The 55,326-nt window shown below is 61.0% G+C and carries 47 protein-coding genes; 35 read left to right on the forward strand and 12 right to left on the reverse strand.

Annotation, left to right across the window (positions count from 1 at the left end; translation table 11 throughout):
- Positions 1-204: 204 nt before the first annotated feature.
- Entirely contained in the window at positions 205-837 is a 633-nt protein-coding gene (gene rsmD, locus DET50_RS16800; protein WP_113863903.1) for a 16S rRNA (guanine(966)-N(2))-methyltransferase RsmD, read from the reverse strand.
- A gap of 161 nt (positions 838-998) precedes the next feature.
- Here rsmD and ftsY point away from each other — a divergent pair, with 161 nt between their 5' ends.
- The 8 genes from ftsY (at position 999) to DET50_RS16840 (ending at position 9,064) form a co-directional block, all read left to right on the forward strand.
- Positions 999-2,204: a signal recognition particle-docking protein FtsY gene (gene ftsY, locus DET50_RS16805; RefSeq protein ID WP_113863904.1), complete on the forward strand. Its 1,206-nt coding sequence runs from the start codon at positions 999-1,001 to the stop codon at positions 2,202-2,204.
- A 31-nt stretch (positions 2,205-2,235) separates the two neighbouring features.
- Positions 2,236-2,937, forward strand: a complete 702-nt coding sequence (gene ftsE / locus DET50_RS16810; protein ID WP_113863905.1) for a cell division ATP-binding protein FtsE — start codon at positions 2,236-2,238, stop codon at positions 2,935-2,937.
- Positions 2,927-3,931, forward strand: coding sequence for a permease-like cell division protein FtsX (gene ftsX / locus DET50_RS16815; RefSeq protein ID WP_113863906.1), 1,005 nt, complete (start codon positions 2,927-2,929; stop codon positions 3,929-3,931). The genes ftsE and ftsX overlap by 11 nt, the downstream gene beginning before the upstream one ends.
- A gap of 206 nt (positions 3,932-4,137) precedes the next feature.
- Positions 4,138-4,998 carry an RNA polymerase sigma factor RpoH gene (gene rpoH / locus DET50_RS16820; protein ID WP_113863907.1) on the forward strand — a complete coding sequence of 287 codons (861 nt, stop codon included), beginning with the start codon at positions 4,138-4,140 and terminating at the stop codon, positions 4,996-4,998.
- A 122-nt stretch (positions 4,999-5,120) separates the two neighbouring features.
- Positions 5,121-6,032 carry an NAD(P)-dependent oxidoreductase gene (locus DET50_RS16825; protein ID WP_113863908.1) on the forward strand — a complete coding sequence of 304 codons (912 nt, stop codon included), beginning with the start codon at positions 5,121-5,123 and terminating at the stop codon, positions 6,030-6,032.
- Positions 6,033-6,035: 3 nt separating this feature from the next.
- Positions 6,036-6,815, forward strand: a complete 780-nt coding sequence (gene hyi, locus DET50_RS16830; protein WP_113863909.1) for a hydroxypyruvate isomerase — start codon at positions 6,036-6,038, stop codon at positions 6,813-6,815.
- 103 nt (positions 6,816-6,918) lie between these two features.
- Entirely contained in the window at positions 6,919-7,599 is a 681-nt protein-coding gene (locus DET50_RS16835) for a winged helix-turn-helix domain-containing protein (RefSeq protein WP_091998009.1), read from the forward strand.
- Positions 7,586-9,064, forward strand: coding sequence for a HAMP domain-containing sensor histidine kinase (locus tag DET50_RS16840; protein WP_113863910.1), 1,479 nt, complete (start codon positions 7,586-7,588; stop codon positions 9,062-9,064). The genes DET50_RS16835 and DET50_RS16840 overlap by 14 nt, the downstream gene beginning before the upstream one ends.
- On the opposite strand, the gene DET50_RS16845 is transcribed toward DET50_RS16840, so the two are convergent.
- Positions 9,065-9,346, reverse strand: a complete 282-nt coding sequence (locus DET50_RS16845; RefSeq protein WP_113863911.1) for a hypothetical protein — start codon at positions 9,344-9,346, stop codon at positions 9,065-9,067. It lies immediately after the preceding gene.
- 289 nt (positions 9,347-9,635) lie between these two features.
- Between DET50_RS16845 and greB the strand changes: the two genes are divergently transcribed.
- Complete coding sequence (greB, locus tag DET50_RS16850) at positions 9,636-10,151, forward strand: transcription elongation factor GreB (RefSeq protein WP_113863912.1); 516 nt, start codon at positions 9,636-9,638, stop codon at positions 10,149-10,151.
- Between the two features lie 113 nt (positions 10,152-10,264).
- Positions 10,265-10,735 carry a hypothetical protein gene (locus tag DET50_RS16855; RefSeq protein ID WP_113863913.1) on the forward strand — a complete coding sequence of 157 codons (471 nt, stop codon included), beginning with the start codon at positions 10,265-10,267 and terminating at the stop codon, positions 10,733-10,735.
- 11 nt (positions 10,736-10,746) lie between these two features.
- Here the strand turns inward: DET50_RS16855 and DET50_RS16860 are convergent, their stop codons facing one another.
- Both DET50_RS16860 and DET50_RS16865 read right to left on the reverse strand, forming a co-directional pair.
- Positions 10,747-11,058: a site-specific integrase gene (locus tag DET50_RS16860; RefSeq protein ID WP_113863914.1), complete on the reverse strand. Its 312-nt coding sequence runs from the start codon at positions 11,056-11,058 to the stop codon at positions 10,747-10,749.
- 136 nt (positions 11,059-11,194) lie between these two features.
- Positions 11,195-11,455, reverse strand: coding sequence for an acyl-CoA-binding protein (locus DET50_RS16865; protein ID WP_091998043.1), 261 nt, complete (start codon positions 11,453-11,455; stop codon positions 11,195-11,197).
- Positions 11,456-11,737: 282 nt separating this feature from the next.
- On the opposite strand from DET50_RS16865, the gene tssB reads away from it, so the two are divergent.
- The 16 genes from tssB (at position 11,738) to DET50_RS16945 (ending at position 35,005) form a co-directional block, all read left to right on the forward strand.
- Positions 11,738-12,232 carry a type VI secretion system contractile sheath small subunit gene (gene tssB / locus DET50_RS16870; protein WP_113863915.1) on the forward strand — a complete coding sequence of 165 codons (495 nt, stop codon included), beginning with the start codon at positions 11,738-11,740 and terminating at the stop codon, positions 12,230-12,232.
- 64 nt (positions 12,233-12,296) lie between these two features.
- Positions 12,297-13,778, forward strand: a complete 1,482-nt coding sequence (gene tssC / locus DET50_RS16875) for a type VI secretion system contractile sheath large subunit (RefSeq protein ID WP_113863916.1) — start codon at positions 12,297-12,299, stop codon at positions 13,776-13,778.
- A 3-nt stretch (positions 13,779-13,781) separates the two neighbouring features.
- A complete protein-coding gene (gene tssE, locus DET50_RS16880) occupies positions 13,782-14,219 on the forward strand; it encodes a type VI secretion system baseplate subunit TssE (RefSeq protein ID WP_113863917.1) in 438 nt (145 codons plus the stop codon).
- A 126-nt stretch (positions 14,220-14,345) separates the two neighbouring features.
- Positions 14,346-16,118: a type VI secretion system baseplate subunit TssF gene (gene tssF, locus DET50_RS16885; RefSeq protein WP_113863918.1), complete on the forward strand. Its 1,773-nt coding sequence runs from the start codon at positions 14,346-14,348 to the stop codon at positions 16,116-16,118.
- Positions 16,082-17,098: a type VI secretion system baseplate subunit TssG gene (gene tssG / locus DET50_RS16890; protein ID WP_113863919.1), complete on the forward strand. Its 1,017-nt coding sequence runs from the start codon at positions 16,082-16,084 to the stop codon at positions 17,096-17,098. Before tssF ends, tssG begins: the two co-directional genes overlap by 37 nt.
- Before the next feature lie 17 nt (positions 17,099-17,115).
- Positions 17,116-18,426 (forward strand): type VI secretion system-associated FHA domain protein TagH, encoded by a 1,311-nt coding sequence (tagH, locus tag DET50_RS16895; RefSeq protein ID WP_113863920.1) that lies wholly within the window; start codon positions 17,116-17,118, stop codon positions 18,424-18,426.
- Entirely contained in the window at positions 18,423-18,956 is a 534-nt protein-coding gene (tssJ, locus tag DET50_RS16900) for a type VI secretion system lipoprotein TssJ (RefSeq protein ID WP_113863921.1), read from the forward strand. Before tagH ends, tssJ begins: the two co-directional genes overlap by 4 nt.
- Positions 18,956-20,290 carry a type VI secretion system baseplate subunit TssK gene (tssK, locus tag DET50_RS16905; protein WP_113863922.1) on the forward strand — a complete coding sequence of 445 codons (1,335 nt, stop codon included), beginning with the start codon at positions 18,956-18,958 and terminating at the stop codon, positions 20,288-20,290. The genes tssJ and tssK overlap by 1 nt, the downstream gene beginning before the upstream one ends.
- Positions 20,291-20,293: 3 nt before the next feature.
- Entirely contained in the window at positions 20,294-21,115 is an 822-nt protein-coding gene (gene icmH / locus DET50_RS16910; protein WP_113863923.1) for a type IVB secretion system protein IcmH/DotU, read from the forward strand.
- A 10-nt stretch (positions 21,116-21,125) separates the two neighbouring features.
- Entirely contained in the window at positions 21,126-23,759 is a 2,634-nt protein-coding gene (gene tssH / locus DET50_RS16915; RefSeq protein WP_113863924.1) for a type VI secretion system ATPase TssH, read from the forward strand.
- A 76-nt stretch (positions 23,760-23,835) separates the two neighbouring features.
- Positions 23,836-25,401 carry a sigma-54 interaction domain-containing protein gene (locus DET50_RS16920; RefSeq protein WP_113863945.1) on the forward strand — a complete coding sequence of 522 codons (1,566 nt, stop codon included), beginning with the start codon at positions 23,836-23,838 and terminating at the stop codon, positions 25,399-25,401.
- Positions 25,398-26,033: a type VI secretion system-associated protein VasI gene (gene vasI, locus DET50_RS16925; protein ID WP_113863925.1), complete on the forward strand. Its 636-nt coding sequence runs from the start codon at positions 25,398-25,400 to the stop codon at positions 26,031-26,033. Before DET50_RS16920 ends, vasI begins: the two co-directional genes overlap by 4 nt.
- Positions 26,034-26,044: 11 nt before the next feature.
- Entirely contained in the window at positions 26,045-27,493 is a 1,449-nt protein-coding gene (tssA, locus tag DET50_RS16930; protein ID WP_113863926.1) for a type VI secretion system protein TssA, read from the forward strand.
- A gap of 27 nt (positions 27,494-27,520) precedes the next feature.
- The gene (gene tssM / locus DET50_RS16935) at positions 27,521-31,114 is read left to right on the forward strand and encodes a type VI secretion system membrane subunit TssM (RefSeq protein WP_113863927.1); all 3,594 of its coding nucleotides are present in this window, start codon (positions 27,521-27,523) and stop codon (positions 31,112-31,114) included.
- 193 nt (positions 31,115-31,307) lie between these two features.
- Positions 31,308-31,886 (forward strand): porin family protein, encoded by a 579-nt coding sequence (locus DET50_RS16940; protein WP_113863928.1) that lies wholly within the window; start codon positions 31,308-31,310, stop codon positions 31,884-31,886.
- Between the two features lie 257 nt (positions 31,887-32,143).
- A complete protein-coding gene (locus DET50_RS16945) occupies positions 32,144-35,005 on the forward strand; it encodes a fibronectin type III domain-containing protein (RefSeq protein ID WP_181800010.1) in 2,862 nt (953 codons plus the stop codon).
- A gap of 22 nt (positions 35,006-35,027) precedes the next feature.
- On the opposite strand, the gene cysK is transcribed toward DET50_RS16945, so the two are convergent.
- From cysK to DET50_RS16960, 3 genes are all read right to left on the reverse strand, one after another.
- The gene (gene cysK / locus DET50_RS16950) at positions 35,028-35,999 is read right to left on the reverse strand and encodes a cysteine synthase A (protein ID WP_113863946.1); all 972 of its coding nucleotides are present in this window, start codon (positions 35,997-35,999) and stop codon (positions 35,028-35,030) included.
- A 74-nt stretch (positions 36,000-36,073) separates the two neighbouring features.
- On the reverse strand, positions 36,074-36,511 hold the full coding sequence (gene trxC, locus DET50_RS16955) for a thioredoxin TrxC (protein ID WP_113863930.1): 438 nt from the start codon (positions 36,509-36,511) through the stop codon (positions 36,074-36,076).
- 67 nt (positions 36,512-36,578) lie between these two features.
- Positions 36,579-37,022, reverse strand: a complete 444-nt coding sequence (locus tag DET50_RS16960) for a methylglyoxal synthase (protein WP_113863931.1) — start codon at positions 37,020-37,022, stop codon at positions 36,579-36,581.
- Between the two features lie 84 nt (positions 37,023-37,106).
- Between DET50_RS16960 and DET50_RS16965 the strand changes: the two genes are divergently transcribed.
- Positions 37,107-37,886, forward strand: coding sequence for an ATP-binding protein (locus tag DET50_RS16965; RefSeq protein WP_113863932.1), 780 nt, complete (start codon positions 37,107-37,109; stop codon positions 37,884-37,886).
- 5 nt (positions 37,887-37,891) lie between these two features.
- Here DET50_RS16965 and DET50_RS16970 read toward each other — a convergent pair whose 3' ends face one another.
- The 3 genes from DET50_RS16970 to pdsR are packed head-to-tail and all read right to left on the reverse strand — an operon-like array spanning position 37,892 to position 41,940.
- Positions 37,892-39,199 carry a DUF3422 family protein gene (locus tag DET50_RS16970; RefSeq protein WP_113863933.1) on the reverse strand — a complete coding sequence of 436 codons (1,308 nt, stop codon included), beginning with the start codon at positions 39,197-39,199 and terminating at the stop codon, positions 37,892-37,894.
- Between the two features lie 14 nt (positions 39,200-39,213).
- Positions 39,214-41,235, reverse strand: a complete 2,022-nt coding sequence (locus DET50_RS16975; RefSeq protein WP_113863934.1) for an ATP-binding protein — start codon at positions 41,233-41,235, stop codon at positions 39,214-39,216.
- Positions 41,236-41,238: 3 nt separating this feature from the next.
- Positions 41,239-41,940 carry a proteobacterial dedicated sortase system response regulator gene (gene pdsR, locus DET50_RS16980; RefSeq protein ID WP_113863947.1) on the reverse strand — a complete coding sequence of 234 codons (702 nt, stop codon included), beginning with the start codon at positions 41,938-41,940 and terminating at the stop codon, positions 41,239-41,241.
- Positions 41,941-42,128: 188 nt separating this feature from the next.
- Here pdsR and DET50_RS16985 point away from each other — a divergent pair, with 188 nt between their 5' ends.
- The 5 genes from DET50_RS16985 to DET50_RS17005 all read left to right on the forward strand — a co-directional run bounded on the left by DET50_RS16985 (position 42,129) and on the right by DET50_RS17005 (position 46,345).
- The gene (locus tag DET50_RS16985) at positions 42,129-44,246 is read left to right on the forward strand and encodes a marine proteobacterial sortase target protein (RefSeq protein ID WP_113863935.1); all 2,118 of its coding nucleotides are present in this window, start codon (positions 42,129-42,131) and stop codon (positions 44,244-44,246) included.
- Positions 44,243-44,845, forward strand: coding sequence for a class GN sortase (locus DET50_RS16990; protein ID WP_113863936.1), 603 nt, complete (start codon positions 44,243-44,245; stop codon positions 44,843-44,845). Before DET50_RS16985 ends, DET50_RS16990 begins: the two co-directional genes overlap by 4 nt.
- 51 nt (positions 44,846-44,896) lie before the next feature.
- Complete coding sequence (locus DET50_RS16995) at positions 44,897-45,622, forward strand: lysophospholipid acyltransferase family protein (RefSeq protein ID WP_113863937.1); 726 nt, start codon at positions 44,897-44,899, stop codon at positions 45,620-45,622.
- A gap of 73 nt (positions 45,623-45,695) precedes the next feature.
- Positions 45,696-45,938, forward strand: coding sequence for a GlsB/YeaQ/YmgE family stress response membrane protein (locus DET50_RS17000; RefSeq protein WP_113863938.1), 243 nt, complete (start codon positions 45,696-45,698; stop codon positions 45,936-45,938).
- Between the two features lie 2 nt (positions 45,939-45,940).
- Positions 45,941-46,345: an MAPEG family protein gene (locus DET50_RS17005; RefSeq protein ID WP_113863939.1), complete on the forward strand. Its 405-nt coding sequence runs from the start codon at positions 45,941-45,943 to the stop codon at positions 46,343-46,345.
- A gap of 62 nt (positions 46,346-46,407) precedes the next feature.
- Here the strand turns inward: DET50_RS17005 and DET50_RS17010 are convergent, their stop codons facing one another.
- The gene (locus DET50_RS17010; RefSeq protein ID WP_113863940.1) at positions 46,408-46,848 is read right to left on the reverse strand and encodes an OmpA family protein; all 441 of its coding nucleotides are present in this window, start codon (positions 46,846-46,848) and stop codon (positions 46,408-46,410) included.
- A gap of 317 nt (positions 46,849-47,165) precedes the next feature.
- Between DET50_RS17010 and DET50_RS17015 the strand changes: the two genes are divergently transcribed.
- Positions 47,166-48,608, forward strand: coding sequence for a rhomboid family intramembrane serine protease (locus DET50_RS17015; protein WP_113863941.1), 1,443 nt, complete (start codon positions 47,166-47,168; stop codon positions 48,606-48,608).
- Between the two features lie 201 nt (positions 48,609-48,809).
- On the opposite strand, the gene DET50_RS17020 is transcribed toward DET50_RS17015, so the two are convergent.
- The gene (locus DET50_RS17020; RefSeq protein ID WP_113863942.1) at positions 48,810-50,264 is read right to left on the reverse strand and encodes a hypothetical protein; all 1,455 of its coding nucleotides are present in this window, start codon (positions 50,262-50,264) and stop codon (positions 48,810-48,812) included.
- A gap of 142 nt (positions 50,265-50,406) precedes the next feature.
- On the opposite strand from DET50_RS17020, the gene DET50_RS17025 reads away from it, so the two are divergent.
- Positions 50,407-52,227, forward strand: coding sequence for an ABC transporter ATP-binding protein (locus tag DET50_RS17025; protein WP_113863943.1), 1,821 nt, complete (start codon positions 50,407-50,409; stop codon positions 52,225-52,227).
- Positions 52,228-52,400: 173 nt separating this feature from the next.
- A complete protein-coding gene (acnA, locus tag DET50_RS17030) occupies positions 52,401-55,163 on the forward strand; it encodes an aconitate hydratase AcnA (RefSeq protein ID WP_113863944.1) in 2,763 nt (920 codons plus the stop codon).
- Positions 55,164-55,326 lie beyond the last annotated feature (163 nt).

The raw sequence follows: 55,326 nt of genomic DNA on the forward strand, positions 1-55,326 counted from the left end.
GGCCCGGAAACTGGCTTTGCTGAAGTATTGGCAATCCGGTCAGGAGTATTGGGCTAACTCCATCGCCAACTAAATTTAAAGCGCCCAAACGCAACAAACCCCGGAAAAACGGGGGTTCGTCAGCAATCTGAGGGGTCGGAAGAAAACTTTCTTCCGACCCCCGCCTTCCCGGGGTCTGATGAACGCTTTCATCTGACCCCATATTCATTCCCCGTCCCCTGGCACCCGAAACAGGCAATAGGTCACCTGCCCCGCTGTCTTCTGCCGATGCAAGTGCCAGCCTGCCGGCACCGGCGGCGCTGGCAGTTCGCTCTCGTGCTCCACATACACCCAGCCTCCGGGTTTGACCCATTGCTGCGACTCCAGCAGCGGAAACAGCCTTTCCAGCCAGCCCTGTCGAAAGGGCGGGTCCATGAAGATGATGTCGAAGGGCGGGCGCTGGCGGTAGGCCAGGTAGGCTTCCACACCCTGACAGACGACATCGCCCTTGTTCGATTTCAGCAGGCGCAGGTTATCCCGCAGGGCCTTGGCCAGGGCCTGGGTGTGGTCTACCAGGGTCGCGGCACCGGCTCCCCGCGAGAGGGCTTCCAGGCCGAGGGCGCCGGAGCCGGCGAACAGGTCCAGGCAGTCCGCGCCGGCAATGTGGTAGTTCAGCCAGTTGAACAGGGTTTCCCGGGTGCGGGCCGGGGTGGGGCGCACGCCGCCGGCATCGGGGAAGCGAAGCTTCCGGCTTCGCCAGTCGCCGCCGATGATTCGCAGCTCGCCGCTACCTCCCGGGGCGTCCGGTTTCCGGACCTCTAGGCCGGGTTTGCGACGGGTTGTCCTGCGTTGGGCCATGGCGTGCTCCGGGGTACTGGGCAAGATGAATCGATGCGTTGTTATGGTACCGGAAACCGGTGCGCCTTTGGATAATCCGGCGGCCCCTCACTTACACCTGGCAGTCTGCTAGAATGTCGGCTTTGTTTTCGCCCGCCCATTTCCAGACAGATGGTAGAACTATGACGGCAGAGTGGATTTCAATCGGCCTTTTGGCCCTCCTGGTGCTCTTCTTTGTGGTGGACATCGCCGGTAACCGCACGCGGGTACCCCGGCCGAAGCCTGTTCCCCAGCGCAAGCCTGAGGTAGCCAGGGGGCCGGCCCCGGCCGAAGAGCCCGAGGCGAAAGAAGCCCCCGAAGCCGAAGCGCCGGCTGCACCGGAAGCCCCTGCCGAAGCACCTGCGGAAGAGAAGCCCGTTGAAGCGCCCGCTCCGGAAGCAGTGCCTGAGCCTGCGCCGGAACCCGAGCCCCAGGTCAGCGTGTTCGAGCGGATCAGGCAGGGCTTGGGTAAAACCCGCGCCAGCCTGACCGGCGGCCTGGCGGACCTGTTCTCTGTCGGTAAGAAGATTGACGAGGATTTGCTCGAGGAAATCGAGACCACCCTGCTGATGGCGGATGTCGGCGTCACCGCGACCTCTGAAATTATCGATTCCCTGACCGATAAGCTCGAGCGTAACCAGCTCAAGGACGGTGAGGCCCTGCGCCAGGCACTCCGGGAGGAACTGCACGGTCTGCTGAAGGACGTCACCAAACCCTTGGAGATCGATGCGGGCAAGAAGCCCTATGTAATCCTGATGGTTGGTGTGAACGGCGTGGGCAAAACCACCACCATCGGCAAGCTCACCAAGAAATTCCAGGCCGATGGCAAGTCGGTCATGCTGGCCGCCGGCGATACCTTCCGGGCGGCGGCTGTCGAGCAGTTGCAGGTCTGGGGCGAGCGCAATAACGTCCCGGTCGTGGCCCAGGAGACCGGCTCCGACAGCGCCTCGGTGATCTTCGATGCGATCCAGTCGGCCCAGTCCCGTGGCACGGATGTGGTCATTGCCGATACCGCCGGCCGCCTCCAGAACAAGGACAACCTGATGAACGAGCTCGCCAAGGTCGTTCGGGTCATGAAGAAGCTGGATGAGACCGCGCCCCACGAAGTGATGCTGGTGCTGGACGCGGGCACCGGCCAGAATGCCCTGAGCCAGGCCCAGGTGTTCCAGCAGGCAGTGGGCGTCTCCGGCATTACCCTGACGAAACTGGACGGCACCGCAAAAGGCGGTATCGTATTCGCCATTGCCCGTCAGTTGCAGCTGCCGATCCGCTTTATTGGTGTGGGCGAGCAGGCCGAAGATCTGCGCAGTTTTGATGCCGAGACCTTTGTCGACGCGCTGTTTGACTAAGGCCGCGTTCTACCCGGAGCAGTAGTCACCGATGATCGAGTTTCGCCAGGTCACCAAACGCTATGACAGCGACCACACGGCGCTGGCGCAGGTCAATTTCAGCCTGAACCGGGGTGAGCTGGCCTTCCTGACAGGCCACTCCGGGGCCGGCAAGAGTACCCTGCTTAAGCTGATCATGGTGATGGAGCGGCCCAGTGCCGGGGAAGTGGTGGTTGGTGGCCAGCTCCTCAACCGCCTGCCGCGCCGGCAGATTCCCTACATCCGCCGCCATATCGGTGTGGTGTTCCAGAACCACCAGTTGTTGTTTGATCGCACCGTCTTCGACAACGTGGCCATGCCTCTTGAGGTGATGGGCGCGTCCCCCCGGGATATCGGCCGCCGCGTGCGGGCGGCGCTGGATAAGGTGGGCCTGCTCAACAAGGAAAAGATGAATCCGATGCAGCTGTCCGGCGGTGAACAGCAACGGGTTGGCATTGCCCGTGCAGTGGTGAACAAGCCTCCGGTGTTGTTGGCGGACGAGCCCACGGGTAACCTGGATCCGGAGCTTTCCGCCGATATCATGAACCTCTTTACCCGGTTCAGTCAGGTGGGCGTGACCGTGCTGATCGCCACCCACGACATCGGCCTGGTGAATGAAATGGACCGCCGCACCCTCGCGCTTGATCATGGCCGCCTGATTGGCGGCGGCAGCTCGCCCCTTCAGGGTGCGCCGGGAGGTGTCAGTGGCCACTGACTCACGTCGGAAAGTCGATACTGCCCGGGGTGCCAAAACGGGGCGCTCCCCCTGGAAGGAGCAGGCCCGGAGTTACTTTGATCACCACCGCAAGGTGTCCAGGGACAGTGCGCGCCGTTTGTGGAAGACGCCGGTGGGGACCGGGATGACCTGGACGGTCATGGGGGTCGCCCTGGCATTGCCGGTGGCATTGCTGCTGTTACTGACCAGCTTGCAAGGCGTGAGTGCTGGCTGGGAGAGCAGCGCCCGGGTAACCGCGTATCTCCAGCTGGAGGTGCCGCTTGAAGACGCCCGGGCCCTGGTCGACGAGATCCGCACCGACAGCCGTATTTCAGACATTGAACTGGTGGACCGGGAGCAGGCGCTGGCGGAATTCCGCGCCAATTCGGGCCTGGAAGATGCCCTGGACTACCTTGAAGAGAATCCCCTGCCGCATACCCTGCTGATCACGCCGGACGAGCGTAGCCGCTCGGCTACCGGGGTGGAGGCGCTGGTCACGTTTGTCCGGGGCCTGGAAGGAGTTGAGAGGGTTCAGGTCGACCTGGGCTGGCTGCAACGGCTCAATGCTATGACGGACCTGCTTGCTCGGGCGGTCTGGGCGCTGGCGATCCTGCTGGCAGCGGCCGTGATCCTGGTCATCGGTAACACGGTGAGGCTGGCGATCGAGAGCCGCCGCGACGAAATCCTGGTGGCCAAGCTGGTCGGCGGTACCGACGCTTTCGTTCGTCGGCCGTTTCTCTATACCGGTGCCTGGTATGGTCTGGGTGGGGGTGTTGTCGCCTGGATTCTGCTGCAGCTGTCTCTCTGGTGGCTCAGCGGCCCGATCGAGCGACTGGCCGGGCTGTACCGGAGTGACTTTGCCCTGGTAGGTCTTGGCCTTGATGGGGTGCTGGCGTTGATTATTGTGGCAATGCTGCTAGGCTGGCTTGGCGCATGGGTTGCGGTGAAGCGTCATCTGGATGACATAGAACCCGGCGATATTGCCGGTGGATGATCCGGAACGGTGATCCGGGTCGCGGGAAAACCGTATTGAAAACATAGCTTGCGCTGGCGTAGTTTTAGAATCAGCGAAAGCAATAGTGAATTTTCCAGGTAGTTGATTTAGAACGTTTTACTGGAAAGTTCGGGAACTTATCAAGTTCTTGGCGGTCTAATTTTTTGTTGCTATATTTGAAGGTCGTCAGGTTCGGAGGTAACTGAATGGGTACGAGTTTACAACTGGTTGACAGACTGGTTCCGGGTGCCAATCTCGAGTCTTATATTCAGGCTGCGAGTCGCATCCCAGTGCTCTCAGCGGACGAGGAAAAGGAGCTGGCGGAACGGCTCCATTATGAAGGCGACGTGGAAGCCGCCCGTCAGCTTGTACTCTCTCATCTTCGTTTTGTGATTCACATTGCCCGCAGCTATTCCGGCTACGGGCTGGCCCAGGCCGACCTGATCCAGGAAGGCAACGTCGGGCTGATGAAGGCCGTAAAGCGCTTCAACCCGGAATACGGGGTGCGCCTGGTATCCTTCGCGGTGCACTGGATCAAGGCCGAGATTCACGAGTTCATTCTGCGTAACTGGCGGATCGTGAAGGTGGCCACCACCAAGGCCCAGCGCAAGCTGTTCTTCAACCTGCGCAGCCAGAAGAAGAAGCTGGCATGGCTCAGCCATGACGAGCTTCATGCGGTGGCGGCAGACCTGGGTGTGGAGCCGCGGGTTGTCCGTGAAATGGAGGGCCGGCTGGCTTCCCAGGACACGGCCTTTGACGGTCCGATGGACGATGATGACGATAATGCCTACCAGGCGCCGGCGTACTACCTGGAAGATCGTCGCAGTGATCCGGCAACCCAGCTGGAGAACGCGGACTGGTCCGAGGATTCCAACGGTCGCCTGATGCAGGCGCTGGAAAGCCTGGATGAGCGTAGTCAGGACATTCTGCGGGAACGCTGGTTGTCCGAGAGCAAGTCCACGCTGCATGAGTTGGCTGACAAGTATGGGGTTTCTGCGGAGCGGATTCGCCAGCTTGAGAAGAATGCCATGAAGAAGATCAAAGTGAAGATGGCTGAAGCGGCCTGATCGGGTTCCGCCAAGCGATTGAGAAAACGCCACCACCGTTCGCGGTTGGTGGCGTTTTTGTTTGTATAATCGGTGTATTCAAGTATCGCTTCCCGTACATTTGGTGAAAAGGCTGACAGATCATGACCTCGAATCAACCTCATATTGCCTTCCTTGGCATTGGCCTGATGGGCGCGCCCATGACGCGGAATCTGCTGGACGCGGGTTTTCCGATGACACTCTGGAACCGGACCGCCAGTAAATGTGACCCGTTCGCCGGGGAGGCGACCATTGCCGAGACGCCGGCCGACGCGGTTCGCGAGGCGGACGTTGTGATCACCATGCTGGAGAACGGTGATGTGGTTGAAGACGTGCTGGTCGGGCAGGGCACCATTGAGGCGCTGAAGTCCGGTGCACTGGTGATCGATATGAGCTCGGTTCAGCCGTCTCTGGCCCGTCGGCACGCGGAGCTGGCGCGGGAGCAGGGTGCCGGTTATGTGGATGCGCCGGTTTCCGGTGGTACCGTGGGGGCGGTCGAGGCGCGGTTGAGTATCATGGCCGGTGGCTCGGAGGCCGATGTTGGGCGGGCGCGGCCGGTGTTTGAGGCCATGGGTAAGTGCACCCGTATCGGCCCGGTGGGTGCCGGGCAACTGGCGAAGCTGGCCAATCAGGCGATTGTGGGGATCACCATCGGAGCGGTGTCCGAGGCGCTTTTGTTGGCCGCCAAGGGTGGGGCCGATCCGGCGGCGGTTCGGGAGGCGCTGATGGGCGGCTTTGCCGGTAGCCGGATTCTGGAGTTGCATGGGCAGCGGATGATTGAGCGGGATTTTGCGCCCGGCGCGCCAGCCCGGATTCAACTCAAGGATCTGCGGATGATTCTGGATGAGGCCCGATCTGAGGGATTGACCCTGCCGTTGTCCCAACAGGTGCATAATGGGTATCTGTCCCTGGTGGCAAATGGCCACAGTGATGTTGATCACAGCGGGTTGCTGCTGGAACTGGAACACCTGAACGGAACCCTGATGGGTTCTCTTGGCCGAGGCCCCAAGGAGTAAGTTATGCCGCGATTTGCCGCGAATCTGTCGATGCTGTTCACCGAAGTGGATTTCATGGAGCGTTTTGCCAAAGCCCGGGAGGCCGGCTTTGAGGGTGTTGAGTATCTGTTTCCCTACGCCTGGCCGGCTCAGGACATTTCCCGGGAACTGGAGGTCAACAACCTGACCCAGGTGTTGTTCAATCTGCCGCCGGGGGACTGGGAGGCCGGTGAGCGGGGCATTGCCTGCCTGCCGGACCGGGTGGATGAGTTCCGGGAAGGCGTTGACCGGGCCATCGAATATGCCCGGGCACTGGGTTGCCAGCAGGTGAATTGCCTGGCGGGGCTCAAGCCTGCGGATCTCGACGAGGAAGCGGCGTGGAAGACCCTGGTTGCCAATGTCCGCTATGCGGCTGAACGGCTGGATACCGAGGGGATCACGCTGTGCCTGGAGGCGATCAATTCCCGGGTCGACATGCCCGGGTTCTTCCTGGACACCTCGGGCAAGGTGCTGGCTCTGATCGAGGAGGTGGAGATGGACAACGTGCGCCTTCAGTACGATCTTTACCATATGCAGATCATGGAGGGCGATCTGATCCGGACCATGGAGTGCCTGCTGCCGTGGATTGGTCACATCCAGTTCGCCGACAATCCGGGTCGAAACGAACCTGGCACCGGAGAGATTAACTTTTCGAATGTTTTCGCGGCCATCGATCGGCTGGACTACGATGGCTGGGTAGGTGCGGAGTACCGGCCTTCCGGTAACACGGAGGCGTCACTGGCGTGGTTCTGGGGGCAGTCCTGACCGTCGCCTTAGGCGACACCCTCTTACAAGATCGTAACTGGCCGGCTTTCAGACTTCTCCGTAACCTTACAGTTAATGTTATCCGCTATCAGGAGGGGAACCGGTGAAAGCACTGGTAATCGAAGACGATAAGGACGTAGCCAATTACCTGGTAAAGGGACTGAAAGAATCCGATTTCGTTGTGGATCATGCCGCCGATGGTAAGGAAGGCATGATGATGGCGGCCAGTGAAGATTACGACATCATGATCGTCGACCGGATGCTGCCGGGGATGGATGGGCTGTCCATCATCAAGACCGTCCGTGCCACTGGCAACCAGACCCCGGTGCTCATTCTCAGCGCCCTGGGCGACGTGGATGACCGCGTCGAAGGTTTGCGTGGAGGCGGTGATGACTACCTGACCAAGCCGTTCTCGTTTACCGAACTGCTGGCCCGGATCGAGTCGCTGATTCGCCGTCATCGCCAGGCCGCCGAGACCGAGACCGTATTGCGGGTTGCGGACCTGGAGATGGATCTGCTCGCCCGCACCGTCAAACGTGCCGGCAAGAATATTGACGTGCAGCCGCGGGAATTCCGGTTGCTGGAATACCTGATGCGTAATGCCGGGCAGGTGGTGACCCGGACCATGCTGCTCGAGAAAGTCTGGGACTATCATTTCGATCCCCAGACCAACGTGATCGACGTTCACATCAGCCGCCTGCGCGCCAAGATCGACAAGGAATTCGATACACCCTTGCTGCAAACCATCCGGGGTGCAGGATACATGCTGCGTGAAACTGCTTAGTCAGCTCAGAACCTCTACTTTTCAGCTCGCCCTGCTGTACATGGTGGTTTTTGCCACCTCGGTATTTTTGTTACTGGCCTTCATCTATTGGCGTACAGCAGGCTTCATGACGGCCCAGACCGACCAGACCATCGAGGCGGAAATCGCCGGTCTGGCTGAGCAGTACCGGGGCCGTGGTGTGAATGGCCTGATCACCATTATCCGGGAGCGGGTTGCCCGGGACCCCAACGCCAAATCCATCTACCTGCTCACCACCGACGACTTCCTCAAGCTGGCCGGCAACATTGAATCGTGGCCGGAAGGCAGCCGGTCGGAGAGCGGCTGGATCAATTTCACCCTGAACGAATCCGTCGGCTGGACCGGTCCCGAGCGGCTTGCGCGCGCCCGGATTTTTGAGGTCCAGGGCGGTTTGCGTCTGCTGGTTGGCCGGGATGTGGATGAACTTACCAACCTCAAGCGGGTGATCGAAACCGCCATTAACTGGGGGATGGGCATAACCCTCGCTCTGGCCTTGCTCGGCGGCTTCCTGATGAGCCGCAGTACCACCCGGCGGATCGAGGTGATCAACAATACCTCCCGGCGGATCATGAACGGCCATCTGTCTCTGCGCATACCCACCCGGGGCACCGAGGACGATTTTGACCAGCTGGCTGAAAACCTCAATCAGATGCTGGACCGGATCGTCTACCTGATGGAGGGTATCCGCCATGTCTCTGACAGCATTGCCCATGACTTGCGGACGCCACTGACGCGCCTTCGCAATCAGCTGGAAAACACCCTGATCACGGTGAATGACGATGAAGCGAGGGAGCATGTCGGCCAGGCGGTCGCTGAGGCCGACCAGTTGCTGGCCACGTTCAATGCTCTGCTGCGTATTGCCCGCCTGGAAACCCGGGGTAATGCTGCGGACATGAAAGTGGTTTCCCTGGATGAGCTGGTGTCCGACGCCTGCGAACTCTACGAAGCGCTGGCGGAAGACAAGGAGCAGGATTTCGAGCAGTCCCTGGCCAAGGGCGTGATGATCGAGGGGGACCGGGACCTGCTGTTCCAGATGATCAGCAACCTGATCGACAACGCCATCAAGTACACGCCGGAAAAAGGCCGAATCGGTATTGTGGTCAGGCGCGAAGGCAATGAGGCGATCTTCGAGGTTCAGGACAGCGGCATCGGTATTCCCGACGATGAAAAGGATCAGGTGTTCCAGCGTTTCTATCGAGTCGGCAAGAGCCGGTCACTGCCCGGTAACGGCCTGGGCCTCAGCCTGGTAAGCGCGGTGACAGAAATCCACCAGGGGCGCATCGTTCTGAGTGACACCTATCCGGGAGAGGAATCACCGGGGCTGACCGTAACGGTCCGGATGCCGGCGTTCACTGCCGCCCGGAAACGGATCAAGGCGACCCAGGCAGAATCGGGGGAAGCTGCCGGTGCAGAAACCAAGGCACCGGCAGAAACGTCAGGCCACTGATTACTGGCTGGCGCGGAACCGGTTGAAGCGGTCACGGAACGGACCAATCACGGCATCCGCCCGGTTCTCGACGTCCTGCGCCAGGTGCTCGAACTGGGAGCGCCGGCGGTCCACCTTCGCCTGAATGCTGTCCCACTCGCCTTCCCAGTGCTTCTGTTCGGCGAACAGGAAAGCGGCCAGGTTGTGGCGATTGATTTTGCTGGTCACGCCCAGCTGGTCAAGCCGGTAACCCAGCGTGTCGACGCCATTGAGCGCCAGCTGCATTAGCTTCTGTGTGTCCATGGTCGGATCTCCGTCAGTATCCAATCGATCGAAAATGCTATTACCCGAACGCTAACCCCGATGCTCTAGGCTGTGCAACCTAATTTGGGCCTGGTCAAAGCCTGTCAAAAAGGTAATTCGCTGGCCACAGCGGGGTAATGTGATGTGTGGAGAATGGGTATTGTAGACAGGAAGGAGCGGTAGCAACCGCTTGCTTCTCCCTCCAGCACAGCGCTAGCCTTAACCCCGTTCTTACGGGGTTTTTTTATGGCCGTTTCCCGGGCCAGTGCAACACAGGAATCACATCCAAATGAATCAGGCATCCGGTAATGGCGGTGCCCGGCCGCGCTATATCACGCCAGAGGGCGAGCAAGCGCTGCGAAAGGAACTGCAATACCTGTGGAAGGAGAAACGCCCGCAGGTGACCCAGGCCGTGCGTGAGGCCGCTGCCCTCGGCGATCGTTCGGAAAACGCCGAGTATATCTATGGCAAGAAGCAGCTGCGGGAGATCGACCGGCGGGTCCGCTTTCTCAGCAAGCGTCTGGAAGAGGTCACCGTTGTGGACCGGCTTCCGGAGCAGCGGGACAAGGTGTTCTTCGGCGCCTGGGTGACCATCGAGGATGAGGATGGCAAGGAGCAGACCTTCCGGCTGGTGGGGGCCGACGAGTTCGATCTCAACAAGGGCTATCTCAGCATCAACTCGCCCATGGCCCGGGCCCTGATAGGCAAGCATCTGGACGATGAAGTCAGCGTGCGAACCCCGGAAGGGTTCAAATCGGTGTTCATAACCGCGATCCATTACGGATCGGCCCCGCAAGACAAGTGAAAAGCGTCACATTCCCGTCGACTGACCCGGCAACCTTTGTGATATGTCGCTAGACTGTTCAAAAATTGTCACATTATGTGGCCAGGACAGGATAGTCGACCGGGGATACGGAGATGGTTTTTCGAGGGCTGGACGATCACGTTTATCAAGGGCGGGCTGCACTGCTGGCAGGATTACTGGTACTGCTCGCAGTATCGGGCCCTGCGCTGAGTCAATCCGGCGAGGCGGGCTCCGGTGAGAACGGCGAAGCGTTCATCTACGAGGAACGCTCCACCATCGATACCATCCCCCTGCGGTCGATCGAGGAGGACGCCCTGGCCAACACCGTTGTCGAAGGGGGGCTGGCGGCGCCTGCCGAGGGCGTTGCGGTCAAGCCCCGGTCTGACGATGACTTCTATCTCGACCCGCTGGCTCTGCAGCCTCGCGATCAACGGACAGACCTGGGGCGCTCGGAGATTCCGGTGGATATCCGGTTCAGTAATCCCAAGTCCGTACCGGGCCAGACCCACAGCAATAACTATGTGATCCGGCCACCGGAAAATCGCACCTACGATACCCTCAACACCAACCTGATCGAACGCTGAGGGGAGATCCTTCAGGCGGCGGCCACACCGCTCATTTCGGACTTACCGAGGACCTTCTCATAAAAGAATGCCAGCGCCTGCCTGGCCTGGTTCAGCCGTGCCCGGGAAACCCGCATACCTTCGCTGAGGTAGCTCAGAAACTGCTGCTGATCCTCGGTTTCCAGGGCCTCGGGGTCCTTGGAATCGTGGAACAGTACGAAACGGGTAATCCAGTGCAGGTAGGTTTGTTCTGCGCGTTGGTTGAGCTGCTGCTCCCGGATGGCAGCGGTCAGACGACGGACGAGGTCCGGCTGGGATTGCTCCAGTGCCTGGGTGATTGTCATGGGTAAAACTCTTCCGCTTGGGATCGTTGTTGTTATGTTGAACGCATCTTATGACAATCTTTTGAACGTCGCAAAATTTTCCTTTTACGGTTTGTAAGGGGCGATTACAAATCGCCCCGGGTCCCTGAGCAACGGGTTATTTCAGTGCCTCGAGCTTGTCCACATACTGCTGCATCGCATCATCCTTGGACATACCCTTGAGCTTGTCCCAGGCGTCATACTTGGCGCGGCCGACAAAATCCATCATGCCTGGACGCTTGCCGGAGACATCACCCTCGGTGGCTTGCTTGTACAGGGCGTAGAATTCCAGCTTCATCTCGTTGGAGGGTTTGAAATCGCCTTCGGCGGTCTGGATGTAGTTGACCGCTTCGTCGAATTTGGCTTTCAGGTCACTCATGGGGTTCTCCTTGGGTTTGATCGTTCTGTCCTGAGGTGGATGCTGGGAGTATAGACAGTGGGCGAATGGGCGTCATTGACCGGCTTGTCTTTTGGTACAGGAACCAACGCCATTCATACTGGTTTGGCAAAACTTTGCCCGTGTCACATTGCTGGACATATCTGGCCAATTTTGGCTTGAGTATCGGCAGGCACCTGTGTAGAGTTTCGGCCGTTGCTTGCCAGGAGGGCAGGTACAAGGGATTGAACAACTGCAAATGATTTGCACAGGGAGCACGCCATCATGTCTTCTAAAGACGGTTCCGTCGCGCCTAAAGAGCGCATCAATATCAAGTATGTCCCCGCCACCGGCGACCAGCAGGCCGAAACCGAACTGCCGCTGAAGATGTTCGTTGTCGGCGATTTCAAGGGTCATGCTGAAGAAACCCCCATCGAAGACCGCAAGGCCATTTCCGTCGATACGAACAACTTCCGTTCGGTCATGAAGGAATCCGGCCTGACCCTTTCCACGACTGTGTCCAACAAGCTTGAGGATGGCTCTGATGACCTGCCGGTCAATCTGGCGTTCCAGGGGCTTGAGGATTTCTCCCCGGACAGCATCGCCCGCCAGGTGCCCGAGCTGAGAAAGCTGATTGAATTGCGTGAAGCCCTGGTTGCCCTGAAGGGGCCTCTGGGTAACGTGCCGTCATTCCGCTCCAAGCTGCAGGAGTTGCTGGACGACGAGCAGGCTCGGGACAAGCTGCTGACCGAACTGGAACTGGCCACGGACGGCGAGTAATCGTTTCCACGCCGCAACGCGGCGAACAATTCCGAATATCAATCACGTACTGAAGGGATGTGGTATGTCTGATACTGCTGTGCAGCAATCTGCTGCCTCCGAATCCGTAGCAGAGGGGTCCTTGCTGGACCAGGTGATGGCCAACAGCCGCATGGCGCCGGCTGACGAAGGGTACGATGTGGCCCGCAAAGGGGTGGCTACGTTCATTGCCAACCTGCTGAAAAACGATGAAAAAGGCCAGCCGGTCAACAAGGCCCTGGTGGACCAGATGGTGGTCGAGCTGGATCGCAAGATCAGCGCCCAGATGGATGAGATCCTGCACGCACCCAAGCTGCAGGAACTGGAGTCTTCCTGGCGCGGCCTGAAACTGATGGTGGATCGCACCGATTTCCGCGAGAACATCAAGGTGGATATCCTGCATGCCACCAAGACCGAACTGCTGGAAGACTTCGAATTTGCCCCGGATGTGACCCAGACCGGCTTTTACAAGCACATCTATGCGGCCGAGTATGGTCAGTTCGGTGGTGAGCCGGTGGGCGCCATCGTCGGCAACTATGCCTTCAGCCCGTCAACTCCGGATATGAAACTGCTGCAGTACGTGTCGTCGGTTGGCGCCATGTCCCACGCGCCTTTCCTGTCTTCGGTTGCGCCGTCGTTCTTCGGTGTCGACGGTTACCAGGAACTGCCCGCGATCAAGGAGCTGAGCGCGGTTTTCGAAGGTCCGAAATACGCCAAATGGCGCTCTCTGCGTGAATCCGAAGATGCCCGTTACCTGGGTCTCACCGCGCCGCGCTTCCTGCTACGGGTGCCTTACGATCCCACCGAAAACCCGGTGCGCAGCTTCAATTACAAGGAAGACGTGTCCGGTGACCACGAGCATTACCTGTGGGGCAACACCGCTTACCTGCTGGCCACAAGGCTGACCGAGAGCTTCGCCAAGTACCGCTGGTGCCCGAACATTATCGGCCCCCAGAGTGGTGGCGCGGTGGAAGATCTTCCGGTACACACCTTCGAATCCTTCGGCCAGCTGGAAGCCAAGATTCCGACCGAGGTGCTGATCACCGATCGTCGGGAATACGAACTGGCAGAAGAAGGTTTCATTGCCCTGACCATGCGCAAGGGCAGCGATAACGCCGCGTTCTTCTCTGCAAACTCGGTACAGAAGCCCAAGCAGTTTCCGAACACCAGGGATGGCAAGGAAGCGGAGACCAACTACAAGCTGGGAACCCAGTTGCCGTACATGATGATCGTGAACCGCCTGGCCCACTACATCAAGGTACTGCAGCGTGAGCAAATCGGCTCCTGGAAAGAACGCCAGGATCTGGAGCGGGAGCTGAACACCTGGATTCGTCAGTACGTGGCCGACCAGGAAAATCCGCCCGCCGAGGTTCGCAGCCGACGCCCGCTACGGGCCGCGAAAGTGGAAGTCTCCGATGTGGAAGGCGATCCGGGCTGGTATCAGGTTTCCCTGGCAGTGCGCCCGCACTTCAAGTACATGGGTGCCAACTTTGAACTCTCGCTGGTTGGCCGACTGGACAAGGATTGATCCGTGTTCCGCGGCACCGACACCGACAGCGTTCGCAATACCGGCAGCCTGTTTGAACGGCTTGAACAGGCCGCTGCCCCGCCGGGGCAGGGTATGGGAGAAGTGACCCATGTGGTGGAGTCCATTAAACGCCACCTGGTCCGCCTGTTGAATGCCCATCCTGGCAACAGCGCCAGCGTACCGGACCTGGGATTGCTGGATTTCAACGATGCCACTCTGGGCACGCTTGATCTGAGCATCCAGATTCGTGGGGCGATTCGTCAGTGCATCGAGAAGTTTGAGCCGCGGGTTAAACGGGTGGATGTGGTGGCCATGCCACCGGGCCCGGACCCGTTGCAGTTGAAGTTCCAGGTGACGGTCTATCTGAATGTTGCGGGAAGCGATGATCGGACGACAATTGATCTGGTCCTGGATGACAAGCGGTACTACCGCGTAATTTAGACGGCAGGGATAGGAGGAGGTGGGGACACTTTTCTTCTGGGAAAAAACAACTCGCTTCGCTCAGACATCTTTTTTCCCGCCAGAAAAGCATCCCCACCTCCTCCGGCCGACATTGGTGCAGCAACTATGAAGTTGAACAGATTCTACAGGGACGAGCTGAGCTTTCTGCGGTTGCAAGGCAGGGAATTTGCCGAAGCACACCCGCAGCTCACCCGGTTTTTGTCCGAGCAGAGCACCGACCCGGATGTCGAACGGTTGCTGGAAGGCTTTGCCTTCCTGACGGGCAAACTGAGGGAGAAGGTCGAGGACGAGTTTCCCGAGCTGACCCACTCTCTGCTCAATATGCTTTGGCCGAATTATCTGCGACCGGTGCCCAGCTGCACCATCATGCGCTTTGACCCGCAGTTACATGCCATCAGCGAGCGCCAGGTGGTTGATCGTCATACCGAGATCAAGAGCCGTCCGCTAGGTGACTCCAGCCGCCAGACCCAATGCCGGTTCCGAACCTGCCGGGCGGTAGAGGTGTTTCCTATTAGTGTGGCGGAGGCGAACGCCGAGCATTCGCGGGAAGTATCCTCCGTGACCGTGGATCTGGCGCTGCATACCGACCAGCCGCTGAATGGTATCGGCCTTGAGAGCCTGCGTTTCTATCTGGGGGGAACCAACCACACGGCACAAACTCTGTATCTGTGGCTGAACCATTACCTCAGCCGCATGGAACTGGTGGTGGGCGACAGTGTGTTCAGTCTGCCTTCGTCTCTGCTGCAACCAGTCGGTTTTGCGGCGGACGAGGCGATTTTGCCCTATCCGAAGAATGCGTATGCCGGTTATCGCATCATCCAGGAATATCTGAGTTTCCCGGAGGCCTTCCGGTTTGTGGACATTACCGGCCTGAAGTCCCGATTGCCCGCGGCGCAGGCCGATGAGATCAGCCTGCGTTTCCATTTCAGCCGCATTCTGCCGCCGGATGCCCGGATCACTCGGGAGTCGATGCAACTTTACTGCACCCCCGCGGTAAACCTGTTCAGTCACGAAGGCGAGCCGGTGGACCTGAACGGTCGCCAGACCGAGTACCGTATCTCACCGTCCAGTCGGTGCCCGGAGCATTATGAGGTGTTCAGCATCGAGCAGGTCGAGGGCTGGCTTGAGGGACGTTCCGGTCGGGGCGAGCCGCGCATCTACACGGCGTTCGAGAGTTTCCAGCATGAGGTGGAACGTGATCGGGGCCGCACCGCGCTGTACTACCGGGTTCGCACCCGGGAGAGCGTTCGGGGTGACGGTTTTGACCACTACATTTCGTTTGTCCGCGGTGATGAAACCGAGTGCCTGAACCGGCAGGAAGCGGTGTCACTCACGCTTACCTGCACCAACCGTCAGTTGCCCCAACAACTGGCCGTGGGTGAAGTCTGTATGGCCACCGAAAGCACACCGGCATTTGCGGCCTTCAGCAACATCACTCGACCCACGGCGACTTTGCGTCCGACGCTGGACGGCAGCTTGCTATGGACGCTGATTTCCAACCTGTCGCTGAATTATCTGTCGATGCTGGATGTCGACGCCCTGCGTACCGTACTGCGGGTGTATGACTTCCGAGCGCTGGTGGACCGTCAGGCTGAGCGGGTATCCCAGAAGCGGCTGGCGGGTATCCGGCGCATCACCACCAAACCGGTCGACCGGATGATCCGGGGGCTACCGGTGCGGGGTATCCGGTCAGAGTTGCGGTTGGACCAGCAGGGGTTTGCCAGTGAAGGCGACCTCTACCTGTTCGGCACGGTGCTGAGCCAGTTTTTTGCGCTTTACGCGAGCATTAACGCTTTTCACCAACTGGAAGTGGTGAATACAGAGAATCAGGAACGGTACACATGGACGTTACAGCAAGGTCAGCAGCCGCTGATGTAGCCGGGCTGGAACCCATTCTCGGCAACGCGCGTCGATACAGTTTTTTTCAGCTGGTGGACCTGATTCACCGGCACCACGGCGATGATCTGGAGCGTGCGGTTAACGACGAACCACGTCAGGAACGCATCCGGTTTTCCGCCTCCGCGGGTCTGGGCTTTCCCGGCAGTGATGTGGTGTCGGCGCTGTCGCCTGAGCATGAGCATGCGCCCTATCAGATGGAAGTCAGTTTTCTGGGGTTGCACGGTTCCCAGTCTCCCCTCCCGGGTTACTACCTGGAGGATCTGGCCTGGGAAGCAGGGCAGAACCTCGGCGTGCGTCGGCATTTTCTGGATTTCTTTAATCACCGGCTGGTGACCCTGTTCCACCGGGCCTGGCGCAAATACCGTTATTACATTCGCTTTCAGCCCGGCGCCAGCGATGGTTTTTCGGAGCTGGTCTTTGCCCTGGCCGGGCTGGGCAACAGCCGGTTGCGGGACGCGACGCCGGTGAACTGGTCCAAAATGCTGGCCTATGCCGGCCTGATGGCGGGCCGGAGCCGATCGCCGGAAGTGGTCAGCGGCATCGTCGCCCATTGTTTTGATCTGGACGACGTCAGCATCGAGCAGTGGGTGCTGCGCAAACTGGACATCGCCCGGGATCAGCAGACTTCGCTGGGCAGGGCCAACGCAACTCTCGGGGAGGACACCCTGGTGGGCTCGGCGATCCGGGATCGCAGCGGCAAGTTCCTACTCCGGTTGCGAAATCTGACCCGGCAGCGATTCGCGGATTTCCTGCCCAACGGTCGGGATCACCAGCGCCTGGTCAAGCTGGTGGAATTCACCACCCGGGAGCAGCTGGCCTATGACCTGGAGCTGCAGATGCGGCCGAAAGACATCCGCCCAATGGAGCTGGGAGAGGATGTTCGGCTCGGCTGGAACTCCTTCGTAACCCCGGAACGGGGCCGCGAGAGGCCGGCAGTACGGATACAGATCAGACGTTAGGGCAGGGAGCCAGAGACGTGGCACATCAGACAGCAGAAATCACACTGGTGATCACCAACCCCACCGAAATCCGCGGTGGTGCCAGCATTGAGCACAGTTTCGACAATGCGGGTGGTTCCATCGGCACCGCAGCCAGTGATACCTGGAAGCTATCCTCGCATCGAACCGGTGCAGTGCCCGGCCATGCAGAAGTCCGTTATCTCGATGGCGGTTTCTGCCTGATTGACCGCAGTGGCCGCACCTATATCAACAGCTGCAGTCAGCCGGTGGGCCGTGGCCGCCGTGCCAGATTGAGCCACGGGGATTTCATCACCATTGGCCGCTACCGGATACGGGCGGAGCTGTCCTGCATCCCGGAAAGTGGTGGCGAAATGGAAGATGGCCCTGGCGATCATCATGGGCTGCTGGATAGCTCTGAGAGCGATCTGAAACGCGTCGCCACTGAGCAGAACCAGCCCGAAGGCCGGGAGCCACTGGAAGGTCTGCAATCGGCCGCAGGCGACCCGGTCAGTAGTGATCCGCTGGCGCACTGGCAGCAAAAGTCTGCCCATCCGGATGAGGAAGCCCGTGAGCTGCTGGCCATTGACCGGGCATGGTTTGCCCTTTCAGCCGATGTCACCGATGAGTATCGCGAGAACCGGGATGTGGCCATGGGCCTGCCGGTAACTGCGCAACGCGACAACAAGGAAAGACAGGGAATGTCCGAGAACACAAGAAATCCGCAGGAGGTCAGCCGCCAGCACATCAGTGGTGCGCCGCTGCTTCGGGGGCTGGACGCTGATATTGATTTTGCCGACAGCGACGAGATGCGCCTTTTTCTGGAAGAAGCCGGTCAAACCCTCAAGGCCACGGTTGAGGGATTACTGGCGCTGCATCAGGGCGAAGACAGTCGCCATCAGGCCCTGCGCACCCGCCTGCAGCCCATCGAGGATAACCCGCTGCGCCTGGCCAATGACTATCCGGACACCATCCAGACCCTGTTTGCCGCCAAGCGCAGTCCGGTACATCTGTCGGCCCCTGCTGCAGTGCGGGAGAGCCTGGACAGTCTGAATCACCACCAGCAGGCCACCCGGGAGGCCATTCGCGAGGCCCTGGAGGCCATTCTGCACGCGTTCTCACCGCAGGCGTTGCTGCGCCGGTTCCACGGTTATCGCCGTGGTCTGCAGGACAACGAAGACGAAGGCCGCTGGGCCTGGGACATGTATCAACATTATTACCGTGAACTGAAATCCAGTCGTCAGCAGGGCTTTGAACGCCTGTTCCAGGAAGTGTTCGACCAGGCTTACGACCAACACTTACGCCAATTACAGAGGGAGAAACTGTTGTGAAGTACGGCAAATGGAGCTTGCTGGTGGTCGCTTTAATGCTGGCAGGGTGTAGTACCCCGTACAACGCGGTGACCAAGACCGCCAAGGTACTCTGGGACCCCGATATTCCTGTGGGGTACCCGGATGAGCTGCCCAGCCGGGTCGATCTGACCATGCTCGCGGAACCCGGTGTGAACCCCAACCAGTCGCTGGCACCTACACCCATCGCCTTCCAGGTGATCGAGCTACGGGACAGTTCGCTGTTAATGGCGGGTGATTTCGACCAGCTGCTGAACAACCTGGAGGATTCTCTGGGCCAGAACTACGTAGACCACAGTGATTACAGCCTGGTGCCCGGCCAGTTCCGATTTGTGGAACCGTTCGAGATCAGCGAAGACACTCGCTACATCGGAGTGATTGCCTTCTATGCCTACCCGAACCTGTCCCAGTGGAAAAAAGTGGTGAAAGTGGACCCGATTGGCGGGCGCTATCACCTGCTGGTAAACCTGCGCGAACGCGAAGTGCAACTCAGACGGTCGGATGAAAGCTGATGGCAGTGACGAATCGAGTGGTCTGGAGTGATGGGCTGTTCATCAAACCCCAGCACTTCCAGCAACAGCAGCGCTATCTGGAACACCAGATTAACGAGCGGTCTCTGGCCGTCTCGGATTATCTTTTCGGATTCAGTGACCTGGAGTTGAACGCGGAGTACCTGAGCTTTGGCCGAGTTGGACTGGTGCGGGCCTCCGGACTGTTTCCGGACGGCACCCGGTTCAACGTGCCCCAGGACGATGTGATGCCGGAGCCACTGGAAATGACCGACGCCTCAGTGGCCAACCAGGTGGTTTATCTGGCGCTGCCGCTGGCCAGTAACAGCCTGGCTGAAGTCGAATGGCCGGAGGCGCCGGTGGCCGGTCGGTTCCAGGCACAGAGCGTTGAAGTCCGTGATCTGCACTCCATCGACGGCGATGCTCACACCATCGATGTGGGGCGGGTGGTTCCCCGCCTGATGCTGGAGCGTGAAGATCGCAGTGCCTACGCTGCACTGGCCATCGGCCGGATTCAGGAAAAACGCCCCGATGGCAGCCTGGTCATGGATCCGAACTTCCTCCCGACCATGCTCAGTGTGCGTTCTGCACCACGGCTGCAGCGTTTTGTTGGTGAAATGGCGGGATTGATGCAGGAACGGGCCCGCAACATTGCCGAACGGGTTGGCGCACCTGGGCAGGGTGGCGTGGCGGATGTGTCCGATTTCATGCTGCTGCAGATGCTGAACCGGGCACATCCGAAGTTCATGCATCTGGCCCGGCTGCGCCAACTGCACCCGGAGCGACTGTACGAGGCGCTTCTGGAGCTATGTGGCGAGCTGGTGACTTTTACCGATGAAAGCCGGTTGCCCAAGGAGTTCACCCCCTACGACCACGAACTGCCGGAGGGCTGCTTCAGCCCGCTGATGCAGGTTCTGCGGCAGGCGTTGAGTACCGTGCTGGAGCCGCGGGCACTGGCCATTGCGCTGCAGGAACGCCAGTACGGCCTCACGGTAGCGCCGGTACAGGATGGTCAGTTGATGAGCGACGCCGAGTTCATTCTGGCGGTCAAAGCCGATATGCCCCCGGACGACCTGCGCAAGCAGTTTGTGCAGCAGTGCAAGGTGGCCTCGGTGGAGAAAATCCGCGATCTCATCAGTCTGCAGCTGCCGGGCATTCCGCTATCAGCACTGCCGGTGGCCCCACGCCAGTTGCCGTATCACGCCGGTTTTGTGTACTTCCGCCTGGACGACCAGAGTCAGGCCTGGCAGATGCTCGACAACGCCAGTGGCTTTGCTTTCCACGTGGCGGGCAGTTACCCGGGACTGGAAATGCAATTCTGGGCAATCAGGAGCTAAATCATGGCAGATGCACTGGTAATGGACAGGCCAGGCAACACCAGGGATTCGGGTGATCGTGCATTCAGCGACCTTTTGTTTGCCGATAGCGGCGCCGGCCAATCGCCGGTCGAATCCGGTGACAGCAGCTTCCGGCTTCGCGGCCTGGAAGACAACCGGCTGATCGACGCTGCCACGCCGCTGCTGGGGTTGGTGATCCGGGTACGGCGGCTGGCCGAGTTCCGCGATGTGGAAACCCTGTACCAGCAAGTGGTGGACGAAGTGGCCGCCATCGATCGGGAACTGGTAGAGCAGGGCTATGAGCGCCCCACGGTGGTGGCCTACCGCTACGTGCTCTGCGCCTTTATTGATGAGGCCGTGCTGGGCACTGACTGGGGGGCTCACAGTATCTGGTCCCAGCACTCGCTGCTCAGTCGTTTTCATAACGAAACCTGGGGCGGTGAGAAGGTGTTTGCCATCCTGTCCCGTATGGAAAAGGAGCCGACCCGTTTCCGGGACATGCTGGAGTTTATCCATCTGTGCCTGTGTCTGGGATTTGAAGGCCGCTACAAGGTTATGGAAAACGGCCGGGACGAATACGAGCAGGTGGTTCGTGGCCTCTATGACCAGCTCCGGGAACTGCGTGGTGACCGGGATAGCCGGCCGCTGGCGGATGCCACTGAAAACCTGATGCCGGCCCGCAACCGCCTGCGCAGCGGCCTGCCCCTCTGGGGCATTGGTGGCCTGTTTGTATTCGCCATGGCCGGGATCTATTCGCTCTACAACACGGCGCTGAACGAACGCATCAGGGAGGTGCTCAGCGTCCTGGAACAGCTACCGAAATAAGGACATCACTGTGATTCGGGTAGAACTTCCGGCGCTGATCGGGCGCCTCAACGACATTTCACGCCAGGCCCTGGAAGCCTCCGCGGCCTTGTGCATCAGCCGTCAGGGCGCCGAAATTACGCCGGCGCACCTGCTGTTCAAATTGCTGGAAACACCCTTTTCCGACGTGCGCCAGATTCTGGAACACGCCGGTATCAACCACCAGCAACTGCAACCGCTGGTGGGCGACAGCCTGAACGGCGAGCCACAGACCGCCGAGCCCTATCCCTCGTTCTCGCCGCTGCTGGTGGAACTGATGCAGGACGCCTGGCTGCTGGCCTCCACCGAACTGGGCCACAGCGAACTGCGCTCCGGTGCGGTGTTCCTGGCCCTGCTGATGAACGTCGACCGCTACCTGATGCCCCGGGTGGCACAGGCGCTGGTGGACATCAACCGGGAACAGCTACGCAAGCAGTTCGACCGGGTTACCGAAGGCTCTGTGGAGCGTCCGCAGCTGGCAGAAAACGGCGGTGCCAACCCCGTTGTTGAAGCTAATATGGATCCGCTCAAACGTTACGCCACCGATTTCACCAAGCTGGCCCGGGAAGAAAAACTCGACCCGGTAGTGTGCCGGGACGCCGAAATCGACCAGATGATCGACATTCTCTGCCGTCGCCGCAAGAACAACCCCATTGTGGTCGGCGATGCCGGCGTGGGCAAAAGCGCCGTGGTCGAAGGTCTGGCCCTGCGCATCGTCAACGGCGACGTGCCGGACCGCCTGAAAAACGTTGAACTCTGGACCCTGGACATGGGCGCCCTGCAGGCCGGGGCCTCCGTCAAAGGTGAGTTTGAAAAGCGCCTGAAGGGCGTGATCGAAGCCGTGAAAGGCTCGGCCACCCCGATCATCCTGTTCATCGACGAAGCCCATACCCTGATCGGCGCTGGCAACAGCGAAGGCGGCTCTGACGCTGCCAACCTGCTGAAACCGGCTTTGGCCCGGGGCGAGCTGCGCACCATCGCCGCCACCACCTGGCGCGAGTACAAGAAATACTTCGAAAAAGACCCGGCCCTCAGCCGTCGTTTCCAACCAGTTGCACTGGACGAGCCAACTCCGGGCGAAGCCGTCCACATCCTCCGTGGCCTGCGCACTGTCTACGAAAAAGCCCACCAGGTCCTGATCGCCGACAGCGCCCTGAAAGCCGCCGCTGAAATGTCCGCCCGTTACCTGGCCGGTCGCCAACTGCCAGACAAAGCCATCGACGTACTGGATACCGCCTGCGCCCGGGTCAGCCTGAACCTGAGTACGCCATCGAGGCGCCTGAGTCACGTGCGCAGTGAACTGCACCAGCTGGCCATGGAACAGGAACTGTTGAGCCGGGAACACACCCTGGGCCAGAACGTAGATGCCGAGCGTGAGCACGCCCTGGAGCAGCAGATTGCTGAGCTGACCGCCGAATCCGAAGCGCTGGAACAAAGCTGGAACGATCAGCGTGAACTCGTTGCCCGACTGGTCGAGATCCGCGAACAGCTACTGACCGGTGAAGCGCCTGTGGCAGAAGCTCATGACGGCACCACCGATTCCGAAGCGGAAGAACGCCCGGATCTGAAAGCCGAAGCCGCCGCCATCGAACAGGAGCTGGCCGAACTCCAGGCCGATGAACCCCTGGTTCACGCCCGTGTGGATGCCCGCCAGGTGGCCGAAGTCATCGCCGACTGGACCGGTATCCCGGTCAACCGCATGACCATCGACGAACTGGAAAAAATCACCCACCTGCCGGCCTACCTGCAAGCCCACATCAAAGGCCAGGACACGGCCATCGACTGCCTGCACCAGCACCTACTCACCGCCCGTGCCGATCTGCGCCGGCCCGGACGCCCAATGGGCGCTTTTCTGCTGGTGGGCCCCAGTGGCGTGGGTAAAACCGAAACCGTGGTGCAACTGGCCGAACTGCTCTATGGCGGTCGCCAGTTCCTCACCACCATCAACATGTCGGAATATCAGGAGAAACACACCGTCTCCCGCCTGATCGGTTCACCCCCAGGCTACGTTGGTTTCGGTGAAGGTGGCATCCTGACCGAAGCCATCCGCCAGAAACCCTACTCCGTGGTGCTGCTCGACGAAGTCGAAAAAGCCCACTCGGAAGTCCTCAACCTGTTCTACCAGGCCTTCGACAAAGGCGAACTGGCCGACGGCGAAGGCCGGTTGATCGACTGCAAAAACGTGGTCTTCTTCCTGACCTCCAACCTCGGCTTCCAGACCATCGTCAACCACGCCAAAGAGCCGGAGAAGATCGAAGACGCCCTGTACCCGGAACTGGCCAACTTCTTCAAACCGGCGTTGCTGGCGCGCATGGAAGTGGTGCCTTACCTGCCTCTGGGCGAAGACACCCTCAACCGCATCGTTGGTGACAAACTCCAGCGCCTGGCCGATCAGATCAAAGCCCGTTACCACACCGAGGTGAAACTGGAAGACGGCCTGGTCGAAGCCATCCGTAGCCGCGCGACACGAAGCGAGAACGGAGCAAGGATGCTGGAGTCGATCATCGAAGGCGAACTGTTGCCGCCTGTGTCCCTGGCGCTGCTGGAAAAGCTGGCGGCCCGGGAGCCGGTGACGAAGGTGACGCTTGGGGTTACTGAAAACAAGTTCACGGGCACAGTCGCCTGACTTTCAGACTGACTGAATCGTAGCGCACCGTGGGGGCGGCGATCTCCATGAATAAGGAACGATATCAATGGGACGGATGCAGAAGGAACTGCACACCGGCATCGATTTGGCGGTGGCACTGATCAAACAGGAGACCCTGCCAGCGCTGTTGAACACCGCCACCCGCCAACTCGAAAACGCCTTCGGGCTCAGCAAATGCTGGGCGCTGGAACTCGATCTCAGCGGCCGGACCCTGCATTACAGCAAACTGGACGAAGCAAGCGAATTCGATTGCAATGACTTCAGCCACCCCTTTGCCCATGTCCTGCAGACCGGCCAGCCGCGGGAGCTCACCCGCGCCGCCAGCTATCGCCTGGACCATGCCGGCTTCCAGACGCTCCTGGAACTTAGTGGACGCCCGAGAAGCTTCTGGCTGGAACCCCTCAAAGGCGAAGACGGCCGCACCCTCGGCATGCTCGTGTTGTGCGGCGACCATCCTGACTGGCAGGGCATCGTCACGCAGCCACTGTACAGCGGGCTGAAACAACTGCTGGTGCATCAATGGATCAGCCAGCTTCAAACCCGTGATCAGGTGTGGCAACGGCGACTGCTCAAACGCTCCCTCGACCACCTGCATGACGCAGAATCCCTGCGCCAGCGTTGCAGCCAGCTGGCCGATACCCTCGTTGGTAATTCCGAAGCCATGACCCAACTCCGGGCCCAGGTGGTTCGGGCTGCCAGCAGCCAGCTGTCGGTGTTGATCCAGGGCGAGACCGGTTGTGGCAAGGATGTGGTTGCCCGGGGCATTCACGATATGTCCGACCGCGCCAGCGGGCCCCTGGTGGTGGTTAACTGTGCCGCCATCCCCGACACCCTGCTTGAAAGCGAACTGTTCGGCCACACCAAAGGCGCCTTCTCCGGCGCGGACCAGGCCAAGGAGGGCCTGCTGGCCCAAGCCAACGGCGGCACCCTGTTCCTGGATGAAATCGGCGACATGCCCATGGCCCTGCAATCAAAACTGCTGCGGGTGCTGGAAAGCCGACAGTTCCGCCCGTTGGGCGCCCGGGAAGAGCAGCACTCGGATTTCCGACTGGTGGCGGCAACCCATCAGCCGCTGCAGGAGGGCATTGAGGATGGCCGGTTCAGACGGGACCTTTTCTACCGCCTCAGCCAGTTCCCCCTGCGAGTCCTGCCCCTGCGCGAGCGCTGTGAAGATCTGGAAGCGCTCAGCCGTCACTTCATCCGGCTCTACACCGAGCGCGAGGGCAGCGGCCCGCTGGGCATCAGCAGTCACGCCCTGGGTGCGCTGGCCGACTACAACTTCCCGGGCAATGTGCGGGAACTGCGTAACATCATCGAGCTGGCCTGTCTGCAAACCCCGGCCGGCGACGATATTCAGCCGGAGGTCCTGCGCCTGGACGACCTGTTCGCCGAATCCCCGGATTCGACCATGGCCTTCGTGGAAGCCAAAGCCATCCCGGGCGTACCTCCTGCCGATGATATCCGCGACCTGAAAGCCGCGGCCCAGGCCTTTGAGGCCGCCATCATCCGGGAACGTTTGCGCCAGTATGGCGGCAATCGCGCCCAGGCGGCGGAAAGCCTGGGGCTGCCGAAACGCACACTGGCCCATAAATGTCTGAAGTATCAGGTAACCGAAGTATGACCCTGAAAGACCTGCACCGATTGCCCTTGATGGTCCTCCTGTTGGTGAGTGCCAGCAGCTGGGCCGATACCCGCCTGGCGGAAGCCCAGGCCTGCACCCAGGAACCGAACCGGCTGGAGCGTCTCGTATGTTTTGATGAGGTGTTCGGCACGCCACTGGCACAGTACGAGGCCGGCCAGCATCCAGGTTTGGTGAACCAGCCGGAGCGCTGGCGCCGGGTGTTTGCCCAGGCCAGCGGAAACGACGCCGGTAGCGTGGCTTATCGCGACACGGGCAGCGCGGCCGGTCATCTGGTGACGGTGACTGCACTGGGGGTAAAGCCACCACGGCCGGTGCTGTCGCTGCAGTGCCATAAAAACATCACCGAGTTGGCCATCATGTTGCCGGAGCCGCTGGACCGTGAACGGGTCGAAGTGACTCTGGGGCCCCAGCGAGCACATTGGCGGGTCCGGGATGAAGGTTTGGTGGTCAGTGCCGGTCGTGGCCTGCCAGCCATTCGTACCGCACTGGATGTGGTCAATCAGCCCGATGTGCGCCTGCAGGCGGGGGTTCGGGAGCTTGATGGCCTGCTGTTCGACCTCAACGGCTTTGCGGAGGCGATCAAGCCTTTGCGCCAGGCCTGTGGCTGGTAAGGAGTGATGGCATGCAGGTGATTGAGCAGCATCCTTATGTTGACCAGGTACTGACCCCGATTCCGGGTGACACCGGGGTCGGCGAGAGCCTGGCCGAAGACAGCACGCTGGAGTTTCTCGAAGACGAGATCATGAAAGTGGGGTCGCTGGCCCACAACGACATCGACTGGCACAAGGTTGAAAGCGAAGCGCTGAAACTGGTGGCGGATCGCAGCAAGGACATCAAGGTGCTGGGTTTTGTCATGCTCAGCCTGCAGCGCGGCGGCGATGGTGAACGGTTTGCTCTGTCGCTGTACCTGCTGCATCGGGCGCTGGAAGACTGGTGGGAAAACGCCTGGCCCTATCCTGGCGCCAAGGGCCAGCGGGCCCGCAAGATGCTGTTTACCCAGATGCTGCAGCGGGCGCTCAAAGCGGTCGAGAGCCTGAACTTTGACGCCAGCGTTGGGGATGGTCGTCAGTTCTGTCTGGACCTGGTTGAGAAACTGGATGCCCAGGCTAAAGACCGGGACTTGCCTGACGACGCCCTGTTCGACCTGAAGCGGGCCGTGGAAAAGCTGCCCAAGCCGGATCAGGCCACGGCGCCCCGGACGGCGTCTGAAAGCACCTCGACAAACAAACAGGAGAGCACGGCCAGCTCATCGCCCTCCAGCTCGGCCAGTTCCAACACCACGGCCGCGTCGCTGGGCAACCTGACACTGGAACCGAGTAACGAGCGTGCAACCCGACAGAGCCTGCTCAAGGTCGCTGAACTGCTGACCAGCAGCGAACCGGACAACGCCCTGGGCTACCGCATGCGTCGGTATGCCATCTGGCAGAGTATCACCAGCCTGCCGCCAACCCGGGATGGCAAACGCACCGACCTGGCCGCCGTGAGCGGCGACCGGGTGGCCGAGTACAAGGAAGCTCTGGAGAAAACACCGGATCTTGAACTGTGGCAGCGCATTGAACAAAGCCTGTCGGTCAGCCCGTTCTGGCTCGATGGCCACTGGCTCAGCGCCCGGGCGGCCATGGCCCTTGGTAATACCGATTGCGCGGAGGCCATCCGGGAAGCCCTGAAAGCGTTTGTCGACCGCCTGCCGCAACTGGCCGAGCTCACCTTCAACGATGGCACGCCGTTTCTCAGTGACGATGGCGCGGATTGGTTGCACACAGCCCCCACGGCTGGCAAAGGAACGGGCGGAGGTGCCAACCCCTGGGAACAGGCATTCGACGGTGCACTGGAGCTGGTCCGGCAGAACAATCTGGCGCCGGCCATGGAACTGCTGGAGCAGGGGCTGGCCGATGCCCGGGAGCCGCGGGAGCGCTTCTACTGGCGCCTGGCCACGGCCCGGCTGCTCAAGGAAACCGGCCTGAAAGCCCTGGCCGCCGAACAGATACAGGATCTGAAAAACCAGATCCAGGGGCGGGTTCTCGATGACTGGGAACCGGCTCTAATCAAACAACTGGAACGACTGGCGTAACGCCCGCAAGACGCAACGAACGCAGGAATGGAAACCATGTGGAGAAAAGCATTACTCATTGGTCGTTGGCTTCTGCCCTACATCCGCAGCGCCGCCCCCGTCACCCTGGCTCTGGGGGTGATCGCCCTGCTGGTAGCCACCTGGTGGCTGGGGCCACTCCTGGAAATTAACGGAGATTACCCGCTGATGGCCTGGCAGATGCGTGCTCTGGTCACCCTGGGGGTGGTCCTGTTGGTGGTGATAGTCTGGGGCACCATGCTGGCCCGTCGCCTGGGTAAAGTGAACAAGGCCAAGGCCGAGGAGCAGCGGGAGCAGGAAGACCCGATTCTGCCCATGGAGCGTCGTCAACAGCGGCTGCTGGACCGACAACTGCAGGCGTTGAAAAGCAACCTGCCGGGTCGCAAGGGCCTGTACCGTCTGCCCTGGTATCTGGTGATGGGCCTGGAAGATGCGGGCAAGACCAGCCTGATCCAGCGGGCCGGGCAAACCTATACCCTGACCAACGTCACCCGTAACAACCGTGGCGACCGTAACCCGTTCAGTTTTGACTGGTGGATTGGCGACAACGGTGTCCTGATCGATCCGGATGGCGAACTGCTGAGCCAGAACCAGGGTGAAGGCGCCACCGGGGAAATCCAGAGCCGGCTGTGGAACCACTTTATCGCCTGGCTGGAACGCAGTCGGCCCCAGCGGCCGCTCAATGGCGTTATCCTGGCTGTGGATCTTGCGCGCCTGAGCGCGGCCAACGAACAGCAGCGTGAATCCAACGCCATTCTGCTGCGCACCCGCCTTCGGGAGCTGATGGAACAGCTGGGTTCCCGGCTGCCGGTGTATGTGACCTTCACCAAGATGGACCTGATGTACGGCTTTGCGCCGTTTGTCCGTACCCTCAGCAAGGCCGAGAAGGACAAGGCCCTGGGGTTCACCTTCCGGTTGGATGGCCAGCAGGATCAGGACCAGTGGCTGGAACAGTTTGCCGAGCGCTACGCCGATATGGTGGACGAGCTCACCGAACGCCTGCCGGACGTACTGGCCAACACCCGTGACAACGAAGAACGGGCAGCGGCGTATTCGTTCACCCGCCAGTTGGCGGGCCTGAGGCCGGCCATGGAGCAGTTCCTGACCGACCTGCTGTCGGCGGATGCCTTCTCCACACCGGCGCTGGTACGCGGCACCTACTTCACCTCGGTGTTGCAGGAAGGCGTGCCCGAGGATGCCTTTGTCTCGGCTGCCGCCCGGAACTACCAGATGTCGGACCCGATCCAGCCGGCTCAGCGTGGTGGCCAGTCTGCGAGCCTGTTCACCAAGGGCCTGTTCCCCGAAATCATCTATCCGGAGGCGGGCCTGGCCGGGGATAACCGGCGAGTGGTGCGCCAGCGTCATCGCCGGGTCGCGGTTGCCGCCGTGGTGGCCCTCGCCGCCGGTGCGGGCATGACCGCAGGCTGGCAGCACTATTTTCTCCAGAATGCCGAAGCCGCCGCCCAGGTGGAAAACCGGGTGAAAAGCTATCTCAATGACTGGCAGCCGGTTGGCTACGAGCCGGACACCACCGGCCGTAATCTGCTACAACCGCTGGATGAACTGCGCGACGCCACCCTCGCCTTCGGCGATTACCGTAAGGAATGGCCGCTGGTAACCGACATGGGGCTGTACCAGGGGCACAAGGTGGGCCCGGAAGTGGATAAGGCCTACCTGAACATGCTGGCCTATCAATACCTGCCCGCGCTGATGTTTGGCGTGATGGAAGAAATGGGGCAGGCGCCGGATAACAGCACTGAGCGGCTCGAACACCTGCGCGTATTGCGGATGCTGTACGATGCCAGCGGCCGCCGTACCGACATCGTGTCCGGGTACATGCGTGAGTACTGGCAGGCCCGTTTCCCCGGCCAGCGCGATGTGCAGAATCGCCTGTACGGGCACCTGCAATACGCCATGGTCCACACGGATCTGTCGGACCTGGCGGCTAACGGCGACCCCACCGCCACCATGGCGCTGGCGCCTTTCCGCAGCAGTGTCGAATGGGCACAGCACGAGCTTGGCCGTATCAGCACCTCGGATCGCGTGTACCGTGAGCTGGAGAACGAGGCCAGCCGTGATTTCCCGACGCCACTGGAACTGGCCCGCAGTTCCGGCCCGGCGTTCTCGACCGTATTCACGCGCCTGGACAGTTACGGCAAACCGCTTGCCGAGGATGTGCCGTCAGCACAGGACTCGCTCTCGATCCCGGCGTTGTTGACCCAGGAAGGCCTGGAAAAGTGGTTCCTGCGGGAATCCGGATCGGTGACCGAACTGGCCTTGATTGACGCCTGGGTGCTGGGCCGCCGGGATGATGTCGATTTCAGCAAGGCCGACGAGGCCGAGTTGCTGGCCAGCCTGCAGACGCTTTACGCCGAGCACTATGCCGAGGCCTGGCGCACAGCGCTGAGCCGGCTGGATATCCATCGGTTTGAGGACCTGAACCACGGCGTCCGTATTCTCGACAGCCTGACCAGCGGTCATCAACCACTGGCCCGATTGCTGGCCCAGGTGCGGGAAAACACCCGCCTGATACCGGTAGGCGAAGGCGAAGCAGAAGCCGCACGCAAGTTGCTTGAGCAGTCCCCCCATTACCGCATGCTGCAGGATATAGAACGCCAGTTCAGCGACCTGAACCAGCTCACCCGCAAACAGGGTGAGGAGCCGTCTGGCCTGGAGGAAGTCATGCTGGTGGTGGCGGAGCTGCACGAATACATGCGTAACATCCAAGAATCTCCGGATACCGGCAAAGCCGCCCTCAGCGCCGCCCGTGCCCGCATGGGCCTGCAAGGCGCCGATCCGATTTTCACCCTGCAGCGCATGGCCGATCACCAACCCGAACCCCTGAACCGGATACTGAACCGCCTGGCTACCGAAAGCTGGCGGGTGGTGCTGGACAGGGCTGTGGCCCAGCTGGAGCGTGACTGGTATCGGGAGGTCTACCAGCCGTTCCAGCAGAATCTGGCCCGGCACTATCCGTTTACGCAGGGGGCTGCGCGTGACGCTGCGCTACAGGATTTCGAGCGTTTCTTTGCCCCGGACGGCATTCTGGAAACTTTCTACAACAATAACCTGAAGCTGTTTCTGGAAGACCATCCTGAGCAAGTGGGCGACGCCCGCAGGGCCAGCCTTGTGCGCCGGGATGTGGTGGCAGCGCTGGAGCGGGCGAGGCAGATTCGTCAGGCATTCTTTACCCGGAGCGGCACGTTGGACGTGGAGTTTGCCCTGGAGCCCCTCAATCTGAGTAACAACAAACGCCGTTCGGTGGCGAACATCGATGGCCAGCTGGTGGAATTCTCCCATGGTCCGCGCCAGAACGTTCCGCTGATATGGCCCAACACGCTGCGAGATGCCGTGGAAACTCGCATCACCCTGGTGCCAGTGCAGGTCAATCGATCTCCTCGGAGCATCTCCGAGAGCGGTCCATGGGCCCTGTTCAGACTGTTGGGCCAGGCAGATATTACCGGAGTCAGCAGTAATACCGTGGATGTCAGGTTTCGGGTGGACGATGGAGAAATGAAATACCGTCTGCATGCCGCCAGCACTATCAACCCCTTCACGCAACAGCTGCTGGCAGGGTACCGGATACCACGAAGTCTTTATTGATCTGGTACGGGGCGTATTGCCGGGTGTGCGGAGTTGGTTCGCCCACCCGATGAACCAAATGTGAAAAAATCTTAGTCCGGTTTTAACCCACCGAAGCGTCAAATCCCGATAGGGTGGCTCCAAGCAATCGCAAGACATCAGAGGCGATTGCCCGTTAAGGCGAAAGGAAACCAACCTCAAAGGGAGACGCGCTATGAGCTTTAAAGCACGTTTTGCGTATGCCACGGTTTTGACTGCAGCGGTTGCGACAGCGCCGGCTGGGTGGGCGCAGGAAAGCGTCAGCCGTGATCCGGCCGGGCCCTACATCAGTGGTAGTTACGGTGGTTACAAGTCCCACGGCGGTGAGTTCGAGGATGAGAACGATATGCTGGGTGTTGCGCTGGGTTACAAGTTCACGCCCTTCTTTGCCCTGGAGGCGGAGTACATCGATTTCGGTAACTTCGGCGAGGATGATGTGGATGCCAAGCTCAAGGGCGCCGGACTCAGTGCGGTCGGTCGCTTACCGCTAACCGACAGCTTCGGCGTCTACGGCAAGGCCGGGGCGTTCGTTTCCGCACTGGATGTGGATGCGTTCGACGAGAGCGAGACCTACGACGAGGTCAGTCCCTTTGTCGGCGCCGGTGTGGACTTCCGGGTGACACCAAAGCTGACGGCGTTCGCGGAATACAATCGCTACAACGTCGATGTTGACGAGGATGACTTCAACGGCCAGGTCACCAATGATGGACCGGAGTTTGATACCGGCCGGGTCGGTCTGAAATATCAGTTCTGACGGTGAAAGGCCTCGGCCAGGGATGGCTGAGCCCCTTTTTGTTCTCTGCATCAAAAGTGTCAGAAAAATATACAGCTCGATGCCGCCGGCATCCCCGATGATTTTACTTCGGGAAAGCTTTCAGGCGCTTAGAGAGCTGGCACTGAATATGCTGAACTTTTACGGTCCCCCGATCCTATCCCCGGGAGGTGGTCGTTATGGTTCGGCGCTTCTTTTCTTTTCCCCGCCACGCCCGCTCTTTGACGTGTGCTACTGGATTGCTCCTCACCCTGTTCCTGGTGCTGGCCCTTTTACCATTGCGTGCGTCTGCCGCCGAGCTACTGGTGTCGCTCTCATCGGATCGAAGCTCGCCCCAGAGCCTTGAGACAGCCCCGCTACAGGACCAGGTCTATATTTTTGTGGCCGATGCCAATGCGGTGGATCAGGTTCGGTTCTATCTCGATGGGACTCTCGTCAAGACTGAAAACCGCGTTCCCTGGGACTTTGCCGGCACTACTCCGGATGATCTGGCCTATGCCTACGACACCCGTAACCTGGTGGATGGCAACTACCAGGTCAGTGCCGAGCTTTACCAGGGCGGTTCGGTGGTACAGACCCTCCAGGGGCTGATGCAGGTTGCCAACCAGCCGCCACCGGAGCCGGGGGGTGAGGCCGGGCAGCTGCATACCGGTTGGCAAGGCAATCCTTCCGGATCGCTGGCAGTGATGTGGTTCTCGCCGCTTGCGGGAACCCCGGCTACGGTTAGCTACCGCCGGGCTGGTGAGAGTGCCTGGGCGCAGGCCAGTGGTACGGTCAGTCACTCCACAGCTGATGGTCAGTATCTGTTGGTCAACCTTGAGGGACTGCTTGCTGATACGCGTTATGAGTTTCGTGCGGCGCTTGCCCCGGACGTTTGGAGTCGGGTATATGAGAGTTATACCGCACCTGCACCGGGGCCCGCGGACTTTGATGCAATTTTTGTTGCCGATACCGGCCTGGTCGGTCGTCTTGACGGGCTGGCCACCGGAACAGAGCAGGTGATTCTGGAGATTGCCCAGCGCAATCCGCGGTTGGTGCTTTTGGGCGGTGACTACGCCTATTTCAATACCGATAAGCGCTATGTCACTCTCGAGCGTTCCATTGCCGCCTGGTTTGACCAGATGTCGGCAATCGCCAGCCGAAGCCCGATGATGCCGACCTATGGCAACCATGAAGTGCTGTTGGGGGAGGGCTTTGATACCTGGGTTAATTACTTTGTGACGCCCGAAGGTTGGAACGGTCGTCGAATGTACAGCTTTGATGCCGGTGAGGCTCATTTTGTATCGATCTTTGGACTGAATGAGTACGAGCAACTTCCGCAGGAGGCGCTGGACTGGTTGAGCGCCGACCTGGCAGCTGCCAGAGGCCGGGGCCAACGCTGGCTGGTACCTTATCTGCACGCGGCCCCATTCTCGGAGGGCACCAATCATTCCTCTGCCCTGCCACTTCGTGATCAACTCGGGCCGATCTTTGAGGCTGCGGGTGTCCAGGTGGTGCTCACTGCCCACGATCAGTCCTATGAGCGAACCTATCCGCTGGTCAATGTGCCTGCGACGAACACGCCAACGTCAGACAATCGTCATTGTTATGGCCCGGAGGATGGTGTGAGTTGGCTGAAGGTTGCCCCTGGTGGCAAGCTGAGCAATATCTCTCTCGACTTCTCGCCCTGGCGTACGTCCGAGCCGCCTGCGTGGACGGTGTTCCGGAACAATACCTTGCACCATTTTGCCCACCTTTCGGTAACGGCTACGGGCACGCTCGATGTGGATGTGTTCGGAGTTGAAGGCGATGGTTCTGTGCCGCTGCAGATAGACGGGGTCAGGTATTCGTTCAATGGCTGTGCGCCGGAGGTGGTGGCGCAGCCTCGGCAGGTTACCTTGCTGGCCGAGCCGGGTGAAGCGGTCTCTGAAAGTCTGAGCGTAACCGGTGGCGATGGCGCTGCACTGGCTTTCGACATCAGCCAGGTCCCGGGCTGGCTGTCGCTTTCGCAGGTCTCAGGAGTGACGCCGGCAAGTATAGAGTTAGTGGCAGATGCCTCCAGTTTGGCGGTCGGTGAGTACCGCGGAATCCTGCAGATCACTGCCGGAGAAGACAGTGCCACCTGGGTGCCGGTGGTGTTGCGGGTTGGCGCTTCCAGTTACGGACTCTGGGTGTCAAACAGTCCCGAGCGGACGGGAGCCGTTCCCCTGGAAGGCGCCATCTTGCAGGGTGAGCAATACATTTTCACCAGTCCGGATACCGACGTTAGCCAGGTGCGTTTTTACATGGACGATCCTACCGGTACCGGCGTTGTCACCAAAACCGAGAATGTACCCCCGTTCGATCTGGCCGGCACAGCCGCTGATGATACCGCTTACCCCTATGACACCGGGACGCTGGCGGACGGTGGCCATGAACTTGGCGCTCGCCTCACCGTTTCCGGGGGGCTTGAGGTTTTGGTGTCGGCCGGGTTCATGGTGACCAATGACGTTCCGCAGCTGGATGCCACCCCGGGCAGCGTTCTGTTCGAACTAACGCCGCCTGAGTCACTGGCCCAGCAGAATGTCCTGGTACAGATGACCGATGGCAGTAACCCGAACTACAGCGCTCGCAGCACGGCGGCCTGGCTGGGCGTCGAGCCCCTTGCCGGAGTGCTACCTGAAACGCTAGTGCTGACCGCCGATGCCTCGGCGCTTTCCCCCGGCCAGTACCAGGCGGATGTAGTGATTGAAGCAGGGACCGGAGAGCAACTGAGGGTCCCGGTCAGTCTCGTCTATGATCAACCCTCTCTCTACACCCTGGCGGTATCCCTGGCGGCGGACCGGAGCAATCCGGTGCCGCTTGACGGCTCAAGCCTGAGCGGTGAGGTGTACATCTTTGTGCCTGACATTGACGGCATGAAGAGGGTGGCATTCTATCTGGATGATCCGGACCGACTGGGCAGCCCGATCAAGGTGGAAAACCGTGCCCCCTGGGATTTCGCGGGCACGGTTACCAAGCCTCCGCGTGATGCATACGGATTCAGCCTGGCGGGATTGGCAGGCCAGCATGTCATTACCGCAGTGATTACGGACGCTGATGGTGACGAAATCGTGCATGGAGTATTTGACGTCAGTCCCTGACGGGACTGACGTACGAGGGCTGTTACTGCACGTTCTCCAATTCACCAAACCGCTCAGCAAACAACGCGGATGACAAATACCGCTCCGCCGAATCCGGCAGCACCACCACGATGTTCTTGCCCCGATGCTCCGGCTGCTTGCTGACGCGAACAGCGGCGGCGACGGCGGCGCCGCAGGAAATTCCGCACAGGATGCCTTCTTCCTGCATCAGCCGATGAGCCATGTCCATGGCTTCTTCGTTGGTCACCGCTTCCACCTGATCCACCAGATCCAGATCCAGGTTTTTGGGTACGAAGCCGGCGCCGATGCCCTGGATTTTATGGGGGGCAGGCTTGGGCTCCTCGCCATTCAGGGTTTGGGTGATGATCGGGGAATCGGTGGGCTCCACCGCGACCACGGTAATGTCCTTGCCCTTGGTGCCCTTGATGTAGCGGGCCACACCGGTGAGGGTGCCGCCGGTGCCGACCCCGGAGACGAAAATGTCCACTTCGCCGTCGGTATCGTTCCAGATTTCCGGGCCGGTGGTGTCCTCGTGGATACGGGGGTTGGCCGGATTCTGGAACTGCTGGGGCAGGAAGTGGTTGTCCGGGTCGGACGCGAAGATTTCCTCGGCCTTGGCGATGGCGCCGGGCATGCCTTTGGTCGGTTCAGTGAGCACCAGTTCAGCGCCCAGGGCCTTGAGGACCTTGCGGCGTTCCAGGCTCATGGAAGACGGCATGGTCAGGATCAGCTTGTAGCCACGGGCGGCGGCTACAAAGGCCAGGGCGATGCCGGTGTTGCCGCTGGTGGGCTCGACGATGGTCATGCCGGATTTCAGGGTGCCTCGCTTCTCGGCATCCCAGATCATGGCCGCGCCGATCCGGCACTTTACCGAGTAGGCCGGGTTACGGCCTTCAATCTTGGCCCAGATGGTGGCGCCGTCGTTGACGCGGTTGAGTTTGACGAGCGGCGTGTTGCCGATGGACAGGGAATTGTCCTCGTAGATTCGTGCCATGGCTTTATCCTCCTTTTTGCAGCCATCATAGCACCGGATCGCCATCCGTGGGTTCCGCGCCGCCCGTCCTGTTATCAGCCCAGTTCGCTGTTGAGCCAGGCCGAGAGCTGGGCGGCGGGCATGGCGCCGCTCTTGCGGGCGATCTCGCGGCCGCCCCGGAACAGGATCAGGGTAGGAATACTGCGGATGCCGAACTGGCTGGAGGCCTGCTGACCCTGCTCGGTGTTGAGCTTGGCAAAGGCGACCTTGCCGGCCCAGTTGCGGGCGGCCTGTTCGAACTCGGGGGCCATGGCCTTGCACGGGCCGCACCAGCTGGCCCAGAAATCGACAAGCACCGGCAGGTCGGACTGGCCGGTAAAGCCGGCCATGGAGGCATCGTCAAGATTGGCCACATCGCCATTGAGCAATGGCTTCTTGCAGGCACCACAGTTGGGCTTGTCTCCCAGGCGGGCGGCCGGTACGCGGTTGGTCCTCAGGCAATGGGGGCACTTGATCTGGAGTGGATCAGACATCGGGTACTCCTCGGAAAGTGGGTCTGATTACCAGATAGTTCCGCCGGTGCCTGAATTCAAGCCCGGCTCATTGATTGACGTCGCGCCCGGTGTAATAGGAAAAGTCCGGCTTCTGAGGATGGTGCTGGTCGTCGGTCATATAGGCGGAAGTCAGTACAAACTCGGCGGTGGCCCGGTTGCAGGCCACGGGAATGTTCCACAGGGCGGCAATGCGCAGCAGGGCCTTGATGTCGGGGTCGTGGGGCTGGGGTTCCAGCGGGTCCCAGAAAAACACCAGCAGGTCGATCTCGCCCTCGGCGATCTTGGCGCCGATTTGCTGGTCACCGCCCAGCGGGCCGCTGAGCAGGCAGTTGAGATCGTCCCGTCCGAGGCTTTCCCGCAACAGCCGGCCGGTGGTGCCGGTGGCATAGAGGCGCAGGGGAGCGAGCCGGGTCCGGTTCTCGTTTGCCCATTCCACCAGTTCCTTCTTCTTGTTGTCGTGCGCCACCAGGGCGACGGATTTTACGGCCATTTGCGGTAAAGTCTCCTGTTATAAATCTAGGTTGGCGGTCAGTGTTCCACAGCCTGACGCCAGACGAAATAGGAAAGAAGGTTTATGAGCACCACGCAGTTTGACTGGCAACACACACCGGCGGCGGTCTGGCGCCGGCACCGCTCGGGTCTGCGGGCGATCCGGCGGCTGGATCCGATCAGCTGGAACGATCTCAAGGGTATCGACCGGCAGAAACAGGCACTGGCGCGCAATACCGAACGCTTCCTCGCCGGTGAGCCCTCCAACAACGCGCTGCTCTGGGGTTCCCGGGGCACCGGCAAGTCGTCGCTGATCAAGGCCCTGCTGAACCGTTATCGGGACCGGGGATTGCGGATGATCGAGGTGGACAAGGACGATCTGGTGAACCTGCCGGAGATCGTCGATGACATTTGTGATCTGCCGTTCCGGTTCGTGATCTTCTGCGACGACCTGTCCTTCGATGTCGGCGAGTCCGGCTACAAGGCGCTGAAGAGTGTGCTGGAAGGCTCCCTGGAGTTGCCGCCGGAAAACGTCCGGGTGTACGCCACCTCCAATCGCCGGCATCTGATGCCGGAGTTTATGAGCGACAACGTGAATAGTGAGGTTCGGGACGGCGAGCTGCATCCGGCGGAGGCAATCGAGGAGCAGGTGTCGCTGGCGGACCGCTTTGGCCTGCAGCTTTCTTTCTATCCGTTCGCGAAGGATGTCTACCTGCAGGCCATCGATGCCCTGTTTCCCGAGGTGCAGGACCGGGAGGCCCTGCACCTGGAGGCGATCCGTTTTGCCACCGGTAAGGGTGTACGCAACGGGCGCACCGCCCAACAGTTTTTCCGGCAGGTGGCCGGAGACAGCCGGTTCCGTTGAGCCGGCTACTGTCGCCTGGCCATCTTGATAAAGTGGTGATGGACGATGCGGATGCCCAGGAACACCAGGACCATGACCACCGGGATGGCAATGCCCAGCACCAGGGTCTTGTTGAACTCGACGCCACTGTCGTAGAGCGCGTCCAGTCCCAGTTTCAGCAGGCCGATCAGGTAGTAGGAGATGGCCACTACCGAGAAGCCTTCCACCGTGTGCTGCATCATCAGCTGGATACGTGAACGGCGGTCCATGGAACTGAGCAGTTGCTGGTTCTGGCTCTGGATGGCCAGCTCCACCCGCGTGCGCATCATGTCCGAGGCCCGGTCCACGCGCCGGGACAGGTCCTCCAGCCGCTCACTGACCGCCTCGCAGGTTTTTACCGCCGGCGTCAGCCGACGGGTCATGAACTCGGTCATGGTCAGATGGCCGGAGAGTTCGTCTTCCCGCAGTGCCTCCAGCCGGGTCAGGACCAGGCGGTGATAGGCGCGGGTGGCAGAAAACCGGAACGTGGAGTGGGCGCGAAAGGCCTCGATCCGGGCGGCGATGTGGCTCAGCTCTCCCAGCAGCTGCTGTTCGTCCACATCCTGGTTGTCGGCCAGGGCCTGGGTAATGACGGCCAGCTTCTGGTCCATGTCGTTCAGGGACGGAGTGATTTCCCGGGCCACGGGCAGGGCCAGCAGGGACATCAGCCGGTAGGTCTCGATCTCCATCAGGCGCTGAGTGAGACGGCCCAGCTGGCTGTTGGACATATGATGGTTCTGGACCATGAACCGGCCAAAGCCATCACTGTGCAGCTTGAAGGTGCCCCAGATCCGGGCTGCACCTTCCTGGGGGCTGCTACCTACCAGGCGCAGGCCTTCGAAGTGCTGGCGTACAAAGGCCAGGTCGCTGGCGGCATCGTGGGATGACGGGCGAATGTCCACGTGGAAGGCGGCAATCACGGTACCCGCCAGTTGCTCCAGCCAGCCCTCCGGCAAGGGTGTGATCCCGGTTTCGGTGAAGGGATCGGCGCTGCTCTCGGCGAGGTTGGTAAAGGTATAGGAAGCGAACTCCATGTGCATTTCCCGGCGCACCTTGAGGGTGCCGAAGGTCTGCTCGAAACAGCCGACTTCCTCCTCGGGGACCGGGTAGCCCAGCAGTCGGTGGAGCTCCTGCAGATGTCGGAATTGCTCCCGGCGCTGCTCCGGGGTGGTCAGTATCGCCATCTGGGTCACCCGTGCCGGGGTGGGCAGCACCTGGAAGGGGCGGGAGTGGAGTTCGTTGTAGAGTTCATCCCGCAGGGGATGGATGTCGAGGTGTTCCAGTCGTGTGCTCACAGCAGAATCCGGGCTTATCTGGGCTTGACCGGGATGATAACCCGGAAACGTACCCCGTCAATGCCACCTTGGGACTCATTGGCGGCTTCCACCCGGCCACCATGGTACTCGGCAATCAGTCGCACGATCAGCAGACCCTGCCCGAGGTGCCCGTCCCCGCTACCATCCCGATGGGATACAAAGGCACCGAAAATGTCGGCAGAGCCATCCTCCGGCAGGGCCGAGCCCTGGTTGAACACCGACAGTTCCAGCTGTTCCGGATGCTGTGCCAGGGCGACCTCGATCAGCCCATGCTCGGGGGTGAAGTCCCGGGCGTTGTCCACCAGCTTATCCAGCAATTGCACCATGTGTTCCGGGGAACCGGTCAGATTACAGCCCTGTTCCGGGCCCGCGTACCGGATCTCGTGATGGCTGTCGAGGCCCTGATAAGCGGCGGTGGCCCCGGCGGCCACTTCGGCGAGGTCAAAGGGCTCCCTGTCGGCCTGGTCGAAGCTCTGTTCCAGTCGCGCCGCCTCGCTCATGCCATGAAGGATCTGCCGTAATCGTTCGGTGGCGGTTGAAGCCCGTTCCAGATACTGCTGGCGCTCCGCCTCGGACCGGGCATGGGCGAGGTTTTCCAGGGAGGAGCGAACGATCGCGACGGGGGTTTTCAGCTCGTGGGACAGCCGGCGGGAAAAGCTCTCGAGATAGCGGTTATAGCCATGCAGTCGTTCCACCATCTGGGCGAAGTGTGCCTGCAGCTGGCCCAGCTCATCGCGGCTGGCGGTCGTTGGCATAGTGCCGATGATCCGGCCGTCCTCATCGACGGTGGCGTTCACCAGCCGCTGCAGGCGGGCAATGCGCCAGGACAACCAGCTGGCATAGCCGAGCAGAACCAGGGTCAGGGCAACGATGATCAGGGTGCTGCGGGCAATCACCGAACCCAGGGTGGAGCCGGAGAGGGTCAGCAATTGGTCCAGGGATTGTTCCAGGATGAGGGTCCGGTCGCCGAATACCAGCTTGGTGACCAGCAGCCACCGGCTGTCATCCGGGTGCCGGATAAGCCCCTGGTCCGGCAGGGTGTTGGCCTCCAGTTGGCGCGCCTGGTCAGGAAGGAGTCCGGGCTCGGGCTGGTAGAGCTGGACCAGGTAACGCAGGACGTTAAGGCTGATCTGTTCCAGCACCTGAACGGGGCTGAGGCTGTCGAATTCCGGTGATGGATCATTGCCCGGTTTGCGGGCTTCGGCAATCACCCAGCCAGCCGGCTCGATGATCCGGACCTGCTGACCGGGGTCAAGCTGTTGTTCCAGCCGGCGTTCCAGCGCCGGGCGCGGCCCGACCAGCACCGGTAGTGGCTCAAGTGAGGTCGCCAATGGCGTATCTCCCTCCCGGTACGCGGCAAATCCCAGTCGGCTGTTGTCCGGGGGTTGTGGGAGCTGGAGTTCCAGCTGCCAGCCCTCGCCGAGTTCCTGCCAGGCACCTTTTACACGGTAGTCCGGGCGGGGTTCTTTGGTATCGGTCTGGCCGTAGAGCTCACCCGGAGCCGAAGGGCGAATCAGCCAGGCCTGGCGCGCCGGTGACTGGTCCACCGCCGTGGCCGGTGCCTGCAACCAGAGTTTCAGGAAATCGTGGGGTTGCTCTGGGGCCGCAGGGCTGAAGAAACGGGACTGTCGCCCGCTAAGCCGGATCAGCAGATACAGGTATTGGCCATTGCTGGCCGCCTGCCATTGGAGTTGCAGGCCGTCGTCGGTCCCGGCGCCTTGCCAGGGCTGGGAAGCCGCGGTGTCATCGTAGCCGGGCCATTCGGAGCCATAGCCGTCCGGAGTGAACGGTTGGCTCAGGGGCGCAACATAGATGACCGGGGCCTCGGCGGGAATTGCTGGCTCGCCCAGCAGACGGTCTCCGGCCAGCTCGGCCAATTGTTCGGCGCGGGAGTCCAGTTGTCGGATCGCCTGGTCCCGCAGTGCCGTATCCAGTTCGAGCACGAATTTCAGGCCCGCCCAGGGAATGAGCAGCATCAGCAGACTGGCAACAAGGAGCTGGCGCTTGAGGCTCAAGGGTCAGACCTCATGGGCGTTCCAGCGGTAACCCATGCCGTAGGCGGTCTGGATGCCATCGAACTGGTCGTCCAGCTGCTGGAATTTGCGGCGGATGCGCTTGATGTGGGAGGTCACGGTGTTGTCGTCGAGCACGGTGCTGGCGGCTTCCATCAGCTGATCCCGGCTGCGGACGTGGCCAGGGTGGCGGACCAGCGAGTGCAACATCCAGAATTCGGTGACGGTCAGGTCAATGGGCTGGTCGTTCCAGGCCACGGTCATGCGGTCCACGTTCAGGGTGAGCCGGCCCCGCCGGAGCAGCTCGTCCGGTTTCTGCAGCGCCTCGGCCCAGGCATCGGCCCGGCGCAGCAACGCGGTGATCCGGGCCAGCAGATGATCGATGCTCATGTCCTTGGTGACATAGTCATCGGCGCCCAGCCGCAGGCCGTGAACCGTGTCGATGTCGCTGTCCCGGGCGGTCAGGAAGATGATCGGCAGGGTCATCGACAGCTGTCTGAGATCCTGGCACAGCAGGAATCCCCCTTCCGGCTCATCGCCAAGCCCGACATCAATGATGGCAAGGTCCGGCAACTCCTGCTGCAGCGCCTGGTAGGCCGAAGCCCGGTCCCCGTAGGCCGAGACCCGGTAGCCACGGCGCTCGAAGGCGGCCCGGTAATTGTCCCGGATAGCGGGTTCGTCCTCGATCAGCACAAGGTGTTTCTTCATGGTCATCGACCGGTTGCCTGCATGGAGTCTCTATTTAACCATGGCAACCGGTCAGGACAAGGTCCAGGGGCCTGTTGCCATAATTGATCATTATTTGTCGCCGTATTGTCGCACTCTGCCACGGCCTGCACCTTTCGGGTTGGTGAAATAGCGGTCATCCACGGAATTGATCGGGAAAGGACCTTGTGATGATGCTATCGACGACCCTGCTGAGACTTTCAGTACCGGCAAAACCCGCCAACCGGGCCCGGCTACGCCGGTTCATGGAGGGTATCACCCTCTGGCTGGCATTCCTGTTGCTCCTGTTCGTTCAGCCCCTGTACGCCGAGGCGAATGTGGCCGATGAACTCCAGCCCGGACTGCTGCATTTCACCGACAACCGGGGTGACTGGCAGGAACCCGCGCTGGTGCTTGACAGTGACTTTGATGTGACGGTCAGCGGACTGATTGCCGACACTCGCCTCACCCGGCATTTCCGCAACACCAGTGACCACTGGCGCGAAGGTGTCTTTGTGTTCCCGCTGCCGGAGAAGGCCAGCGTCTATGCCCTGACCATGACGGTGGGAGAGCGCACGATTACCGGTGAAGTGCGCCCGAAAGCCCAGGCCCGCGAGGAGTATGCCGAGGCACGGGACAGTGGCCGGCAGGCCGCGACAGTGGAGCAGCAACGCCCGAACCTGTTCACGTCCCGGGTAGCCAATATACCGCCCGGAGAAGATATCAGCATCGAGCTGCGCTATCAGCAGCCGGTGGATTATCGGGACGGTCAGTTCTCGTTGCGACTGCCGACCACCCTGACACCCCGATACATGCCCGGGCCGATGCTGCCGACGGGTGAAGCCGCTGGCTGGAGTGAGGGCTGGGCCATTGCCACCCGGGAAGTGCCGGATGCCGATGCCATCAGTCCGTTCACGGTGCGACCGGAGGACGTTGCCGCCGACAGCCACCGCGCCAGCATCAGTGTGTCTCTCAGTGCCGGGCTGGAACTGGCGGACGTCACCAGCCCCGGCCATGAACTGGAAACCCGGACTGATGGACAGGAGGTCCATGTTTCGCCGTCGGAAGGAACAGTACTTATGAACCGGGACTTCGTGCTCCGCTGGCGCCCGGTTCATGGCAGTGAGCCGGTGGCCGCGGTTTTCCATGAGCAATTCGATGGTGAGGATTACCTGATGACCATGGTGGTACCCGGGGCCGCTTCGGATCTGACCCTGCCGCGGGACCTGGTATTTGTGATCGACACCTCCGGTTCCATGGCCGGCGAATCCATCCGCCAGGCCAGGCAGGCGCTCGGGCGGGGCCTCGATACCCTGTCCGCCGAGGATCGGTTCAATGTCATCCAGTTCAATTCTCAACCCCACGCCCTGTTCATGGCGCCGGTGCCGGCCGATGGCATGAACCTGGCGCGGGCCCATCGTTATGTCAGCCGGTTACAGGCCGAGGGTGGGACGGAAATGGCATCTGCTCTGTCGCTGGCACTCGGCGGGGCCGGAAGTGATGATACAGATGATGCTGCACGGGTCCGGCAGGTGGTCTTCATCACCGATGGTGCCGTGGGCAACGAGGCGGGGCTGTTCCGGCAGATTCGCGAGCAGCTGGGTAACCAGCGACTGTTTACTGTCGGCATCGGTTCGGCCCCCAACATGCACTTCATGCGGGAGGCCGCCCGCTGGGGGCGGGGTACCTATACTGCCGTCAGCAATACGGCGGATCTCGGTGGTCCGTTGGTGGCCCTGTTTTCGGCCATGGAGGCACCGGTGCTGACCGGGCTCCGGACTCAGTGGCCGGTGGCCGATGCCGAAGCCTTCCCGGAACGCCCGGGGGATCTGTTACGGGGTGAACCGCTGATCCAGGTCGTTCGCGGTGTGCCGCCGGAGGGTACGCTCTCGGTAACCGGCATGGCACCGGATGGCAAGCGCTGGAAGCGAACGCTGGACCTCCGGCAGTCCGCCGGGGGTACCGGGCTGCACCGGCGCTGGGCCCGTGCAAAGATCGACAGCCTGTTGGACCGGGCCAGGATTCAGGGCGAGCAGCCGGATGAGGAGCAGATTGTCCGGCTGGCGATGGCCCACAGCCTGATGTCGCCGTTTACCAGTTTCCTGGCGGTGGACAGCAAACCGGTGCGTTCGGGTAATGATCCGTTGCTCGCTGACAGCGTGCCTACCCTGTTGCCGGCCGGAACCTCAGCCGGAATGCTGCGATATCCCCAGACCGCGACCATTTCACCGCTACTCATTGCCCTGGGGCTTGTGGGAATGATGTTTAGCGCAGCGATCGTGCTCCTGCGCGGGAGGGTAGGGCTGTGAACCGGATCCTTTTGCTGCTGCTCAGTTCTTCCGCCACTTTGCTGGTGTTCGGGCTTTGGATACCCCTCAAGGCGGTGGTCGCCCAGGAACTGCTGGCCCTGGCATGGGCAGAGAGCCAGGCCCGGCAAACCGAAACCCGGCCCTGGCCCTGGGCGGACACCTGGCCGGTGGCCAGGATGGCGCTGCCGGAACTGGACCGGTCCATGATTGTGCTGGAAGGTACCCACGGCGAGAGCCTCGCCTTCGGCCCGGGCCGGTTGGTTGGTGGCTTGCCGGGTGAGGGCCCGGTCATCATTGCCGGCCACCGGGATACCCACTTCCGGCAGCTCGACGAACTGGCGCCGGGCAGCGGGATTCGTCTGCAGGGCCAGGATGGCCAGTGGCAGGACTACCAGGTCGAAGCATCCAGGGTGGTGGACAGCCGCCGGGAGCAGATCGACACCCAGCGCCTGTCCCCGGACACGCTGTTGCTGGTGACCTGCTACCCGTTCGAAAGCCTGGATACCGGCGGGCCGCTGCGTTACGTGGTGACGGCGCGGCGCCGGAATCCGGCACCGAGTAACCGGCTGGAACAAATTGATACTGTTGCAGGGCTATGACCTTGGCGTACACTTGTGCGCCAGTTTTGTGCAACAGAGAAGCGGTACCCGATGGGTGTTTTGAGAAAGCTGTTGGCGTGGCTGAGCGTACCGGTTATCAGCCTGTTGGCACTGGTTCTGTACCTTGCCCGCCCCTTCAATCCGGATAACAATCGTATGCTGGGGTGGGTAGTTGCCCGTTTGGGACGCTGGATCCTGGGTATGGAGCGTCCTGTCGAAGGCCGGGAGAACATGCCACAGGACCGGCCCACCGTGGTGATCGCCAATCACCAGCATAACGACGATCTGTTTGTCATGGGGGATCTGCTGCCTCCCCGGACGGTCACCGTTGGTAAATCCTCTCTGATTTGGCTGCCCTTTTTCGGCCAGGTGTTCTGGCTCGGGGGCAATGTCATCCTGAACCGGTCCCGCTCCAGGAAAGCCGTCGCGGCAATGCAACTGGTCGGCGAAACCATCGCCCACGACCGGAAAAGTCTTTGGGTGTTCCCCGAGGGTACCCGCAGCCATGGCAACGGGCTGGGCAGCTTCAAGAAGGGTGCCTTTCACGCTGCGATTGCTTCGGGTGCCCCCATCACCATGGTCTGTGCCAGTGAATACGCGGACAAGACCTGCGGCTTGCTGGGGCGTCGGGAGCCGGTGGCTATCCGAATCCTCCCTCCGATTGAAACAACTGATCTCAACCCCGAGGATGTGCCCGAGCTGATCGCGCAATGCCGGTCCCGGATGGCCGACGCCATTGCCGTCATCACGCCTGCCTCCAGTGTCGGAAGTGCTTGAAGCACCGCAGGAAACAGGGCAGTCTTTGCGTGGACTGACCGTTTCTTGAAGCATCCTCAGGGAGAGGCGAGAGATGAACCTGATTTATTTTCTGATTATTGGTGGTGTGGCCGGCTGGTTGGCCGGGCTGATCATGAAAGGGCGCGGCTTTGGTGTACTGGCCAACATTGGTATCGGTATTGTCGGCTCGTTTATTGGCGGTTTCCTGTTTGGGCTTCTGCAGTTGTCGGCCCACGGCGCTGTCGGCCGGCTGGTAGCGGCGACGGTGGGGGCTGTTCTGCTTCTGGCTATCGTTAACAAGATCAAGAAGGGTTAAACATGATCGTCCCGGTAACCGGTGTCTTTGCCGCTGTAATCGGTTTGCTCCTGCTGGTGCTTTCGGCCCAGGTGGTAAGGTTCCGGCTCAAGTACCGCAAGGGCCTGGGCGTCACCGATGACCGGGATTTCGAGGCGGCGGTTCGCGCCCATGCCAATCTGGTGGAATATGCGCCCCTGGGCTTGCTGATGCTGGGGCTCGCGGAACTCAATGGTGTGCCCAGTGGTTTCGTATACTGGACCGGCATGGCCCTGGTCGTGGGGCGCATCCTGCACGCCTGGGGCATGATCAATGGCCGCGGTGCGCCGCATCTGGCCCGGATGATCGGCATCCTCCTGACCTGGCTGGCGATCCTGGTGGCGTCCCTGCTGTTGTTCTGGAACGTCTGGCAGGTGTACGGCGGCTGAACCGCCACAAATACAAGCGGGGGCCGTGGCCCCGTTTTCCGTTGTGGCCCGGCCTCCCTGGATTACAGGGCCTGGGCCATTTCCTGGGTCAGGTATTCCAGTTCCACCCGCCGGTTGGCGGCATGATCCTCAAGCGTGGCCAGCGGTCGGGTTGATCCCCAGTGCGCCAGCTGGATCTGGTTCTCGCCCACGCCTTCCCGGATCAGGACCCGGGCGATGGTGCTGGCCCGCAACCGGGACAGGAACCGGTTGTAATCCTCGGTGCCGAAGTTGTCGGCATGGCCGTGGATCCGCACTTTCAACCCCGGATATTGTCGGAGGTAGGTGGCGTGCTGGCGGATGATCATCAGATCATCGCAATCCAGGGCATGCTTGTTGAAACCGAAATGAAATTTCAGTCGATGAGGTCTTTGTCCCGCAGGGGTGGCCATCGCCGCCGTAAAACCTGATGCCAGCGCCGCTTTGGCCAGCAGTTCCGGGTTGTCCAAAACGAGTACGGTCATGTGCAGTATCCTTGCTTCCAGTATCCGGTTTTTCTTGTTATTCCCACTCACTATTGGTGGTGGCAGGAATAACGGCAATTGGCGAAAGGTCGATAGGACGCGGGTGCGCCCTCTGGCTGCCACCGATTTAATGTCATTTATATGACTCCGGTGTGACAGTGTCTCGCACCGGCCCCGCTATCTGTGGGGCTGTCCACATTTCTCGGATTAAGCCGCGGTAACCGTCGCCTCAGGACCTATTACACCGGGAAATACGGGCAGGGCTGTGGTAAAAAAGCAGGTTTTCAGGGACAGAATATGATGAATTGTGACCGCCGATGCTGATTATCCCCGCCGAGAATGCCGTTAACTGGAAACGCCCGCCCCTGGTCACCCTGGGGCTGATGTTCGCCTGCCTGCTGGTTTTCCTGTTCTATCAGGGCGGCGACAGCCGCAAGATCGAGCAGGCGGTTGATCAGTATCTCTCCCAGGACCTCCAGGAGCTGGAAGCGCCCGTCTACGAGGATTACCTGCAACGGCAGATCCAGTTCCGGGGTGAGGCACAGCGTGTCTACGACCTGCAGGAGTTCCAGCAACTGCGGGAGGAGAACGCCGACTTCTGGATCGCCATCAGCCTGATGATGGATCGCGAGTTCTTCTACTACTTGATGGAGAACCGCGACATCCTCTGGGCTCCGGCGGAGCGGGCATACTGGCTCGAACACCGGACCAGGATCGAACAGGACTTCATCAGCCAGCTCAGCGCCCAGCAGCTGGGCCTGGTGCCGGCCGATCTCAAACCCTACACCCTGATTACCTACCAGTTCCTCCATGGTGGCTGGGGTCATATCATCGGCAACCTGTTGTTCCTGTTCCTGCTCGGCTTCACGGTGGAGAAGGCGCTGGGCCCCGGACGGTTCCTGGTGGCCTACCTGGTGTGCGGGGCCATATCCGGTCTGGTGTTCACGGCTTTTTCCTCAGGCAGCCCGCTTCCGCTGGTGGGGGCGTCTGGTTCGATCTCGGGGCTTATGGGCATGTACGTTGCCATCTACGGTTTGCAGAAGATCCGGTTTTTCTTTTTCCTCGGGGTGTACTTCAATTATTTCCGGGCACCGGCGCTGGCCATGCTGCCGGTCTGGCTGGGCAAGGAGATCTACGACTACTGGTTCGCCGGCGCCACCGGAGTCGCCTACATGGCCCATGCCGGTGGTCTGGTGGCCGGGGCCGGCTTGGTCTGGCTGTTTGGGCGCAGCTGGCTGCAGGTACGCGAGGAATTCTTCGAGCCGGAGGAAAGTGAACAGGACGCCCGCTTTACCACCAGCTATGCCCAGGCCATGGCGAGCCTCGGCCGGATGGAGTTCGACCTGGCCCACCGGCAGTTTGAGGCCCTGCGCCAGCATTACCCGGACCGGCCTATCCTGCTTGAGCACCTGTACCAGCTGGCCAAACTGAGGCCGGACCTGCCCGAGTACCGCGACCGCACCCGTGAGCTGATGGAAGACGCCCTCAGCCGGCGCCAGCCGGAGCAGATGGTTGCAGTGTGGGAGGAATATCTCGGCAAGGGTGAGCACCACCAGCCGTTGGCTGCCGAGGACCACAACCGGGTGTTGTTTACCAGTCTGAAACAGCAGAATTTCAAGGCTGCGGAAAAGGCCTTCGAGCGGCTGCGGGCCACCGGGGATGAACTGCTGACGTCAGAGGCCTGTCGCCTGCTGGTGAGTGAGTTCGAGAAGCGGGAGATGGAGCCCAAGGCGCGGCATTATCGGCAGTTGCTGGCCTGAGCGGGCTGGCCGGCGGTGAAAACGGGGTCAGAAGAAAGTGTTCTTCAGACCCCTGCGTCAGACCAACCTCGCCAGTTCGCCTCCAAACCGGGGTCAGATGAAAGCCTTCATCTGACCCCGGTTTGGCCCAACCTCCTCAGATTCCCGCTAATTCGGGGTCAGATGAAAGCTTTCATCTGACCCCGGGTTCACCTTCACGCCTCACTCCGCAACAGCAAAACTCGCCTTCGGCCCCTTCAACGGTTCCCGCTTCTCCGCCTGCGCCAGATACGTCCCGATCTGCCCATGCAGCGGATGATTCGGGCACTTCTTCTGGATAAACGTCAGGAAGGCAGTGGCTTTCTCCCACTGGTTGAGCCCGTTGGCCAGGATCTGCGCCACCAGCAGGTACGCCGGAGCCAGCTGGTCGCTGTCCGGGAAGCGTTTATGGAAATCCTGGAGCAGGCGCAGGGCGGGCTTGAAACGGCCCTGGTGATACATGGCGCTGGCGCAGCGCACACTCAGTTCCGGATCCTCGAGCCGGAACGTGGGCTCGGCCTCCTGCAGCAGAGTGACCAGCCCGGCAATGGCCTCGCCGTCGTTGGTAGTCGCGAGCCAGTTGAGGATCCGGGCGTGGTAACGTTGCAGCTCCGGGACATCCCTTCGGGCCATCAGCAACTTGTACAGCTGGGCGATTCTCAGGGCATTGTCCGGATCCCTTTTCAGAGCTTCTTTCAGCATGGACTGCACCCGGTCGTAATGGCCGTCCTTGAGGTTCATGTCGATATCGGCATCAAAGCGGGCGGTCCGGTCCCGGTTCTGGGCCTGGGCGAGGGTCTCGCCGTCCTGGACGTCAGCGGCGAAACCCAGCTCTTCCTGGTACTGGAACAACAGGTAGCCGAGCATGTGGAACAGGATCAGGGTGAAGGTACTGTTCAGGAAGCCGGCCAGGGGCTGGGACAACCACAGCGGAAAGTGGTTCAGGGCGAAATCCTGGGCGGCGCCCGAGGCCAGGGTGAGCAGGATCAGGTAGCCGTAGAGCAGGAAATAGGGTGTCCCGATGCGGGAGATCAGCAGTGCCAGGTTCATGGGGTTCACGGCCGCTCCCACCGAACGTTCCATGGCCAGGACCATGATGGAGGCGGGCAGGGCCAGCACCACAAAGGCGATGGCCAGCATGCCCAGGAGCGGCCCGCCCAGCATGGCAGCGGCGCCGACCAGGCCGCCCATCACCACGAACACCAGCAGTTGCAGAACCACGATATCAAAGCCGCTTCCGGTAAAGGCGACAGCCACCGGTGGTGGTTTCAGGTGGCCTTCGGCGGTGTGATTGATCACCGCATACGTATACTTGAACAGGGCCAGTGCGAGCACAATCCAGATCAGGATGCCGATCAGGTTCGCCGGGGCGATCACCGGCACCAGGGTGCAGATGGCTATTACGATCAGAGGGTCGCTGTGGAACGGATAGCGGAAGAACGCGCCGAGCCGGTTCCAGAACGGGACTGCTTCGGTGGCGGCCCCGAGGTAGCGCATGGCCTTGCTGCATTGCGGGCAGAGCGCCTTGCGCTGTCGAGTATCGCCATCGGGCATGCAGCGGCTACAGTAGTGAATCTGGCATTCGCCGCAGTGCCATTTGGCGGGTTCACCGGGGTGGTAGTAGCAGTCGTGTTTCACAGCAGGTCGGGTTCCTGGTCCGTCAGAGTCAGGCGGGTCATGATGACAGAACTGAAAGGGCCGCGCAGCTACCTGGTTAACAGTAGACTGTCAGGCCATAGCGTCCGTATTGAACCGAAGATATTCGGGGTCCGGAGGAGTCTTGCAACAAAACAACCTGCAACAGTCGGCTGAGTCCGCCGGCGGGCATCAGCCCTACCGCTGGCGCGACATCTTCTTGCTGGCACTCAAGCATAAGCCGCGCCTGGCGCGCGCCAACCTTCTGGCGATCCTGGCAACGGTCATGGCGGTGCCGGTGCCCCTGTTGCTGCCGGTACTGGTGGATGAGGTTCTGCTGGAGAAAGAGGGTCCGGTTCTTCCGGTCATGGACGCCATCCTGCCTGGCGCATGGCAGCAGCCTGTGGTCTACATCGGGTTGATGGTGCTGGCAGCGTTGCTGCTCCGGTCGGCCGCACTGTTCTTCAATGTCCTGCAATCGCGGGAGTTTTCCAAGGTTTCCAAGGATGTCGTGTTCCGCATGCGATCCCGGCTGCTGGGCCGGCTCCAGCGCGTGGCCATGTCGGAGTATGAGACCCGTGGGTCCGGGGCCATCAGCAGCCACTTCATCACCGACCTGGATACCATGGATCAGTTCCTGGGGACCACCATCAGCCGGTTCCTGGTGGCCAGCCTGACGGTAATCGGCACGGCAGTGGTATTGCTGTGGGTGCACTGGCAACTGGCGTTGCTGATTCTGCTGTTCAATCCGCTGGTCATCTTCGCCACCATCCTGATCGGCAAGCAAGTCAAGGAACTCAAGCGTCGGGAGAACAGTGCCTACGAGGAGTTCCAGGGCGACCTGACCGAAACCCTGGACGCCATTCACCAGCTCCGGGCGGCCAACCGGGAGAAACGCTACCTGCGACTGCTGATCGACCGGGCGCGGGTGGTGCGGGATCATGCCATCCGCTTCCAGTGGCGTAGTGATGCCGCCACTCGGGCCAGTTTTGCCCTGTTCCAGTTTGGTGTCGACGTGTTCCGGGCCGCCGCCATGATCACCGTTCTGCTCAGCGATCTGAGCATCGGCATGATGTTCGCGATCTTCGGGTACCTGTGGTTCATGCTGACGCCGGTCCAGGAAATGCTGAACATGCAATATGCCTGGTTCGCCGCCAACGCCGCCCTGGGGCGCATCAACCGTTTGCTGGAGCTGAAGGAGGAGCCGCGCTATCCGGCGCTGGAAGACCCGTTCCGTGGCCATCACACAGTAAGCCTGACCCTGAGGGACATTCATTTCGGTTATGGCGACGAGCAGGTATTGCGGGGCATCAACCTGCATCTGGAGCCCGGTGAGAAAGTGGCAGTGGTCGGCGCCAGCGGCGGCGGTAAATCCACCCTGGTGCAGATCATTCTGGGCATGTACACGCCCCAGCAGGGCGAGGTGCTGATCAACGATGTGCCGGTGCAGCGGATCGGGCTGCCAAGGTTGCGGGAACATGTGGCCACCGTCCTGCAGCATCCGGCCCTGTTCAATGACACCATCCGGCAGAACCTTACCCTCGGCCGGGACAAGCCGGATTCCGAGCTGTGGGAGGCGCTGCGTATCGCCCAGCTCGATACCATGGTGGCGGCCATGCCCGACCAGCTGGATACCGTGATCGGCCGGCAGGGTGTCCGTTTGTCCGGCGGGCAGCGCCAGCGCCTGGCCATTGCCCGCATGGTGCTGTCGGATCCGTCGCTGGTGATTCTCGATGAGGCCACGTCGGCACTGGATGCCGAGACCGAGCATCAGCTGCACCGGGATCTGGAGGCTTTCCTCGAACGGCGGACCACCCTGATCATCGCCCATCGGCTCAGTGCGGTGAAACAGGCGGACCGTGCCTGCGTGTTCGAGGATGGCCGGATCATCGAGGAGGGGCGGCACGAGGAACTGATCGCCCGGGAGGGCATCTACGCCCAGCTCTATGGTCAGCGACAGACCTGAGATTCGGGCCGCGGGTCAGCCGGTTCTGTGCCTGCAACTTTCGGTGTCGACCTTGGTCTGATATTCACGGAAATGATCCCGAACATTCACCGGCCATCGGTTGAAGTCCTGTCATTAGCTGCAATAGTTAAAGGTAACTTCACATCGCTGAACCTTTTGAAGGGAGGCACCACATGTCGAATGAAAATCTTGGAAAAGACAGCCTGAATACCCTTTCCGCCCTGGATGCGGGCGGCAAGACCTTCCATTACTACAGCCTGCCCGAGGCAGCCAGAACCCTCGGCGATCTCAACCGCCTGCCATTCTCCCTCAAAGTGTTGATGGAGAATCTGCTGCGTAACGAGGATGGCATCACCGTCGACCGGTCCCACATCGATGCCATGGTGCAGTGGCTGAAAGACCGCAAGTCCGATACTGAGATCCAGTACCGCCCGGCCCGGGTCCTGATGCAGGACTTTACCGGGGTGCCCGGCGTGGTGGATCTGGCGGCCATGCGCGAGGCGGTCAAAAAGGCCGGCAAGGATCCCGCGTTGATCAACCCGCTGTCGCCGGTCGATCTGGTGATCGACCATTCGGTGATGGTGGATGAATATGGCACGCCCGCTGCCTTCAAGGACAACGTAGCCATCGAAATGGAGCGGAACCAGGAACGCTACGAGTTCTTGCGCTGGGGCCAGCAGGCCTTCGACAATTTCCGGGTGGTGCCGCCGGGCACCGGTATCTGTCACCAGGTGAACCTGGAATACCTGGGCAAGACCGTCTGGCAGAAAGACGTGGATGGCAAGACCATTGCCTATCCGGACACCTTGGTAGGCACCGATTCCCACACCACCATGATCAATGGCCTGGGCATCCTGGGCTGGGGTGTTGGCGGTATCGAAGCCGAGGCCGCCATGCTTGGTCAGCCGGTGTCCATGCTGATTCCCGAGGTGATCGGCTTCAAGATCACCGGCAAGTTGCGGGAGGGCATCACTGCCACCGACCTGGTCCTGACCGTCACTGAAATGCTGCGCAAGAAGGGCGTGGTGGGCAAATTCGTCGAATTCTATGGCGACGGCCTGAAAGACATGCCGGTCGCGGACCGGGCCACCATCGCCAACATGGCCCCCGAATACGGCGCCACCTGCGGTTTCTTCCCGGTCGATGAGCAGACCCTCACCTACATGCGCCTGACCGGTCGCGATGAGGACCAGCTGGAGCTGGTGGAAGCCTACGCCAAGGCCCAGGGCCTGTGGCGTGAGCCGGGCCATGAGCCGGTCTATACCGATACTCTGGAACTGGACATGGGCGACGTCGAAGCAAGCCTGGCCGGCCCGAAGCGGCCCCAGGATCGGGTCGCCCTGAAAAACATGAAAGCTTCCTTCGAGCTGTTGATGGAGACCGCCGAGGGCCCCGCGGACTCCCGCGAGGAGAAACTCGAATCCGAGGGTGGTGGTACCGCCGTGGGCGCCCAGGACGCCTATTTCGAGCATCCGGCCAGCCAGCCGTTGCACATGAACGGTGAGAAGTCCCGGCTGGATCCGGGCGCCGTGGTGATTGCCGCCATTACCTCGTGCACCAACACCTCCAACCCCAGCGTGATGATGGCCGCCGGTCTGATCGCGAAAAAGGCGGTGGAGAAAGGTTTGAGCACCAAGCCCTGGGTGAAGACCTCCCTGGCGCCGGGTTCCAAGGTGGTTACCGACTACCTGGCGGTGGCCGGTCTGCAGGACGATCTGGACAAGCTGGGCTTCAACCTGGTGGGCTACGGTTGCACTACCTGTATCGGTAACTCCGGTCCGCTGCCTGAGGAAGTGGAAAAGGCCATTACCGATGGTGACCTGACGGTCGCGTCGGTACTCTCCGGTAACCGCAACTTCGAGGGCCGGGTACATCCGCTGGTGAAAACCAACTGGCTGGCGTCGCCCCCGCTGGTGGTGGCTTACGCCCTCGCCGGCAACGTCCGGGTGGACCTGACCAAGGATGCGCTGGGTGCCGACAAGGACGGTAACCCGGTCTACCTGAAGGATCTGTGGCCGAGCCAGAAGGAAATCGCCGAGGCGGTGGAAAAGGTCAGGACCGACATGTTCCGCAAGGAATACGGCGAGGTGTTCGAGGGCGACGAGACCTGGAAGTCCATCAAGGTGCCCGAGAGCAAAGTGTACGAGTGGTCCGACAAGTCCACCTACATACAGCATCCGCCGTTCTTCGAGGGTATGGGCGAGCAGCCGGACCCCATCGAGGACATCACGGATGCCAATATCCTCGCCCTGCTGGGTGACTCGGTAACCACCGACCACATCTCACCGGCCGGGTCCTTCAAGCCGGACACCCCGGCCGGCAAGTACCTGCAGGAGCATGGTGTTGAGCCGAAAGACTTCAACTCCTACGGCTCCCGCCGAGGTAACCACGAGGTGATGATGCGCGGCACCTTCGCCAACGTGCGCATCCGGAACGAGATGCTCGATGGCGTGGAAGGCGGCTTCACCAAATTCGTGCCTTCCGGTGAGCAGATGGCCATCTACGATGCAGCCATGAAGTACCAGGAAAGCGGCACGCCGCTGGTGGTCATTGCCGGCAAGGAATACGGCACCGGCTCGAGCCGGGACTGGGCGGCGAAAGGTACCCGCCTGCTCGGCGTCAAGGCCGTGGTGGCGGAAAGCTACGAGCGGATCCACCGCTCCAACCTGATCGGCATGGGTGTGATGCCCCTGCAGTTTCCGGAGGGCGTGGACCGCAAGAGCCTGAAACTGACCGGTGAGGAAACCATCAGCATCGAAGGCCTGTCCGGCGATATCAAGCCGGGCCAGACCCTGAAGATGACCGTGAAGTACAAGGACGGCTCCACCGAGAGCTGTGAACTCAAGTCGCGGATTGATACCGCGAACGAGGCGGTGTACTTCAAGCACGGGGGTATCCTGCACTATGTGGTGCGGGAGATGCTGAAGAACGCCTGAAGCATGAAAATGGGGTCAGATGAAAGCCTTCATCTGACCCCGGATTTATCCCGGAGCTCGTGAAGTGACCCCCAAAACCTGGACAGTTTAATCAGGCTGCAGTCGCAGCCTGTTCTCTGTACTCCACCGGAGTCAGGCCGTTTAAGGTCAGCCGGATTCGGTG

The sequence above is a fragment of the Marinobacter pelagius genome (genome assembly GCF_003315345.1).
Taxonomy (GTDB): domain Bacteria; phylum Pseudomonadota; class Gammaproteobacteria; order Pseudomonadales; family Oleiphilaceae; genus Marinobacter; species Marinobacter pelagius_A.

Excerpts from the sequence above, each read along its gene's own strand:
- rsmD (WP_113863903.1), bottom strand. The coding sequence starts at position 837 with ATGGCCCAACGCAGGACAACCCGTCGCAAACCCGGCCTAGAGGTCCGG.
- ftsY (WP_113863904.1), top strand. The coding sequence starts at position 999 with ATGACGGCAGAGTGGATTTCAATCGGCCTTTTGGCCCTCCTGGTGCTC.
- ftsE (WP_113863905.1), top strand. The coding sequence starts at position 2,236 with ATGATCGAGTTTCGCCAGGTCACCAAACGCTATGACAGCGACCACACG.
- rpoH (WP_113863907.1), top strand. The coding sequence starts at position 4,138 with ATGGGTACGAGTTTACAACTGGTTGACAGACTGGTTCCGGGTGCCAAT.
- DET50_RS16825 (WP_113863908.1), top strand. The coding sequence starts at position 5,121 with ATGACCTCGAATCAACCTCATATTGCCTTCCTTGGCATTGGCCTGATG.
- hyi (WP_113863909.1), top strand. The coding sequence starts at position 6,036 with ATGCCGCGATTTGCCGCGAATCTGTCGATGCTGTTCACCGAAGTGGAT.
- DET50_RS16845 (WP_113863911.1), bottom strand. The coding sequence starts at position 9,346 with ATGGACACACAGAAGCTAATGCAGCTGGCGCTCAATGGCGTCGACACG.
- greB (WP_113863912.1), top strand. The coding sequence starts at position 9,636 with ATGAATCAGGCATCCGGTAATGGCGGTGCCCGGCCGCGCTATATCACG.
- DET50_RS16855 (WP_113863913.1), top strand. The coding sequence starts at position 10,265 with ATGGTTTTTCGAGGGCTGGACGATCACGTTTATCAAGGGCGGGCTGCA.
- DET50_RS16860 (WP_113863914.1), bottom strand. The coding sequence starts at position 11,058 with ATGACAATCACCCAGGCACTGGAGCAATCCCAGCCGGACCTCGTCCGT.
- DET50_RS16865 (WP_091998043.1), bottom strand. The coding sequence starts at position 11,455 with ATGAGTGACCTGAAAGCCAAATTCGACGAAGCGGTCAACTACATCCAG.
- tssB (WP_113863915.1), top strand. The coding sequence starts at position 11,738 with ATGTCTTCTAAAGACGGTTCCGTCGCGCCTAAAGAGCGCATCAATATC.
- tssC (WP_113863916.1), top strand. The coding sequence starts at position 12,297 with ATGTCTGATACTGCTGTGCAGCAATCTGCTGCCTCCGAATCCGTAGCA.
- tssF (WP_113863918.1), top strand. The coding sequence starts at position 14,346 with ATGAAGTTGAACAGATTCTACAGGGACGAGCTGAGCTTTCTGCGGTTG.
- tssG (WP_113863919.1), top strand. The coding sequence starts at position 16,082 with ATGGACGTTACAGCAAGGTCAGCAGCCGCTGATGTAGCCGGGCTGGAA.
- tssK (WP_113863922.1), top strand. The coding sequence starts at position 18,956 with ATGGCAGTGACGAATCGAGTGGTCTGGAGTGATGGGCTGTTCATCAAA.
- icmH (WP_113863923.1), top strand. The coding sequence starts at position 20,294 with ATGGCAGATGCACTGGTAATGGACAGGCCAGGCAACACCAGGGATTCG.
- DET50_RS16920 (WP_113863945.1), top strand. The coding sequence starts at position 23,836 with ATGCAGAAGGAACTGCACACCGGCATCGATTTGGCGGTGGCACTGATC.
- vasI (WP_113863925.1), top strand. The coding sequence starts at position 25,398 with ATGACCCTGAAAGACCTGCACCGATTGCCCTTGATGGTCCTCCTGTTG.
- tssA (WP_113863926.1), top strand. The coding sequence starts at position 26,045 with ATGCAGGTGATTGAGCAGCATCCTTATGTTGACCAGGTACTGACCCCG.
- tssM (WP_113863927.1), top strand. The coding sequence starts at position 27,521 with ATGGAAACCATGTGGAGAAAAGCATTACTCATTGGTCGTTGGCTTCTG.
- DET50_RS16940 (WP_113863928.1), top strand. The coding sequence starts at position 31,308 with ATGAGCTTTAAAGCACGTTTTGCGTATGCCACGGTTTTGACTGCAGCG.
- cysK (WP_113863946.1), bottom strand. The coding sequence starts at position 35,999 with ATGGCACGAATCTACGAGGACAATTCCCTGTCCATCGGCAACACGCCG.
- trxC (WP_113863930.1), bottom strand. The coding sequence starts at position 36,511 with ATGTCTGATCCACTCCAGATCAAGTGCCCCCATTGCCTGAGGACCAAC.
- DET50_RS16960 (WP_113863931.1), bottom strand. The coding sequence starts at position 37,022 with ATGGCCGTAAAATCCGTCGCCCTGGTGGCGCACGACAACAAGAAGAAG.
- DET50_RS16965 (WP_113863932.1), top strand. The coding sequence starts at position 37,107 with ATGAGCACCACGCAGTTTGACTGGCAACACACACCGGCGGCGGTCTGG.
- pdsR (WP_113863947.1), bottom strand. The coding sequence starts at position 41,940 with ATGAAGAAACACCTTGTGCTGATCGAGGACGAACCCGCTATCCGGGAC.
- DET50_RS16985 (WP_113863935.1), top strand. The coding sequence starts at position 42,129 with ATGATGCTATCGACGACCCTGCTGAGACTTTCAGTACCGGCAAAACCC.
- DET50_RS16995 (WP_113863937.1), top strand. The coding sequence starts at position 44,897 with ATGGGTGTTTTGAGAAAGCTGTTGGCGTGGCTGAGCGTACCGGTTATC.
- DET50_RS17000 (WP_113863938.1), top strand. The coding sequence starts at position 45,696 with ATGAACCTGATTTATTTTCTGATTATTGGTGGTGTGGCCGGCTGGTTG.
- DET50_RS17005 (WP_113863939.1), top strand. The coding sequence starts at position 45,941 with ATGATCGTCCCGGTAACCGGTGTCTTTGCCGCTGTAATCGGTTTGCTC.
- DET50_RS17010 (WP_113863940.1), bottom strand. The coding sequence starts at position 46,848 with ATGACCGTACTCGTTTTGGACAACCCGGAACTGCTGGCCAAAGCGGCG.
- DET50_RS17015 (WP_113863941.1), top strand. The coding sequence starts at position 47,166 with ATGCTGATTATCCCCGCCGAGAATGCCGTTAACTGGAAACGCCCGCCC.
- acnA (WP_113863944.1), top strand. The coding sequence starts at position 52,401 with ATGTCGAATGAAAATCTTGGAAAAGACAGCCTGAATACCCTTTCCGCC.